Annotated in this window: 44 protein-coding genes and 1 pseudogene; 22 read left to right on the top strand and 23 right to left on the bottom strand. The window is 63.7% G+C overall.

The window, feature by feature from the left end; translation table 11 throughout:
* Positions 1–67 precede the first annotated feature (67 nt).
* The gene (gene infC / locus QQL79_RS21935; protein ID WP_284394516.1) at positions 68–604 is read left to right on the top strand and encodes a translation initiation factor IF-3; all 537 of its coding nucleotides are present in this window, start codon (positions 68–70) and stop codon (positions 602–604) included.
* 389 nt (positions 605–993) lie between these two features.
* Here the strand turns inward: infC and QQL79_RS21940 are convergent, their stop codons facing one another.
* Positions 994–1617, bottom strand: a complete 624-nt coding sequence (locus tag QQL79_RS21940) for an NADPH-dependent F420 reductase (RefSeq protein WP_284394432.1) — start codon at positions 1615–1617, stop codon at positions 994–996.
* Between the two features lie 105 nt (positions 1618–1722).
* Here QQL79_RS21940 and QQL79_RS21945 point away from each other — a divergent pair, with 105 nt between their 5' ends.
* Positions 1723–2613, top strand: a complete 891-nt coding sequence (locus QQL79_RS21945; RefSeq protein WP_284394434.1) for a LysR family transcriptional regulator — start codon at positions 1723–1725, stop codon at positions 2611–2613.
* Between the two features lie 9 nt (positions 2614–2622).
* Here the strand turns inward: QQL79_RS21945 and QQL79_RS21950 are convergent, their stop codons facing one another.
* The 4 genes from QQL79_RS21950 to QQL79_RS21965 are packed head-to-tail and all read right to left on the bottom strand — an operon-like array spanning position 2623 to position 5484.
* Positions 2623–3516 carry a ribokinase gene (locus tag QQL79_RS21950; RefSeq protein WP_284394436.1) on the bottom strand — a complete coding sequence of 298 codons (894 nt, stop codon included), beginning with the start codon at positions 3514–3516 and terminating at the stop codon, positions 2623–2625.
* A 19-nt stretch (positions 3517–3535) separates the two neighbouring features.
* Positions 3536–4054, bottom strand: coding sequence for a DUF1697 domain-containing protein (locus tag QQL79_RS21955; RefSeq protein ID WP_284394438.1), 519 nt, complete (start codon positions 4052–4054; stop codon positions 3536–3538).
* A complete protein-coding gene (locus QQL79_RS21960; RefSeq protein WP_284394439.1) occupies positions 4051–4647 on the bottom strand; it encodes a YdeI/OmpD-associated family protein in 597 nt (198 codons plus the stop codon). Before QQL79_RS21960 ends, QQL79_RS21955 begins: the two co-directional genes overlap by 4 nt.
* Positions 4648–5484: an arylamine N-acetyltransferase family protein gene (locus QQL79_RS21965; RefSeq protein ID WP_284394440.1), complete on the bottom strand. Its 837-nt coding sequence runs from the start codon at positions 5482–5484 to the stop codon at positions 4648–4650.
* Between the two features lie 172 nt (positions 5485–5656).
* Here QQL79_RS21965 and QQL79_RS21970 point away from each other — a divergent pair, with 172 nt between their 5' ends.
* A complete protein-coding gene (locus QQL79_RS21970; RefSeq protein ID WP_284394442.1) occupies positions 5657–5932 on the top strand; it encodes a BrnT family toxin in 276 nt (91 codons plus the stop codon).
* On the top strand, positions 5913–6164 hold the full coding sequence (locus tag QQL79_RS21975; protein ID WP_284394443.1) for a BrnA antitoxin family protein: 252 nt from the start codon (positions 5913–5915) through the stop codon (positions 6162–6164). Before QQL79_RS21970 ends, QQL79_RS21975 begins: the two co-directional genes overlap by 20 nt.
* A 183-nt stretch (positions 6165–6347) precedes the next feature.
* Here the strand turns inward: QQL79_RS21975 and QQL79_RS21980 are convergent, their stop codons facing one another.
* From QQL79_RS21980 to irrA, 4 genes are all read right to left on the bottom strand, one after another.
* Entirely contained in the window at positions 6348–7025 is a 678-nt protein-coding gene (locus QQL79_RS21980; protein WP_284394444.1) for a class I SAM-dependent methyltransferase, read from the bottom strand.
* A gap of 84 nt (positions 7026–7109) precedes the next feature.
* Positions 7110–7460 carry a type II toxin-antitoxin system PemK/MazF family toxin gene (locus QQL79_RS21985; protein WP_284394447.1) on the bottom strand — a complete coding sequence of 117 codons (351 nt, stop codon included), beginning with the start codon at positions 7458–7460 and terminating at the stop codon, positions 7110–7112.
* Entirely contained in the window at positions 7454–7714 is a 261-nt protein-coding gene (locus tag QQL79_RS21990) for an AbrB/MazE/SpoVT family DNA-binding domain-containing protein (protein ID WP_284394449.1), read from the bottom strand. The genes QQL79_RS21985 and QQL79_RS21990 overlap by 7 nt, the downstream gene beginning before the upstream one ends.
* 66 nt (positions 7715–7780) lie before the next feature.
* A complete protein-coding gene (gene irrA, locus QQL79_RS21995) occupies positions 7781–8224 on the bottom strand; it encodes an iron response transcriptional regulator IrrA (RefSeq protein WP_113121919.1) in 444 nt (147 codons plus the stop codon).
* 185 nt (positions 8225–8409) lie between these two features.
* On the opposite strand from irrA, the gene fabA reads away from it, so the two are divergent.
* From fabA to QQL79_RS22010, 3 genes are all read left to right on the top strand, one after another.
* A complete protein-coding gene (gene fabA / locus QQL79_RS22000; RefSeq protein WP_284394453.1) occupies positions 8410–8934 on the top strand; it encodes a 3-hydroxyacyl-[acyl-carrier-protein] dehydratase FabA in 525 nt (174 codons plus the stop codon).
* Between the two features lie 105 nt (positions 8935–9039).
* The gene (gene fabB / locus QQL79_RS22005) at positions 9040–10266 is read left to right on the top strand and encodes a beta-ketoacyl-ACP synthase I (protein ID WP_284394454.1); all 1227 of its coding nucleotides are present in this window, start codon (positions 9040–9042) and stop codon (positions 10264–10266) included.
* Positions 10267–10347: 81 nt separating this feature from the next.
* On the top strand, positions 10348–10635 hold the full coding sequence (locus QQL79_RS22010) for a GIY-YIG nuclease family protein (protein ID WP_284394455.1): 288 nt from the start codon (positions 10348–10350) through the stop codon (positions 10633–10635).
* Between the two features lie 71 nt (positions 10636–10706).
* Here QQL79_RS22010 and QQL79_RS22015 read toward each other — a convergent pair whose 3' ends face one another.
* The 5 genes from QQL79_RS22015 to QQL79_RS22035 all read right to left on the bottom strand — a co-directional run bounded on the left by QQL79_RS22015 (position 10707) and on the right by QQL79_RS22035 (position 14273).
* On the bottom strand, positions 10707–11420 hold the full coding sequence (locus QQL79_RS22015; protein ID WP_284394456.1) for a HesA/MoeB/ThiF family protein: 714 nt from the start codon (positions 11418–11420) through the stop codon (positions 10707–10709).
* Positions 11417–12136 (bottom strand): DUF2259 domain-containing protein, encoded by a 720-nt coding sequence (locus QQL79_RS22020; RefSeq protein WP_284394458.1) that lies wholly within the window; start codon positions 12134–12136, stop codon positions 11417–11419. Before QQL79_RS22020 ends, QQL79_RS22015 begins: the two co-directional genes overlap by 4 nt.
* Before the next feature lie 32 nt (positions 12137–12168).
* Positions 12169–12924: a DUF2259 domain-containing protein gene (locus QQL79_RS22025; protein ID WP_284394459.1), complete on the bottom strand. Its 756-nt coding sequence runs from the start codon at positions 12922–12924 to the stop codon at positions 12169–12171.
* Positions 12925–12958: 34 nt separating this feature from the next.
* Positions 12959–13438: a dUTP diphosphatase gene (dut, locus tag QQL79_RS22030; protein ID WP_284394460.1), complete on the bottom strand. Its 480-nt coding sequence runs from the start codon at positions 13436–13438 to the stop codon at positions 12959–12961.
* Between the two features lie 346 nt (positions 13439–13784).
* Positions 13785–14273 (bottom strand): MarR family winged helix-turn-helix transcriptional regulator, encoded by a 489-nt coding sequence (locus tag QQL79_RS22035; RefSeq protein ID WP_284394461.1) that lies wholly within the window; start codon positions 14271–14273, stop codon positions 13785–13787.
* Positions 14274–14340: 67 nt separating this feature from the next.
* Here QQL79_RS22035 and QQL79_RS22040 point away from each other — a divergent pair, with 67 nt between their 5' ends.
* Positions 14341–15537, top strand: a complete 1197-nt coding sequence (locus QQL79_RS22040; RefSeq protein WP_284394462.1) for an FAD-dependent monooxygenase — start codon at positions 14341–14343, stop codon at positions 15535–15537.
* Positions 15538–15773: 236 nt separating this feature from the next.
* Here QQL79_RS22040 and QQL79_RS22045 read toward each other — a convergent pair whose 3' ends face one another.
* The 3 genes from QQL79_RS22045 to ubiE form a co-directional block, all read right to left on the bottom strand.
* Positions 15774–16361, bottom strand: a complete 588-nt coding sequence (locus tag QQL79_RS22045; protein ID WP_284394463.1) for a hypothetical protein — start codon at positions 16359–16361, stop codon at positions 15774–15776.
* 35 nt (positions 16362–16396) lie between these two features.
* Entirely contained in the window at positions 16397–17941 is a 1545-nt protein-coding gene (ubiB, locus tag QQL79_RS22050; protein ID WP_284394465.1) for a 2-polyprenylphenol 6-hydroxylase, read from the bottom strand.
* A 98-nt stretch (positions 17942–18039) separates the two neighbouring features.
* Complete coding sequence (ubiE, locus tag QQL79_RS22055; protein ID WP_284394466.1) at positions 18040–18804, bottom strand: bifunctional demethylmenaquinone methyltransferase/2-methoxy-6-polyprenyl-1,4-benzoquinol methylase UbiE; 765 nt, start codon at positions 18802–18804, stop codon at positions 18040–18042.
* Between the two features lie 120 nt (positions 18805–18924).
* Between ubiE and mutM the strand changes: the two genes are divergently transcribed.
* From mutM to QQL79_RS22100, 9 genes are all read left to right on the top strand, one after another.
* A complete protein-coding gene (gene mutM / locus QQL79_RS22060) occupies positions 18925–19812 on the top strand; it encodes a bifunctional DNA-formamidopyrimidine glycosylase/DNA-(apurinic or apyrimidinic site) lyase (RefSeq protein WP_284394467.1) in 888 nt (295 codons plus the stop codon).
* Between the two features lie 373 nt (positions 19813–20185).
* Positions 20186–20449, top strand: a complete 264-nt coding sequence (gene rpsT / locus QQL79_RS22065; RefSeq protein WP_284394468.1) for a 30S ribosomal protein S20 — start codon at positions 20186–20188, stop codon at positions 20447–20449.
* An 848-nt stretch (positions 20450–21297) separates the two neighbouring features.
* A complete protein-coding gene (dnaA, locus tag QQL79_RS22070) occupies positions 21298–22836 on the top strand; it encodes a chromosomal replication initiator protein DnaA (protein WP_284394469.1) in 1539 nt (512 codons plus the stop codon).
* Between the two features lie 47 nt (positions 22837–22883).
* Positions 22884–23270, top strand: coding sequence for a UCP034077 family protein (locus tag QQL79_RS22075; RefSeq protein WP_284394470.1), 387 nt, complete (start codon positions 22884–22886; stop codon positions 23268–23270).
* Positions 23271–23427: 157 nt separating this feature from the next.
* Positions 23428–24549: a DNA polymerase III subunit beta gene (dnaN, locus tag QQL79_RS22080; RefSeq protein ID WP_284394472.1), complete on the top strand. Its 1122-nt coding sequence runs from the start codon at positions 23428–23430 to the stop codon at positions 24547–24549.
* A gap of 174 nt (positions 24550–24723) precedes the next feature.
* A complete protein-coding gene (recF, locus tag QQL79_RS22085; protein WP_284394474.1) occupies positions 24724–25836 on the top strand; it encodes a DNA replication/repair protein RecF in 1113 nt (370 codons plus the stop codon).
* Between the two features lie 239 nt (positions 25837–26075).
* Positions 26076–28502: a DNA topoisomerase (ATP-hydrolyzing) subunit B gene (gene gyrB / locus QQL79_RS22090; RefSeq protein WP_284394476.1), complete on the top strand. Its 2427-nt coding sequence runs from the start codon at positions 26076–26078 to the stop codon at positions 28500–28502.
* Positions 28503–28507: 5 nt separating this feature from the next.
* Positions 28508–29083, top strand: a complete 576-nt coding sequence (locus tag QQL79_RS22095) for a hypothetical protein (RefSeq protein ID WP_284394478.1) — start codon at positions 28508–28510, stop codon at positions 29081–29083.
* A 275-nt stretch (positions 29084–29358) separates the two neighbouring features.
* Positions 29359–31899: a transglycosylase domain-containing protein gene (locus QQL79_RS22100; protein WP_284394480.1), complete on the top strand. Its 2541-nt coding sequence runs from the start codon at positions 29359–29361 to the stop codon at positions 31897–31899.
* A gap of 400 nt (positions 31900–32299) precedes the next feature.
* Here QQL79_RS22100 and QQL79_RS22105 read toward each other — a convergent pair whose 3' ends face one another.
* The 5 genes from QQL79_RS22105 to QQL79_RS22125 all read right to left on the bottom strand — a co-directional run bounded on the left by QQL79_RS22105 (position 32300) and on the right by QQL79_RS22125 (position 35670).
* Positions 32300–32689 carry an ester cyclase gene (locus QQL79_RS22105; protein WP_284394482.1) on the bottom strand — a complete coding sequence of 130 codons (390 nt, stop codon included), beginning with the start codon at positions 32687–32689 and terminating at the stop codon, positions 32300–32302.
* A 96-nt stretch (positions 32690–32785) separates the two neighbouring features.
* A complete protein-coding gene (locus tag QQL79_RS22110) occupies positions 32786–33481 on the bottom strand; it encodes a L,D-transpeptidase (protein ID WP_284394484.1) in 696 nt (231 codons plus the stop codon).
* 113 nt (positions 33482–33594) lie between these two features.
* Entirely contained in the window at positions 33595–33948 is a 354-nt protein-coding gene (locus QQL79_RS22115) for a hypothetical protein (protein WP_284394485.1), read from the bottom strand.
* Positions 33949–34203: 255 nt separating this feature from the next.
* On the bottom strand, positions 34204–34956 hold the full coding sequence (locus QQL79_RS22120) for a M48 family metallopeptidase (RefSeq protein ID WP_284394487.1): 753 nt from the start codon (positions 34954–34956) through the stop codon (positions 34204–34206).
* 252 nt (positions 34957–35208) lie between these two features.
* Positions 35209–35670 carry a DUF2852 domain-containing protein gene (locus tag QQL79_RS22125; RefSeq protein WP_284394489.1) on the bottom strand — a complete coding sequence of 154 codons (462 nt, stop codon included), beginning with the start codon at positions 35668–35670 and terminating at the stop codon, positions 35209–35211.
* Between the two features lie 145 nt (positions 35671–35815).
* Here QQL79_RS22125 and QQL79_RS22130 point away from each other — a divergent pair, with 145 nt between their 5' ends.
* The 3 genes from QQL79_RS22130 (at position 35816) to QQL79_RS22140 (ending at position 39757) form a co-directional block, all read left to right on the top strand.
* On the top strand, positions 35816–37123 hold the full coding sequence (locus QQL79_RS22130) for an ActS/PrrB/RegB family redox-sensitive histidine kinase (RefSeq protein WP_284394490.1): 1308 nt from the start codon (positions 35816–35818) through the stop codon (positions 37121–37123).
* Positions 37124–37345: 222 nt separating this feature from the next.
* Positions 37346–37897 carry an ActR/PrrA/RegA family redox response regulator transcription factor gene (locus tag QQL79_RS22135; RefSeq protein WP_284394492.1) on the top strand — a complete coding sequence of 184 codons (552 nt, stop codon included), beginning with the start codon at positions 37346–37348 and terminating at the stop codon, positions 37895–37897.
* Between the two features lie 204 nt (positions 37898–38101).
* On the top strand, positions 38102–39757 hold the full coding sequence (locus QQL79_RS22140; protein WP_284394494.1) for an MBL fold metallo-hydrolase RNA specificity domain-containing protein: 1656 nt from the start codon (positions 38102–38104) through the stop codon (positions 39755–39757).
* A gap of 332 nt (positions 39758–40089) precedes the next feature.
* Here the strand turns inward: QQL79_RS22140 and QQL79_RS22145 are convergent, their stop codons facing one another.
* Positions 40090–41001 (bottom strand): LysR substrate-binding domain-containing protein, encoded by a 912-nt coding sequence (locus QQL79_RS22145; RefSeq protein ID WP_284394495.1) that lies wholly within the window; start codon positions 40999–41001, stop codon positions 40090–40092.
* A gap of 105 nt (positions 41002–41106) precedes the next feature.
* On the opposite strand from QQL79_RS22145, the gene QQL79_RS22150 reads away from it, so the two are divergent.
* On the top strand, positions 41107–41265 hold the full coding sequence (locus QQL79_RS22150) for a hypothetical protein (protein ID WP_284394497.1): 159 nt from the start codon (positions 41107–41109) through the stop codon (positions 41263–41265).
* 69 nt (positions 41266–41334) lie between these two features.
* Positions 41335–41818 (top strand): annotated as a pseudogene (locus QQL79_RS22155) (hypothetical protein); the annotation flags it as partial.

Here is a 41818-nt window from a genome sequence, read left to right on the forward strand (position 1 = left end):
ATGTCCCCGCTAACACGATTTTATGGCCGATTTCACCAAACGGCTTAACAACACAAGGATCCCCGCCATTCGCCGTCCCATGAGACCCGTCGCGCCCCAGAAAGATGGGCCGCTCTCCAACGAGGATATTGCCAGCCCCGACGTCCAGCTTATCGATGCCGAAGGCGAGAACCGCGGGATCGTCAAGACCCGTGAAGCGCTTGCCGAAGCCCAGGAGCAGGGCCTCGATCTCGTTCTGATCTCTCCCAACGCCAATCCGCCGGTCGCCAAGATGCTCGACCTCGGGCGCTTCAAATATGCCGCGCAGAAGAAAGCTGCCGAGGCCCGCAAGAAGCAGAAGGTGATCGAGGTCAAGGAAGTCCAGCTGCGTCCCAATATCGACACGCATGACTACGAGACCAAGATGAAGGCCGTGCAACGCTTTCTCGACGACGGCGACCGGGTCAAGGTGACCATGCGGTTCCGTGGCCGCGAAATGGCGCACCAGGAACTGGGCATGCAGCTGCTCGTCAAGGTCAAGGAGCAGATGGATGCCGTGGCCAAGGTCGAGAGCCAGCCACGCTCGGAAGGCCGCCAGATGGTCATGGTGCTGGCGCCCAAGTAAGCGCCACCCCAAGAAAATGCAAAAAGGCAGGTCCCACGGGGCCTGCCTTTTTTGTTTATTCCGCCATGCATCAACTAGCCACGATGTCATCCCGGCCCCCGGGACGCTTCGCGCCCGAGGACAGGCTCCGACCGGGATCCATACTGAAGGCTATCCAGGCATCGGATATGCGGAGCGGGCACAGCATGGATTCCGGCCTGCGCCGGAATGACCCGGTGGGTGGGGCGTGGTCATCACGCTCACTCCCACAATCGCCTTCCTCGGGCTTGACCCGAGGACCACTTGCCGCTTGTGCCATGTGGAGAATGGCCCTCGGGTCGAGCCCGAGGGAGGCGCGGTGGGTGTGGAAGCAGTTGGGAAGATGCGTGGCGCGAAAGGCTGAGCTGCCCTCAGCCCACCCGTACCCAACTCGGCGCGATCCCCGTGCCCAGGCCCTGGGCGAAACCCAGCCTTATATTGAGCATGCCGACTGGTTCGATCAGCCGGGCGGCGTCGAGTGTGCCGGATTTTTCGACGGCAAAGCCCGACAGCTTGACCAACTCTTCGACCTTGCCGATCGCCGCCTCGTCATTGCCGGCGAGAAACACCGGCACATCGGCAGTCTGGGCGGCGGGCAGGGCGAACAGGGCCGAAAAGATCGTGTTATAGGCCTTGACCACATAGGCCTGGGGCGCCGCCGCCTGCAATTGCTCGGCGGCCGATGTGTCAAAGCCGAAGGCCAGGCCCGAAAAATCCGGTTTGATCGGGTTGCTGATATCGACAAGGGTCTTGCCGGCCAAGGCCGGGGATTTGGCGAAGTCGAGCGCCGCCGCAAAGGGCAGGGCCAGCACCACGATATCGGCCCGGGCCGCGGCCTCTTCGGGGCTGGCGACCAGGGCCTCTCCGCCCAGCGTGGCGGCGAAGGCCGAGGCCTTGCCCTGGTCGCGTGCGCCCAGCACCAATTGGGTCTTGCCGGCCAGGCGGGTGGCCAGGCCCTTGCCCATATTGCCCAGCCCGATGATTGCGATGGTCATGTCGATATCTCCCGTAGAGGTCATTGCGATGCCAGACAAATAGGGCAGCGCCATTGCTTCGAGAATTGGCTGGAATGGGAGAACTTAATTGCATAATACTATCGAATGGCCGATTTCGTCGCCCTGCAAACCTTCATCGCGGCCGCCCGCACCGGCAGCTTTGCCGCGGCGGCCCGCCAGCTCGGCATTTCCCCCGCCATGGTCGGGCGCCGCATCCAGGCGCTGGAGGAACGCTATGCCAGCCGGCTGATCGAGCGCACCACGCGCAGCCAGCGCCTGACCGAGCTGGGCAGCCAGTTCCTGGCGCGGGCCGAGGCGGTGATCGCCGCTTCCGAGGAGCTGGACGAACTGGCCCAGCCCGAAAGCGCGCGCCTCTCCGGCCGCATCCGGCTCAGCGGGCCGACGACAATCGGCATCAAGCGCCTGCCCGCCATCATGGCGCGCTTCACCGCTGTCCATCCCGAGGTGGTGGTGGAAATGAGCCTCACCGATCGCCGCGTCGATCTGGTCGAGGAGGGCTATGACCTGGCCGTGCGCATCGGCGAGCTGCAGCCATCCACCATGATTGCCCGGCGCGTCGGCACCTATCGCTTCGTCTGCTGCGCCGCGCCCGAACATCTCGCGCGCTTCGGCGCACCCAACCATCCTGACGAGCTGGCGCGCCGCAATTGCGTACTCAATCTCAACCTCATCCCGCGCAACCGCTGGCCCTTCCTCAAACCCGACGGCACCCCCTTCACGGTGGCGGTGCAGGGCAATATCGAGATCGACAATGGCGAGGCCCAGCGTGCCGCCGCCCTGGCCGGGGCCGGCATTATCTGCTCGCCGCTCGATCTGGTGGCCGACGATCTCGCCAGTGGCGCGCTGGTGCAGGTTTTGGCCGACTGGGCCCTGCCGACAAGGCCCATCTATACCATCCACCCCAGCCGGCGCCTGGTACCGCGCCGGGTCACGGCTCTTATCGAGGCCGTGGCCGAGGGGCTGAAGGATAGCTGAGGGGAAAGCCTAATCCAGCGCCGCCGCGACATCCCTGGCATAGGGAATGGCCGGCTGCGCGCCGGGATTGAGGCAGGCCAGGCTAGCCGCCACCGCGGCGCGGCGCATGGCGGCCTCAAGGTCGAGCCCGCTATCGAGCCCTGCGGCGAGATAGCCGCAGAACGTGTCGCCGGCCCCCACCGTATCGACCGGCTTGACCTTCATGGCGGGCACCGAGATCACCCCCGTCCGCGTCGCCGCCTTGGCGCCATCGGGACCCAAAGTCACGATCACCGTCTGGTCATGGGCGGTCGACCATTCCAGCATGGCCGCATCGAGCTCTTCGATGCCGGTGCCGCTGAGCAGGCCGAATTCGGTCTCGTTGGCGACCAGGATCGCTGCCTTGGGCGCGATGGATTTGGTATCCTCGAGAAAGGGCGCGGTATTGAGAATGGAAATGACCCCCTGCGCCCGCGCCAGGTCCAGCGCGCGCTCGGTCGCGGCTTGCGGGATTTCCTGCTGCAGCATGAGCACCGCGCCCTCACCCAGCCCGGCCAGGGCCTTGTCGGCATCGTCCGGCGTCAGCGTGCCATTGGCTCCGGGCAGCACGGCAATGACATTTTCGCCATGGCCATCGACGAAGATCATGGCAATGCCGGTGGGGCCGCTGGAAATCTTGAGACTAGTGAGATCGACGCCATCGGCCTTGAGCAGTTCGAGCGCCAGATCGGCAAAGGCATCGGCGCCCACCGCCGAAAAGTGCCGGACCTCGGCCCCGGCCCGCCGCGCCGCCAGGGCCTGATTGGCGCCCTTGCCGCCCGCCGCCATCGAAAAGGTGCCGCCCGCCACGGTCTCGCCCGGCTTGGGCAAGCGGCTGACAGTGCCGACCTGATCGAGATTGGTCGAGCCGAAAACGGTGATCATGTGGGGCCTCCCTGACGCGTCATGCGGCGGCTTTTAGCACGGTATTGAAATTGCGCGAGGTCCAGAGGCGCTTCGTGCCGAAATGTTTGCCGATCCTATCCATGCCCAGCCCGAACCGGCCATTGGGCAGGCGATGGGCCAGCATGAACACTTCCCGCTCGGTTATTTCCACCACCTCGAAATCCCCCGCAATAGCGCAGGGCATGGGCAGGGTACGGGCATCGGGCTCGGCAAGGAAAGTGACATAGAGCTTGGTATCGGCATCCTCGCTCCGCCCCTTGAACGGATCGCGCGCCACCAGCGCCCGCATCTCCTCCTGCGTGCGCAGCACGGTGCCGATCGCAAAGCCGAAATGCTGCTCCAGCGCGGCCTCGATTCCACCGCGTTCCGGCGCCCCGTCGAACAGCACATTGCCGCTGGCCAAAAGGGTTTTGACATTGGCAAAGCCCATGGCTTGGAAGGCTGCGACCAGTTCGGCCGATTTGACCTGCCTTTTGCCCAGATTGACGCCGCGCAGCAGCGCCACATGGCGGCTCACCGCTTGCCCTTTTGCGGATAGATGGTCTCGCCCCGCTCCAGCATGGCGACGAAATCGGCGATTCTTTTGGCGCGCCCGGCCGGGGTCTTCATATTGTGGGTGCGAAAGATCAGCGCGAACCGGTTCTGCGCGGTCAGCGTTTGGTAGACCTCATGGGCAAGGGGGCTGGCCTCGATGGCGGCCAAAAGCTCGGCAGGCGGCTCCATGTTCATCGCATAGGCCGCATCCCACCGCCCATCGGCCTTGGCCTTGTCGACCTGGGCCAGCCCATGCGCGGTCATTTTCCCGGCCTCGATCATCCGGGCGACATTGTCGCGATTGATCTGGCTCCAGGTGCTGCGGCCCCGGCGCGGGCAATAGCGCTGCACGAAGGAAATATCGTCCCAGCTCTTGCGGATGCCGTCGATCCAGCCCCAGCACAATACCACCTCGATCGCCTCGACCGAGCTGATGGTGGGCCTTCCGCTGGCCTTCTTGAAAATGCGGATCCACACTTCCTCGGCGCTGGCATGGTTGGCCCCAAGCCAGTCGTAAAAGGCGTCGAAATCGGCAAATTCCCGGACCCGTTCCGGGTCGACGATGACCGGGGGCATCTAGACCTCGGCCACGCCGGCATCGGCCAGGATGACTTCGAGCTTGGGGTCCAGCAATTCGGCCGCCGGCAGCCCGATGCCGAATGTGCCGCTCAGCACCTCGCGCAATTCGGCGACGCTGGTCAGCAGCCTTTGCTCGGGCTCGCCTTCCAGCGGTTCGATGGTGAGGCGATTGTTAAGCAGCTTGATGCGCTGCCCCTTGGGCGAAAGCGCCACACGCAATTGCTTGGTGAAAGGAGAGGCCGGATCGCCCGAAATCACCGCATTGATCGGCTCGTAAGCGGCGTCGCCCCATTCCTCGGTGGTAAAGCTATAGAGCACCCGCCAGTCGTCCCCCAGCTTGACCTCAAGCCGCCATTCGGGGTCGCCTCCGGTGAAGCGATAGGTCTCGTGCGGGGTCTGCTGCTCCACATCGGCACGCAGTCGCAGCGGCGCGGTCAGCGTCAACCCGCCAAAGCCAACATCGGCAATATAGGTGGCCCCGCTGATATCGACCGCCACCAGCATATGGTCGGGCCGCTCCTTGACGGCCTCGGGATCGCTCCACAGCACGGTGGCGGCCAGCCCGCGGACGGAATAGTCGAGCTCGGCCAGCATGCGCTTGAGCAGCATATTATGCTCGAAGCAATAGCCGCCCCGCTTTTCCCCGAGCAGCTTTTTTTCAAGACTCTGCTGGTCCAGCGCCACGGGCAGGCCGAGCAGGGGGCTGAGATTTTCAAACGGGATCGCCGCGGGGTGCAATTCATGCAGCAATTCGAGTGTGGCCAGACTCGGGGCGATCGATCCGGCAAATCCGATTCGCTCGAAATAGGCGTTTAGATTGACCTTTTGGCTCATCGGCCACCCTTGAGGCTGTTTCCGTCGCAAGCGCAATATGGGCGATCCACCACCGCTTTGTCACCGTCCCCCTAAAGGCTTTCCCGATGTGGCGGTGACGTGGATAGTGCCAGCAGGCCATCACGACAAGAGTGCCCGGCCTTGATTGTAACTACAAGAGTAGATACATTGTATGCCATATGAATGGGATAGCGCCAAGAACCGCGCCAACCGGCTCAAACATGGGATCAGCTTTGAAGAAGCACAGCTGATTTTTACCGGACCGGTCTTTTCCTGGGTCGATATGCGTTTCGACTATGGCGAGGTGAGGACGGTGAGCATCGGCTTGATCCGTGAAGTTGTGGCGGTGACCGTGGTGCATACCGACCGCAATGGCACGACCCGCATCATTTCTGCGCGGCTTGCCAATCAGCGTGAAAGGGCAATCTATGACGACCATCTCCGATAAACGCCTTGCCGAGCTGGCCAACCGCAAGGACGAGCAGATCGACTATAGCGATATCCCCGAACTGGACGATGCGTTTTGGGCCAATGCCCGTCTGGTCGAGCCGGACGGCACGCAACAGATCACGCTCCGCGTCAAGAAATCGGTCCTTGAGGCCTATAAGGCTACCGGCAAGGGCTACCAGACCCGCATGAATGCCGTGCTGGAATCCTATGCCAAGACGCTGAGGAAGTAGGCCGGCCGAGCCCCTAGCGCCACCCACCCACGATCGCTTCCCTCGGGCTTGACCCGAGGGCCTTTCCCAGTCCGGCACACGCGGCGAACGACCCTCGGATCAAGCCCGAGGGAGGCGGCGGTGGTGTGCGAGGATTTTGCGGCTCGGTGGAGCATCCGGCTTACTGAACGTCGACCGTGCGGCTCAATCGGCGTAGGCGATCCAGCCCTTGAAGCTCAAGCCGGCGTAAAAGAGGCTGACATGGGTAAAGCCTGCTTCCTGCAACATGGCTTCCTCCTCCTCCGGCGAGAGGATCGATAGCCGCGTGCCGATGGCTTGGCGGGCGCTGGCCAATTGGGCGGGATCGGCGCCATCGGCGGCCGAGAAGGCGACATGGCGGGCGATCCAGTGCGAGCGTTCGGGTTCGGTCTGGGGAAAGCTGATATGGGCCAGCACCAGCGGCGCGCCCGGCTTGAGGCGCCGGCGCAGTTCGCTCAGCGTTGCAAGGCGCTGGTCGCGGGCGATGAAATGAAAGGTCAAAAGGCTCGTCGCCGCGTCGAACGGGCATTCCGGCGCATCCCCGGCATAGCCGTGATGCAGCCTGATGCGCGCGCCATGGGCGGCGCTGGTTTCCCGCGCCAGGTCCAGCATATCGGCCGATGGGTCCACCCCGTCGAACGACCATCCTGGATGCGCCTCGGCCAGCGCCTGAAGCTCCAGCCCGCCCCCGGCCCCCAGCACCAGCACACGGCCATCGGCCGGCACTGTCTCGGCCAGCAGCAGCGAGATCATGCGATGCAGGCTCCCATAGCCCGGCACCTGCCGCGGCGGGCCCTTGGCATAGCTGCTGCTGGCATGCCCATCGAAGGGGTTCGGTTTCATGGGCTCGATCCATTCCAGATTAAATGTAACTTACAATGTTACATGAATGGTTCGGGCGTCAAGCCGGCCGCCTTCCGGCGCTGCCTATTCGAAAATCGCTGCCAGCCGGGCCAGGACATCCTCGATAATGTCTGCCGGCACCGCTTCACCGGTCTTGCTGGCATTTCGCGCGACCAGATCGACCGCTTTGACCTGATCGAGTTGAATGATCCCCGTAACCGAGGTTCCCGCTCCTGAAAGGCTGACATAGGTGCCACCGGCCCGCGATGCATTGCCCACGGTGGTAATCGGAGCGACATAAGGCAGGTGGGTCGCGTTATAATCACGCGTGGTGAGGATCAAGACATAGTGTTTGCCGGTCTGCTCGCGGCCAGCCGAAGGGCGCAGATCGAGATGATAAATCTCCCCACGCTCGGCAATCTGCTTTCTTACCAAGTCTCGCGCCCCACGGGCGGAGCATCCAGCCAGTCCCTGTCGGCCTCCGCCAAGGCGTCGATACCGGCGGCCTTTTCCTCGGCCAGCAATTGCTGCAGGGAATATTTGGGCCTGGAGGGCTTGGCCACCAGAGCACCGTCCTCAACTGAAATGTCGAAGACCGCGCCGATCTTGACGCTCATGGTCTCGAGCAATTCGGGCGGAATGGCCAGCATGGCCGAGCCGCCGACCTTGCGCAGCTTTGCAGCAGTCATCACAACCTCGTAAGTTATACCACAATATAACTTACAACGCCGCTGGAAACAAGGCAGCCGAAAATCCTACTGCGCCTTGCGGACCCGGATCACCACGTCGACATGGCTCACCTTCATGCCCTTGGGGGCATCGGGCAGGGCGGCGAATTCGACCGAGCTGGCCGGAATGTCGATCATGCGCTGCTCGTCTTCCACGTAGAAGTGATGGTGGTCGGACGTGTCGGTATCGAAATAGGAGCGCGAGGCATCCACCGCCACTTCACGCAGGAGCCCGGCTTCATGGAACTGGTGCAGCGTATTGTAGATGGTGGCCAGCGAAACATTGACGCGCGACTGGCTCGCCTCGTCATGCAATTGCTCGGCGCTGACATGGCGATGGGGGCCGCCGAACAGCAATTCGGCCAGCGCCACGCGCTGCCGGGTCGGACGGAGACCGGCCATGCGCAACACGGCGGTGAGGCACGGTTTGCGCGAGGGAACTGACCGGGCGGTCTGGGTACGATCTGACATTGGGTCCTTTTACTTCATCAAAGGGCCGGAAACCTAAGCTCCTTATAGCTATCGCGGGTTTTTCACACAAGCGTCACAGGTGCCGCAGGCCCCATGCTGCGGCCACAAGCGGTGCGGTGGCACTATTGACCCTCTGAGCCGCCCCCTATACGAGACGAGCTTCAAGGTTAACCGGGGGACTTTTAATGGCCGATCGGCAGAACGCATTTGGGTATGAAGAGCTTTTGGCCCATGGCCGTGGCGAACTGCCTGGCCAGATGGATGCCCGTCTGCCGGCCCCACCCATGCTGATGTTCGACCGCATCACCCAGATCGAGGCCGAAGGCGGCGCCTATGGCAAGGGCTTTGTCGTTGCCGAACTCGACCTCAAGCCGGACCTCTGGTTTTTCAATTGCCATTTCATCGGCGACCCCGTGATGCCCGGATGCCTGGGGCTGGACGCACTTTGGCAGATGACCGGTTTCTTTCTGGGCTGGTCCGGCTCGCCCGGCCGCGGCCGCGCACTGGGCGGGGAAATCAAGTTCACCGGCCAGGCGACGGTGGACAAGAAGCTGCTGGAATATCGCATCGACATCAAGCGCCAGATGCGTTCGCCCTTGCCCTTCGGCATCGCTACAGGCACCGTAAAGGCCGATGGCGAAGTCATTTATATCGCCGAGAACCTCAGGGTGGGCCTCATTCCTATCGCAGAGGGCGGAAAAAGCGCCTGACAGGGGTGCAATGACACGAAATTGTACGAAGTTAATGGTCGTACAAGACAATAAGAGACGCCCGCGCCAAGGGCGCGCCCTGAATTTCGACGGAGCGAGGTTGCAATGAGACGAGTTGTCGTCACCGGCATGGGTATCATTTCCTCGATCGGCAATAGCCTGGACGAGGTTACCGCCAGCCTCAAGGCGGCCAGGCCCGGCATTGTCTTTGCCCAGGATCAGGCCGAGCTGGGTTTCCGCAGCCACGTCAAGGGCGATCCGCGCCTCGACCCCTTCGAGCTGCTCGATCGCCGCGTCACCCGCTTCATGGGCCAGGGCGCGGCCTGGAACTACCTGGCCATGCAGCAGGCCATTGCCGATGCGGGGCTCGAGCAAAGCGATATTTCCAACCCCATGACCGGCATTGTCATGGGCTCGGGCGGCTCCTCCACCCGCACCATTGTCGAAGCGGCCGATATCACCCGCAAGAATACCAGCCCCAAGCGCATCGGGCCGCTGGCCGTGCCCAAGGCCATGGGCTCGACCGCCTCGGCGACGCTCGCCACTGCCTTCGGCATCAAGGGCGTCAACTATTCCATCACCGCCGCCTGCGCCACCTCCAAGCATTGCATCGGCAATGGCATGGAGCAGATCATGCTGGGCAAGCAGGACATCGTCTTTGCCGGCGGCCACGAAGATCTCGACTGGACGCTGACCGACCTGTTCGACGCCATGGGCGCGCTGAGCTCGGATTTCAACGCCACCCCCGAGCGGGCCTCGCGCTGCTACGACGCGGCGCGCGATGGCTTTGTCATCTCGGGCGGCGCGGGCGTGCTGGTGCTCGAGGAATATGAGCATGCCAAGGCGCGCGGCGCCAAGATCTGGGCCGAACTGGTGGGCTATGGCGCCACCTCCGACGGCCTCGACATGGTGGCCCCATCCGGGGAAGGCGCGGTGCGCTGCATGCAGATGGCATTGAAAAATGTCGGCCCCAAAGTCGACTATATCAATCCCCACGCCACCTCGACCCCGGTGGGCGACGTCAAGGAAATCGAGGCCATCCGCGCCGTCTTCGGCGATGCCGGCAAATGCCCGCCCATCTCGGCCACCAAGTCGCTGACCGGCCACAGCCAGGGCGCCACGGGTGTCCATGAATCGATCTATTCGATCCTGATGATGAAGCACCGCTTCATCGCCGCCAGCGCCAATATCGAAACGCTCGATCCGGCCTTCGAAGACATGCCCATCCTGCGCCAGCGCCGGGACGATGTGGACCTGGGCGTGGTCCTCTCCAATTCCTTCGGCTTCGGCGGCACCAATGCTGCTCTGGTGTTCAAGCATATTGATGCGTGAGGGATTTCGTCCCTAACTCTCCTCCCCACAATCGCCTCCCGCGGACTTGATCCGCGGGTCTTTCTTCGCCCATGCTGATGTATGGCTTGGGTCTATATTCTCACGAACAGGAAATTCGGGACGCTCTATATTGGCGCCACGACAAATCTTGTGCAGCGCATCTGGCAGCACAGAAACGAGGTCGTTCCGAGCTTTACCAAGCGGTACCACCTGCATCGGCTGGTTTATTTTGAGGAGCACCAGACCATTTATCGCGCCATGCAGCGCGAACGCACCATGAAGCATTGGAAGGCGGAGTGGAAGGTGGCCCTGATCGAAGAGGCCAATCCCGAATGGGATGATCTCTATTGGGGAATAGCTGCCGGTTAAGCGGCGCCCGATAGAGACCCGCGGATCAAGTCCGCGGGAGGCGGCGGTGAGGAGGGGACCTTGTGGCCCCCTCAATACGAAAACTCGGCAAACCGCGCATCCTTGCCGTCATAGGTCAGCACCCGGCCGACCAGGGGGGTGCCGATGCCGGTGATGAGCTTGATGGCTTCCATGGCCATCAGCGTGCCGATTACCCCGGTGAGTGGGCCCAATATGCCGGTGGCCTCGCAGCTTGGCAGGTCGGCGTCGTCGGCGTCTTCGGGGTAAAGCGCGGCAAAGCCCGGGCCGCCCGGCGCGAATACCGTGACCTGGCCGTCAAACATCGAGACCGCGCCTGAGACCAAGGGCTTGCCCAGCCGCTCTGCGGCGCCGGCCACGATGCGGCGGGTGGCAAGATTGTCCGTGCCGTCCAGCACCAGATCATAGGCGCCCACCAGGCGCTCCACATTGCTCGCGTCGAGCCGCTCGGCATGGGGCACCACGCCCACATGCGGGTTGAGCGCCCCGGCAAATCCGGCAGCGCTGGCGACCTTGCCCACGCCGATCCCGGCTGTGGTGTGGATCACCTGCCGCTGCAGGTTGGACAGCGAAACCGTATCGTGATCGACAATGCCCAGCGCGCCGACACCCGCGCCCGCGAGATAGGCGATGACGGGGCTGCCCAGGCCCCCCGCGCCCACCACCAGCACGCGGGCGCGTTGCAAGGCCTGCTGGCCGGCGCCGCCCATGCCCTTGAGCACCAGGTGCCGGGCATAGCGGCGGCTTTCTTCGAGCGAGAAACTCATTTTTCGCCCAGCGGCACGGCGATGAAGCGCCGGTCGGGTCCCTCAAAACCCCCCGGATAGACCGCGATAATGGCGACGGCCTCCTCGATCGCCTGCGCCCAGAGGGGCTGCACCACGCCATAGAGCCGGTATTCCTGGGCGCAGCCGCGCGATTCGGGAATGGCGGTCTCGTCATGGAGCACGCGCTCGTCCAGTGACAGCATGAAACCCAGGGGCGGCATGCCGAACCAGTCGGCGCAGGGCAGGGGCGAGGTGGCGACGTGGCTGGCCAGGGTCAACATATGATCGCCCCGCGGCTCGTCGCGCCCGAAGCCGGGCAGGCCGAACCGGAACTGGCCCGGATTGGTGCCCAGCGCGCCATCGCCATTGAGCGCCAGCACCTCCACCGGCATCTCGATCTCAAGCCGGTCGAGCACGGGCTGGGCCTGTTTGCGCGCCCGCGCCCTGACCTCATTGAGGCCGATATTTTCATTGTCCACCCGGATGCGGACCGGCGTGCCCCGGACCCATTTATCGGCCGCCATGTCGATCACATAGAGATCGGCATAGGCAAAGCCCGACCCATCCTGAATGCCGAATTCCTCGAAGGCGAAATAGGCGCCGTTCCCGGAAAAGCCGATGAAATTGACGCCGGCCCGGTCCCCGGCCCAGGCGGGTTGGGCCAGGACCATGAGGGCCAGCAGGCCAATGGCGATTTTGACGGTTTTCGACAGCATGCAATTGCTCCAATCGGGGCGGCAAGACGATCCTACTGGCCCAGGGGCACCACGACAAAGCGCCGGTCCGGTCCTTCAAAGCCCATGGAATAGACCGAGACAATGGCGATCATGACCTCGGTCAGCTCCGGTGCAAAGGCCGCCAGATCATCGAACGGGGTCACCACGGCATAGAGCCTATAGGCCTGCGGGCAGCCCCGGCTTTCGGCAATGGCACTGTCGCGATAGACCTCGCGCGCTTTGCCATCCACGCTGAGGTTGAGGGCAAAGCCCCAGACATGACGCTCGCCCCAGGCGGCGCATTCGGGCGGCTCGATGCCCTGGCTGACATCGGACAGCGATAATTTGTAGACCTGGTCAGGCGCGCTCATGCCATAGCCGGGTCGGCCAAAGCGCAGGGTTTGGTCGTCAGTGTCCAAGGCGCCATCGCCCTTGAGCGCCAGGATATCGGCGGGGTGGCCGATCTCCAGCCGGTCCAGCAGCGGCCGGGCCTGTTCCAGCGCTGCGGCCCGGACGGCAGCAATCGTCACGCGCTCGTCCTCGACGCGGATTTCGACCGGCATGCCCTCGGCTTCCGTCCCGCTCGCCAGCTCGATCACATGCAGATTGGCATAGGCAAAGCCCGAGCCCTCCTGGATGCCGAACTCAGCGAAGGCGAAATAGGCGCCATCTTCGGAAAAGCCGACGAAGTCGATCCCTGCCCGGTCCCCGGCCTGGGCCGCCGGCATCAGGGCCATGAGGACAATAAGACCGGCGGCCAATCGGGCCATGAACGCTTTTGCCATCATTCCCATGCTCCTCCGGCCTCCCTTGTCTGGACCGCTAGAGACCCGTACCCGTCGAGCCGAACCCGCCGCCACCGCGCTCGGTGCTGCGGCTGAATTGCTCGACCAGGGCGAAGCTTGGGCGCAGCACCGGCACGAAGATCATCTGGGCGATTCGCTCGCCCGGCACGATTTCGATGGGGTCGTGCCCCGGCGGATTGCGGTTCCAGACGCTGATCATGATCTCGGCCGTGTAATCGGCATCGATCAGACCCACGCTATTGCCCAGCACCAATCCGCGTCTATGGCCCGCGCCCGAACGGGGAATGATCATGGCGGCCATGCCCGGATCGCCCATCAGCATGGCAAAGCCCGAGGGCACCAGCACGGGCGCTTCCTGCGCGGCCACCAGAATGGGTCTGTCGAGGCAGGCATGCAGGTCGACGGCGCCGGCCATTTCGGTCTGGTAGCGCGGCAGGCCCCATTGCTGCAGCCGGGGATCGAGTATCTTGATTTCGACGCTGCCGCGCTCCGCCATGGCCTGTTCCTGTTCTCGGGTTCCTAAGCTCTTGTCGCAATATGCAGGCAGGGGCAAGGGGCCATTTCGGCGAGTGAGGTTGGTGGTCCCGGCCCCCACATAACCACCACGTCATTCCCGCGCAGACGGGAATCCACTCTTCCCGCAGGGTCCTCGAAAGCAGAATGGATTCCGGCCTGCGCCGGAATGACGTTGTGGGTTGGATGGGCAACGGATGCCTCCCAACCACGATCGCCTTCCTCGGGCTCGACCCGAGGATCACTCGCCGCTTGTGCCGAATTACAAGTGGCCCTCGGGTCAAGCCCGAGGGAAGCGGCGGTGGGTGGGAGATGTTTGGCGGTCGCCCTCACCCCTCCTTGGGCCGCGCCAGCAATTTCTCGGTCATGCCGTCCTGCAAAGCGATGGTTTCCTCCAGCACTTCGGCAACCAGCAGCAATTCTGCGATGCCGCGCTTTTCGTAGATCTGCGCGCCGGCCTGGGCCAGCGGCTGATAGACCTGGGCGATGAGCGCTTCGGTGGCATCAGCCGCTTCCACCAGCACTTTGCGCCGGTCGAGCGGATCGGGGCGGCGGCGGACAAAATTCCGCGCTTCCAGCCGATCGACCAGAGCCGTCACCGCCGCGGGGGTGAGCCGGGTGGCCCGGGCAATGGCGCTGGCCGTTTGCGGCCCGCTGGTGAGAAAGCTCAGGCATAGCCTTTCGGCGGGACCGAGCTGGAAAATCTCGCCCACCGTCTCGTCATAGCGCTGCGTCGCCTCCTGCCAGCGCACGATCAGCACGCCAAGCTTGCCGATCAGCTCGGCCTTGTCCGGACTTGACTTATTTAGTTCGATCATCTAATTATCATATCATCTAATAATTCGATTGTCGCATTATGTGGCGGCAGGGACGCAAGAGACAAGCATGAAAACACCGATTGCCATTGTCGGCGCAGGTTTTGCCGGATTGGCGCTGGCCATCGCGCTCGCCCGCAAGGGCTATTCCCCGCTCGTCATCGAGAAGCGGAGCGAACAGCAGCTTGCCGATGAGGGGATTTTCGTGACCCTGGCGCCCAACGGCATGAATGCCCTGCGCGGGCTGGGCCTCGCCGACAAGGCCCGAGCGGCCGGTGTCGAAACCCGCGGCATCGCCTTTTACAACGAACATGGCCGCGCCCTGGGTGCGCTCGATTATAACAGGCATGCCAAACGTTTCGCCGCTCCCTCGGTGACCATCCGCCGTGGCGCGCTGGGCACCGTCCTGCTCGAGGCGGCGCGGGCCGAAGCCGTGGCCATTCGCTTTGGCGCCGCCGTCGAGGCCGTCGAGGAGACCGGCTCCGAGGTCATCGTGACCACGGCCAATGGCACGAAGGACAGCTTTGACATGCTCATCGCCGCCGATGGGCTGCGCTCCGCCGTGCGCCGGCTGGTCATGCCCGGCCTGCCCGCGCCCATCTATAATGGCCTGCAGGGCAGCGGTGGCATTGTCGATGTGCCCGAGTTGCCCCCGACGGATGGGCGCATGCGCATGACCTTCGGAGAGAAGGCGTTTTTCGGCTATATCAAGGAGGCGGGCGGGCCGGTCTATTGGTTCGATACCTTCCCTTCCGCCGATGAAAGCCGGGTCGAGACCGCCAATGGCGAGGATGTCCTGCGCCTGCTGGCCGATCTGCACCGGACCGATCCCGAGGTCAATCGGCGCATCATCGCGGCCACCGACCCCGCCACCATCCGCATCTATCCCGATTACGATATCCCCAGCCTCCCCCGCTGGTCGACCGACAGGGTCGTGCTGATCGGGGACGCCGCCCATGCCGTCACGCCCCATTCCGGCCAGGGCGCCTCCATGGCGCTGGAAGATGCGCTGGTGCTGGCCGCCGCCATCGAGGCCGAGGCAAGGCCCGCCAATGCCTTCGCCCGCTTTGAATCGCTGCGCCGCGCGCGGGTCGAGGCGGCGGTGCGCTTGGGCCGGCAGGGCGGCGCGCCCAAAAAGGCCCAGGGCTGGCTCGCCCTGCGCCTGCGCGACCTGCTGCTGCCGCTTTTCGTGCCGCTGGGGCAAAAAGCCCAGGAGCAATTGTTTGCCTATCGGGCCGACCTCAACCCGCTATCCCCGCCCGTCTGACAGGCTCGGTTCCCCGAAATGGGGGAGGGTGAGGGAGCTTCCCGGCGGCGAGGGAGGCTCCCTCATTCAGTTTCCCCGCAATCGCGTTTTCCGCCCCACCCACCGCGTCATTCCCGCGCAGGCGGGAATCCACTCTTCCCGCTGCCCCCTTGGCAAAGACAGAATGGATTCCCGCCTGCGCGGGAATGACGTCGTGGTTGGGGAAAGCGTTGCGGGCGTTTGGCGAGAACCAGCCCCTAAGGCGCCCGCACCACGGCGTAATATTCCACCGGAAATTGCCGCTTGCTGTCGAGCAGGTCGGAAAAGGGAATGACGATCTCCGCCGCGCCGTCGGGGGTCAATTCCATATTGGTCTCGGCAATGGCCAGCCCCGAAAAGCGCAGGGTGATGGCGCGTTTGGCGAGAATGCTGTCCAGCATCTGGCGGGTCTCCTCGTCCACGTCCTCGCCCATATCCAGTTCCGCCCGGATCGGCGCGGTCGGCACCGAAATGCGCACGAGGCCGGGGCCCGCGCTGCGGAAATGCACCGGCGTCTCATATTCGCCCAGGTCGAGCCCGGCAAAGCGTCCTTCCTGGGTGATCGTGCAGATGGCGCCGCCATCGTCCGTTTCGGTAAATTCGCCCTTGGAGCAGAATTGGTTATCCTTCGGCGGCGCATTCATCTTGAGCATGGCGTAGAAATCGCCGCTCATGGTCTGGGTCAGGCTCGCCCGCGCGGTTTCCGGGCTGGTGAGGGCGACATCGAGCTCGATATCGACGCAGCCGGTCAGCATCAGGGCCAACCCCGTGAGGGCAGCGAGCTTGCAAAGCATGTTCAGGGCCATGGTCGTCCTCATGCAAATCGCCTGGGGCAGGCAAGTCAGGAGCCGAGAAGCAGCACGCGCACCGTCGCCACCGCGAAAAAGATCGTGCCCGCCGCCGCCGCCAGCACCAGTGCCCAGCGCATCAGCCGGTCGGGCGGGCGCTTATTGGCGTGGTAGTCGGCGAGCGCCAGCTCGGCCTGGCCCAGAATGACAGGCACCCGCTGCGCCGCCTCGGCAAAGATCGAAATCTGGTCCTTGATATCCTGCACCCGGCCCAGCGGACCCTCTTCCTTGCGCAGCCAATCGCCCACCACGGGCTCGGCCACGGTCCAGATATCGAGTGCCGGATCGAGCGCCCGCGCCACACCCTCCACCAGCACCATGGATTTCTGCAGCAGCACCAGTTCGGGCCGTGTCTGCATGTTGAAGAGGTCGGTGATGACAAAGAGCTGGCCCAGCACCCGGGCCATGGAAATATCCTGCGCCGTGCGGCCATGCAGCGGTTCGCCGATGGAGCGGATGGCCAGGGCGAAGTCGTCGACCGACTGGTCCTTGGGCACATAGCCGATATCGAAATGGCGCTCGGCCACGAGGCGATAATTGCGGGTGATGAAGCCATAAAGGATATCGGCGAGGAACCGGCGCTCCCGCCGGTTGATGCGCCCCATAATGCCGAAATCCACCGCGATCACGTCGCCCGTACGCGGATCGGCAAAAAGGTTCCCCGGATGCATGTCGGCATGGAAAAAGCCGTCGCGAATGGCATGGCGCAGAAAGCTCTGCAGCACTTTTGCCGCCAGCGCCTTCCGATCCACCCCGGCTGCGTCGAGCGCTTCGTGATCGCGGATCGGAATGCCTTCCACCCAGCTGGTGGTCAGCACATTCTGCGCCACATGATCCCAGGAGACACTTGGGATGACGAAGCCGCTATCGTCCTTGATATTCTCGGCCATCTCGGAAATGGCCGCCGCTTCGAGCCGCAGGTCGAGTTCGAGCCGGGCCGACCGGTCCAGCGTTTCCACCACCTGGGTCGGTTTGAGCCTTTTGGTCGAGCGCACGAAACGCTCGGCCAAAGCCGCACCGGCATAATAACTCTCGATATCGGCCATGAAGCGCTGGCTCACGCCCGGCCGCAAGATCTTGACCGCGACGGTGCGCGGCAGGCCATTGGCCGGCTTGAGGCGGGCGCGATGCACCTGGGCGATGGAAGCCGCCGCAATGGGCGGGCTCAATTCGGTCAGCTCGGCCGCCTTACCATCCAGCGCCGCGCTCAGAATACCGGGCACCAGCGCCGGATCGAACGGGTCCATCTTGTCCTGCAGGCCCGCCAGGTCATTGGCGATCTCGGGGCCCACCACATCGGGGCGGGTGGCCAGGGTCTGGCCGAATTTGACATAGGTCGGCCCCAGCCGGTTGAGCGCCTTGTTGAGACGTTCCACATGCCCCGTCTTGCGCACGCTGGGCCGCTCGATCAACCGCCCCAGCCAGATGCCGAGCTTGAGCGGACCCGGCAGGTCCTTGGCCGAAACAATCGACAGCGCTCCCTCGCGCGCCAGCACATAGCCGGCCCGGATCAGCCGGAAATAGGCGGAGATCAGCATGCTTCACCTCTCCCTTTGGGGGAGAGGGCCAGCACAATCACATTGTGGGGCTTAATGGCATGAGGGCGGGCGAAAAAACTCATCAACGGCAGACCCACCTAAATCTTCCATCCCGAAAACAGCGCCGCCACATTGCCGGTATAGGGGGTGTGCTTGACCCGCTTGAACCCGGCCTCTGCCAGCATTCCCGAAAACATCGGCGGGCTGGGGAATTTGCGGATCGATTCCACGAGGTACTGATAGGGCTGCCCGTCCCCGGTTACCATCCTGCCCATGGGCGGGATCACCCGGTCGGAAAACGCCTTGTAGACCGCGTCAAAGCCCGGCACGTCGACCTGGGAAAATTCCAGCACCAGAATGCGCCCGCCGCGCTTGAGCACGCGATGCGCCTCGCCCAGCGCCTGTTGGATGCGCGGCACATTGCGGATGCCAAAGGCGATCGTATAGGCGTCAAAACTATTGTCGGGAAAAGGCAGCTCCTCGGCATTGGCCTCAACGAAACTGGCCTGCGCCGGAAAGCGCCAGCCCTTGGCCCGCTCGGCGCCCACGCGCAGCATATCGGCATTGATGTCGGAGACCACGACCTCGGCATAGCCCACCGAGGCATTGATGATGCGCTCGGCCACGTCCCCGGTGCCGCCCGCCATGTCGAGCACCTTATAGGGCCGCGAGCCGGTCTTGGGCGGGGCGAGATCGGCCACCATGGCATCCTTCCAGATGCGGTGAATGCCCCCGCTCATCAGGTCGTTCATCAGGTCATAGCGGTCGGCCACATCGTGAAACACCTTGTTGACCAGGCCCTGCTTGTCCTCGAGCGCCACGGTCTGCTCGCCGAAATGGGTGGTCTCGCGTGCCTTATTCATGGCATTGCTCGCTTCTCTTTTGCGTTTCGCGCGCACCATATAGAAGCACTCCGCGCTTTGCCAATTGCGCAAAGCGGCACATAGTCAAATGCGCCACGGCGCAGTGGACACGAGGTTGAGATGCCCGAACTGCCCGAGGTCGAAACCGTCCGGCGTGGACTTGAACCCTGGATCGATGGGGCCACCATCGACCGCGTCACCCTCAACCGCCCCGACTTGCGCTTTCCCTTTCCCAAGGATCTGAAGCCGGCGCTTGAGGGGCAAAAAATCACCTCGGTCGGTCGGCGCGCCAAATATCTGCTGATCGGCCTTTCCAATGGCAAGACAGTGCTCAGCCATCTGGGCATGACCGGCAGCTATCGCTTTGCCGAACACGGCATCGACAAGCCGCCGCGCTATTATGAGGTCGAGCCCACCCCCAAGCACGACCACATGGTCTGGGACATTTCCCACCCCAAGCATGGCAAGAGCCATCTCATCTATGCCGATCCGCGCCGCTTCGGCTTTGTCGATCTCTTCGACCATGTCGAGGACAGCCCCTATCTCAAGGGCCTGGGCCCCGAGCCGCTGGGCAATGATTTCAATGCCGACGAGATGGCGGCAAAATTCAAGGGCAAGAAGACCCCGATCAAGGCGGCTTTGCTCGATCAGCGCGTGGTGGCGGGCCTGGGCAATATCTATGTCGCCGAAGCCCTGCACCGCGCCCATATCCTGCCCACCGTCCTGGCCGGCTCTCTGGTCACCGTCAAGGGCAAGCCCAAGCCGGTGCTCGAAGACCTCGCCCATGCCGTGCGGCAGGTGCTGGTCGAAGCCATCGAAGTGGGCGGCTCCACCCTGCGCGACTTCCGCAATGCCGAAGGCGGCTCGGGCTATTTCCAGCACCGCTTTGCCGTCTACGACCGGGAAGGCGAGCCTTGTCCCACGCCAATGTGTACCGGCACGGTACAGCGCATCGTGCAATCGGGCCGGTCGACGTTTTTCTGTCCGGTGTGCCAGAAGAAGGTGTGAGCTGGCTTCGATCTCTCAGTCGTCCTCCCTCCCCTTGTGGGGAGGGAAGCGAGATAGGATTTAGCTTCAGCTAAATCCGTGATCGAGTAGGGTGGGGGTATGCTTCCGCATACGCGATGATCGTGGCTCTCATCACCCCCTCCCAGCCTCCCCCATCAAGGGGGAGGTGCGGGACTCGCGGGTGCGGCGCCATACGGGGTCGGCATGGCAAGCATGCATCCCCCGCTGCCCCCTGAATCCAGTTGACGCTCCCGCCCCTTTCCCCTATAGACCGCCCCACTTGGCGGCTCGACGTAAGGCCGCCGCTTTCATTTCATCCCGGACGGTGCGCTGCTGAGGCGCTTTCGGCCGGTTGGACGCCAAGAGGACCGTTATGGCCAATACGCCGTCAGCCAAAAAGGCTACCCGCAAGATCGAAGCCCGCACCGCGGTCAACAAGTCGCGCCGTTCGCGCGTCCGCACCTTCATCCGCAAGGTTGAAGAAGCCATCGTGGCCGGCGATCATGCCGTGGCCTTCGCGGCCCTCAAGGCTGCCGAGCCCGAGATCAACCGCGCAGCCACCAAGGGCATTGTTCATGCCAATCTGGCGGCCCGCAAGGTCTCCCGCCTCAATAACCGCGTCAAGGCTCTCGCCTGACCGGTTACCCCTGCGCAGCATGGCTGCTGCAGGATGCCAATGGGCTCCCTCGGGGGCCCATTTTCTTTGCCCTCCCCGCTTTCGGAATCGAGGCAAGGATTTTCCGTCTTGACGATTTCGTGTCATCCCGATGACGCAATTGCGACATCCCGGTGTTTTCACCAATCCTGCTGAAAAACTCAGCGCCATCAAGGATTTGTGAGGATCGGGCGGGTTTTTGAAATTGTCACGAAGGGCTTGGAACAGCTCCAGACTGTGGTTTAGGGAAATATAATTTTGGCGGGGACCGCCGCTTTGTGACGAGAATCTGCATTGAGTCACAGAGCCTTGCCGGGGCTGGTTTTCCGGGGGGCGGCAGGCGGAAAAGACAATGGTAGGAGTCAAGCCCCCATTTTCGGAAAAGGGGCATTGCCCCCCCAAAATCGACCCACTACTATGGCCTGGTCAGCTCGAAAACGGGGGCCATCAAGGACCTTCGCGGCGAGCGGATGGGGTCTTATTCGGGGCGTTTGTTTTGGGCTCGTTTCGGCAGGATGCCGGGGCGGTTTTTTCCGGTAATGATGTGTTGGCAAAGTGCGCAGCCCGTCCAATCCGGGCAAATTGGGTTCAGTAGAGCGCCGGTCGTTTCGGTCCGGCTTCACGTTAAAGAGTAGATAGGCAACGGTGGCGTTCCCACCGGGCAGGGTTTTGCGTCCTGGTTATCGGGCGCCCCGGCGAAGCTATGGCCAATCGGATGGCCGGCGGGAACAAGAGAAATTGCGGTTGGCGCCGTCGGTGCCCCGCCTGGATTTGTAATAGCGGCCGGACTTTGCGGACCGGCCGGTCGAACAGCGAATGGGGCAAGGATAATGATGCGACAGACCGCCGGACGGGATGATTGGGGAAATCCCGGCCTGCCCTCCACCTCCTCGACACTCAAAGGCGAAATGTCCCTCATGACCACCTCTGGCTCCGAAGCGCAGCGCGACCTCTTCAATCGGGTGCGCGCTCGCCTCAAGGCTGCCGTTGGCGAAGATGTCTTCACTTCCTGGTTCGCCCGGCTCGAGCTCGAGGAAATCGTCGACGATCTGGTGCATCTGTCCGCGCCCACGCGCTTCCTCTGCTCCTGGGTGCAGTCCAATTATTCCGACCGGATCGTGGAAGCCTTCCGCCAGGATATGGAAGAGGTGAGCCGTCTCCAGGTCACCCTGCGCGTCAATGGCCAGGCCACCAAGAAACTGGCCGCCCCCGTCGTTGAAGCCGCTCCCAGCTCCGATACGGCCGCTCCCGCCGCCGCTGCTGCCCCCCAGGCGCCCGCCACGCCGCGCCTGGTGCGCGACAATAGCGCGTCCAAGGGCGATGCCCTGGCCGGCAGCGCCATCGACCAGCGCATGACGTTCGAGACCTTCGTGCCCGGCGCGGCCAATGAAATGGCCTTTGGCGTCGCCAAGCAGATCGCCCATGCCGCGGCCAATAACAGCGTGACCTTCAACCCGGTCTATATTCATTCCACGGTCGGCCTGGGCAAATCCCACCTGCTCAACGCCATTGCCCATGCGGTGCAATCGGCCGATGCGAGCAAGAACATCGTCTATCTCACCGCCGACCATTTCATGTACCATTTCATTACCGCCGTGCAGCGCCAGTCCGCGCTCGGCTTCAAGGAATGGCTGCGCCGGGTCGATCTGCTGCTGATCGATGACATGCAATTCCTGCAGGGCAAATCGGCCACCGAATTCGGCCATACCCTGGGCACGCTCCTGACTGGCGCCAAGCAGGTCGTGGTGGCCGGCGACGCCCCCCCGCGCGATCTCGAAATGATCGACGAGCGCATCCGCTCGCGCCTCTCGGGCGGCCTTGTCGTGCCGATTACCGGCTTTGACATCGAATTGCGCCGCGCCATCGTCCAGCGCCGCGCCGACCAGGCCACCGCCCGCTACGGCATGCATTTCCCCGTTCCGGTCATCGATTATGTCTCGCGTGCCGTGGTCAGCCATGGCCGCGATCTCGACGGCGCCGTCAATCGCCTCGTCGCCGCCAACCAGCTGACCGGCGAATTGATCACCGTGCCCCTGGCCGAAAAGACCCTGGCCGACCTGATCCGCGCTCGCGACGCCAAGCGCGTCCGCATCGAGGACATTCTCAAGATCGTCAGCCGCCATTATAAAGTGCCGCGCAACGAATTGCTCTCTGCCCGCCGCAGCCGCGACGTGGTCCGCCCGCGCCAGATCGCCATGTTCCTGGCCAAGGCGCTGACCTCCCGCTCCCTGCCCGAAATCGGCCGCCGCTTTGGCGGGCGCGATCACACCACGGTCCTTCATTCGGTCCGCAAGGTGGAATCCATGATGAAGGACGATATCGAGCTCTGCCAGGAGATCGAGCTCCTCAAGCGCATGCTGGAAGAATAGGGCGCCCTGTCACAATCATGTCGGGCACGCCAACTAGCCTTGGACCTATGCGCCACGCCATCCCCCTTGCCCTGATCCTGCTATCTACCGCGCCCGTCTATGCCCAGGCGCCGGCCCCCGCGCCGCTGCCGGCATCTGCGGCCGATAGAATAGCCATCGGGGCCAGCGTGCAGCGCCAATTGACCGAGTGCTGGCTCCTGCCGCCCGGCTTTGACGGGTTCCGCGTCACCGTATCGCTGGTTTTCTTCGGCGATGGCCGCATCTATGGCGAGCCCGAGGTCAGGGTCGATGGCGGCAAATCCTCCGCCAAGCTCCAGCCCCTGGTCGAGAGCGCGGTGGCGTCCATCCGGCGCTGTGCGCCATTCGAGGGCCTTACCGGCCTGGGCGCCAAGCCAACCGAGCGCTTTGCCATCGACGCGACGTTTCAGGGCTGATCCAAACCATCGCCCACCCTCTTTGTGGAATCCCTGCGCCTTGCGGCCCCGCTGCCCTTGCTAAACCGCGCGCAACTTGTAAATGTCCAACCCCGGCTTGCCGGGGTTTTCGGTCGCTCCCAAGGGCGGCCCGCGTAGTGCCAAGGATTGATCGTCAATGAAAGTCACGCTCGAACGCAATCATCTGCTCAAGTCGCTGAGCCATGTGCATCGCGTGGTCGAGCGGCGCAACACCTATCCCATCCTCGCCAATGTGCTGTTCAAGGCCGCCGAGGACCGGGTGGAGCTGCGCGCTACCGACCTCGATATCGAGGTGACCGAGGCTGTCCCGGCCATGGTCTCCACTCCGGGCACCACCACGGTTCCCGCCCATACGCTGTATGAAATCGTCCGCAAGCTATCCGACGGCGCCGAAGTGCGCCTCGAAACCGATGGCGGCGAGAACATGGTTCTCACCTCGGGCCGCTCGCGCTTTAACCTGGCCTGCCTCAGCCCCGATAGCTTCCCCGATCTCAAGTCCGGCAGCTTCGGCCATGAATTTTCCATCGCCGCCTCCGCGCTGCGCGAATTGATCGAGCGCACGCAATTCGCCATCTCCAATGAGGAGACGCGCTATTATCTGAACGGCATCTATTTCCACGCCGTCGAAAACTCCGCCTCCGGCACCCTGCTGCGCGCCGTCGCCACCGACGGTCACCGCATGGCCCGCGCTGAAATCGAAGCGCCCACCGGCGCCAAGGGCATGCCCGGCATTATCGTGCCGAAAAAGACCGTCGGCGAAGTGCAAAAACTGCTCGATGGCGCCGAGGGCGAGGTCAAGGTCGAAGTCTCCGACACCAAGATCCGCTTCACCGTCGGTCCCGTCGTGCTGCTATCCAAGCTCATCGAAGGCACCTTCCCCGATTACGATCGGGTGACGCCCAAGAACAACGACAAGCAGATGAATGTCGATCGGGCCAGCTTCGCTACGGCCGTCGACCGCGTCTCGACCATTGCCTCCGATCGCGGCGGCAAGGCCGTCAAGCTCCAGGCCAAGGATGGCCTGCTCGAACTCTCGGTCACCAATCCCGACCACGGCACCGCCAGCGAAGAACTCGCCGTCGAATTCGACACCGACGGCTTCGAAATCGGTTTCAACGCGCGCTATCTGCTCGACATAATCGGGCAGATCCGCAGCGAAAGCGCCATCTTCATGTTCAACGACGCCGGCTCCCCCACGCTGGTCAAGGACGAAGGCGAGACCAAGGCGCTCTACGTCCTGATGCCGATGCGGGTTTAGGCCCCTGTCCAAGGACCAGGCGGCTCCATCGTCTCCCTCCCCCTTGAGGGGAGGGATTAAGGGTGGGGGTGCTGCGCTATCACTCTCATCGATGTTGCGGATGGCGCAGCACCCCCACCTCCATCTCCTCCCCTCAAGGGGGAGGAGGGCCGCATCCAGCTTGCGGGACCATCCATGACCCGCCACCTCTCCCGCCTCCGCCTCACCGCCTTCCGCAATTACACCGCGGCGGCGCTTGACCTTGATGATCGCCATCTCGTCCTCACCGGCCCCAATGGCGCCGGCAAGACCAATCTGCTCGAAGCGGTGAGCCTGCTCTCGCCCGGCCGTGGCCTGCGCCGCGCCAGTTTCGATACGGTCCAGGCCCAGGGCAGTGATATCGGCTGGGCGGTCGCGGCCACCGTCGAGACCGATGACGGCCCCGCCGATATCGGCACCGGCGCCGGCCCCGATGGCGGCCGCCGCGTGCGCATCAATGGCGCCAATGCCCGCTCCATCGAAGCGATGAGCGATTACCTGCGCGTGCTCTGGCTCACCCCGGCCATGGATGGCCTGTTTTCCGGCCCCGCCAGCGACCGGCGCCGGTTTTTGGATCGGCTGGTGACCACCCTCATCCCCAGCCATTCCTCGTCCGTTTCCGACTATGACAAGGCCATGCGCCAGCGCAATCGCCTGCTCGAAGAGGGCGGCGATATCCGATGGCTCTCGGCCGTCGAAATCCAGCTGGCGGAACTCGGTGCCTCCATCCACCTGGCCCGCACCGACAGCCTCACCCACCTGCAAGCGCTGATCGAGCAAAGCCTTGATGACGAAAGCTTTCCTTCTGCCCATCTGGCGCTGACCCCGCTCTTTGACAACCAGAGCGAGCCCACTTCCTCGGCCGCGCTCGAAACTGCCTTGATCGAGACCTGGCAGGCCTCGCGCGCCCTTGATCGCGCCGCCGGACGCACCATATCTGGACCACACCGTGTCGATCTCGAAGTGACCTATGCCCAAAAAGGCATGCCGGCCGCCTTGGGCTCGACCGGCGAGCAAAAGGCATTGCTGATCGGGCTGATCCTGGCCCATGCCAGATTGGTCAAATTGCGCACCGCGATCACGCCCTTCCTGCTGCTCGACGAAATCGCCGCCCATCTCGATCCCGACCGCCGCCGGGCCCTGTTTTCGGCCCTCGATGGGCTGGGAACGCAATGCTTCCTCACCGGCACCGACAAGCTGCTCTTCGAGGCCCTGGGCGAGAGGGCCCAGACGATTACGGTGCGGGACGGGCGGTTGTATAAGGATTGAACGGCACCACCGATGCTCACACCAACACGGTGTCATTCCCGCGAAAGCGGGAACCTCCGTTACCCAATCCAGGTACAGAAAACAGAGGTTCCCGCTTTCGCGGGAATGACCCTGGGATGGGGCACCCCCATCGGTGCGATGTCCCCCGGCAAAAGCCCCTAAAAAGGCCATTTTGCTTGGGGATAGACCCCCGTTCCGATAGAACAAATTCACTCTGAAACCTGCCTGATTCGGACCCCATGACCGATAGCGAAAACCCCATCCCAGCCGAGTACGGCGCCGACAGCATCAAAGTCCTCAAGGGGCTCGACGCGGTGCGCAAGCGCCCCGGCATGTATATCGGCGATACCGACGACGGATCGGGTCTGCACCACATGGTCTATGAGGTGGTCGACAATGCCATCGACGAGGCCCTGGCTGGCCATGCCGATCTCGTCACCGTGACCCTTAATGCCGATGGCTCGGTCACCGTCACCGATAATGGCCGCGGCATTCCCACCGGCATCCACAAGGAAGAGGGCGTCTCGGCTGCCGAGGTCATCATGACCCAGCTCCATGCCGGCGGTAAGTTCGACCAGAACTCCTATAAGGTCTCCGGGGGCCTGCATGGCGTGGGCGTTTCGGTGGTCAACGCCCTCTCGGTCTGGCTCCGGCTCAAGATCCGCTCAGGCGGCCAGATCCATGAGATGAGCTTCACCCATGGCGATGCCGATGCCCCGCTCAAGGTTACCGGCACCTATGAAGGCCGCACCGGCACCGAGGTCAGCTTCATGCCCTCGTCCGACACCTTCACCATGATCGAGTTCGATTTCAAGACGCTCGAACACCGGTTGCGCGAGCTGGCCTTCCTCAATTCGGGCGTGCATATCCTGCTCGCCGATCGCCGCCACCCCGAGCCGGTCGATATCGACCTGTTCTATGAGGGGGGGCTGGAAGCCTTCGTCAATTACCTCGACAAGTCCAAGGCCGCGGTCATCGATCGTCCGATCACCATGATCAGCGAAAAGGACGGCATCACCGTCGAAGTGGCGCTGCAATGGAACGACAGCTACCACGAAAACGTGCTCTGCTTCACCAATAACATCCCCCAGCGCGATGGCGGCACCCACCTTGCCGGCCTGCGCGGCGCGCTGACGCGCCAGGTGGTCGGCTATGCCGAAAGCTCGGGCATTTCCAAGCGTGAGAAGGTCTCGGTCACCGGCGACGACACGCGCGAGGGGCTGACCTGCGTGCTTTCGGTCAAAGTGCCCGATCCAAAGTTCTCCTCGCAGACCAAGGACAAGCTGGTCTCCTCCGAAGTGCGCCCCGTCGTCGAAAACATCGTCAACGAAAAGCTGGGCCAGTGGTTCGAGGAACATCCCAACGAGGCCAAGATCATTGTCGGCAAGGTGGCCGAAGCCGCCGCTGCCCGCGAAGCGGCCCGCAAGGCGCGCGAACTTACTCGCCGCAAGGGCGCGCTGGAAATCTCCTCGCTGCCCGGCAAGCTTGCCGATTGCCAGGAGCGCGATCCCGCCAAGTCCGAAATCTTCATCGTCGAGGGCGACTCGGCCGGTGGCTCGGCCAAGCAGGGCCGCGACCGCTCCAATCAGGCCGTGCTGCCGCTGCGCGGCAAAATCCTCAATGTGGAACGCGCCCGTTTCGACCGCATGATCTCCTCCGACCAGGTCGGCACGCTGATCACCGCGCTCGGCACCGGCATTGGCCGCGAAGAGTTCAATGCCGACAAGCTGCGCTACCACAAGATCATCATCATGACCGACGCCGACGTGGACGGCGCCCATATCCGCACCCTGCTCCTGACCTTCTTCTACCGGCAGACGCCCGAACTGCTGGAGCGTGGCCATATCTACATCGCCCAGCCCCCGCTCTACAAAGCCACCCGTGGCCGTTCCGAGCAATATCTCAAGGATGAGGACGCGCTGACCGATTACCTGATCGATGCGGGTCTTGAAGAAGCGGTCTTCACCACGCGCGACGGCCACCAGCATGGCGGCCCCGATTTGCGGGCGATTCTGCAGCAGGCGCGCGGCATTGTCGGGGCAATCGACAATCTCAATACGCGCTACAACCGGAACCTGGTTGAACAGGCCGCCATTGTTGGGGGGCTTGATCCCGACGGCCTGGCCAATGCCGAAAAGATGGCCGAGGTGCTCAAGCGCGTGGGCAATCGTCTCGACCGCATTTCCGACGAATGGGAACAGGGCTGGACCGGCGAAGTCACCGATGCCGATGAACTCGCCTTCTCGCGCACCGTGCGCGGCGTGGCCGAACGTCACCTGCTCGACAAGGCCCTGCTGATCAGCGCCGATGCGCGCAAGCTCCGTCAGCTCGCCGATCGTCTCGACGAAATCTATGGCGGCGTGCCGACCCTGGTCCGCAAGGGCGAGACCATTCCCATCTATGGTCCGGCGAGCCTGTTCAAGGCCGTCACCGATGCCGGCCGCAAGGGCGTCTCGCTGCAGCGCTACAAGGGCCTGGGCGAAATGAACGCTTCCCAGCTCTGGGAAACCACGCTCGACCCCAATGCCCGCACCCTGCTCAAGGTCGAGATCGACGAAACCACCGAAGCCGACGCGATCTTCACCGCGCTGATGGGGGACCTGGTCGAACCCCGTCGCGATTTCATCCAGGACAATGCCCTGAGCGTCAGCAATCTGGACGTCTAGGCGCAATGGCTCCACTCGTTCTGATCTTCGGAACCTCGCATGTGGGTAAGTCCACCCTGGCCGCCCGCCTGGGCGAACAGCTTGCCTGGCCGGTCTATTCAACCGACAAGATGGGGCGCCATCCCGGCCGCCCCTGGCCGGAGGTGCGCGAGCCGGTCGCCGAGCATTACCGGCGCCTGTCCGACGAGACCATCTATTGGTTCCTCCTGACCCATCAGGAAAACATCTGGCCCCATATCAGCCGGCAGATTGCCGAGGCCGGCGCCCAGGACGTCGGCAGCGTCTTTGAGGGATCGGCCCTTCGTCCCGAATTCCTCGTGACACTGGAAAGCCCTAATACCCACCCCATCGGCCTTTACGCCGAGGATGGATTTCTCCGCGACCGGATCTTGCAGCAAAGCGGCTATGCCGGGCGCGATGCCGTCCAAAGGCAATTGATCGACAAATTCATCACCCGCTCCCTGCGGCAGAACGCCGATTTCCGTGAGACCGCCACCAGGCTCGGCCTGCCCTTGGTCGATGCGGCGGACAATGTCGCATTGGCGGAATTCACCGACAGAATGCTTGTTGCGCTGGGGTGACGGGCAACGTGCCCACCACAACGTGATCGCCCCCCTTGTGGCGCGTCCGCAACAGCGCGCCACATCCCGCAAAACCCCACATAAACCGGCCACAATTTCCCCTGAGAACCGCAAGCTGTGGCCGCGCCAGGACGCGCCCTCGGGCCATCGGCCGGGGATGACGCACCGGTGGACGGCTTGGTCGGCCTTTACGCTTTGCTAACCTCTTTGTTTGCCATGATGGCAGATGAGAGTAGAAGGCAAGGCCCAGGCACTTTCTATTTCGGGTTCGATTGATGGATTTTCGCATTTCCGCCGATGATCGCGTTGGCGCCCAGCCCAAGGGCCGGCCGGCCGCGGCCAGCCGTGCCAAGGGCGGCTCCCGCGTCGAACCCTCCATGGGCAAGGCGGTCGGCGTCTTTGTCGATGACGAACGCTCCGGCGGCGCGTCCCCCAATCCCAAGGGCAAGCCCCCTAAGCCGCCGCGCCGCGGCAAGGCCACGACCGCCCGCGAAAAGAAGCCAAAAAAACGCCGCTCGCGTACCGGCGGCTTTCTCATGGGCATTTTCTACTGGGGCTTTGTCTTTGCCCTCTGGGCCGGCATCGCCGTTATCGGCGTCGTGGTCTATTACGGGGCCCAATTGCCCTCGTCCAATACCTGGGCCATTCCCGATCGCCCGCCCAATATCCGCATTCTCGCCGCTGACGGGAGCCTGATTTCCAATCGCGGCCAGACCGGGGGCGAAGCGATCACCTATCGCGAATTGCCCTATTATGTGCCCGCGGCGATCATCGCCAGCGAAGACCGCCGTTTCATGAGCCATTTCGGCGTCGACCCTATTGGCCTGCTCGCCGTGGCGGCCGAAAGCGTGCGGGCGCGCGGGGTCACCCGTGGCGCCTCCACCATCACCCAGCAGGTGGCGAAAAACCTCTTCCTCACCCCCGACCAGACCCTGGGCCGCAAGGTGCAGGAAGCCATTCTGGCGGTGTGGCTCGAACAGAACTACACCAAGGAAGAAATCCTCGAACTCTATATGAACCGCGTCTATTTCGGCGCCGGCGCCACCGGCATCGAGGCGGCCGCGCAGACCTATTTCGGCGTTTCCGCGCGCAATCTCTCGCTCGGCCAGGCCGCCATGCTGGCCGGCATTCTGCCCGCGCCCTCGGCCTATAATCCGAAATCCAATCCGGAACGTGCCAAGGAACGCCAGCGCCTGACGCTCAATTCCATGGCTGAGGAAGGCTATATCACCCGCGAGGAAGCCTCCGCCGCCCAGATCGACCCCAATCAATCCGTGCGCACCCGTGTCGCGGGTTCCGAATCCTATGTCGCCGACTGGGTCGAAAGCCTGATGACCGCCTATATCGGCGAGATCGACAGCGACGTCGTGGTGCAGACCACCATCGACTGGAAAATGCAGAAGGACGCCGAGTTCATCGTCAAGGAATTGGTGGCCTCCGAAGGTCCCAAGCGCGGCTTCAACCAGGGCGCCCTCGTCGCCATGGATGTCGATGGCACGGTGCGCGCCATGGTGGGCGGCGTCGATTACCAGGCCAGCCAATATAACCGCGCGGTCACGGCCAAGCGTCAGCCGGGCTCGACCTTCAAGCCCTTCGTTTATCTGGCCGCCATGGAAAAGGGCTATACGCCCGAGACCCTGGCCGAAGACGCCCAGTTCGAATATCAGGGCTGGAGTCCGCGCAATGCCTCGGGCAAATATGCCGGCACGGTGACCCTGCGCCAGGGCCTGGCCTATTCGCTCAATACCATTGCCGCGCGGCTGGCCATCGACGTCACGCCCCAGGCCGTGGTCGATGTGGCCACCCGCATGGGCATTTCCAGCCAGTTGACGCCGGTGCCCTCCATTGCGCTGGGCACCCAGGAAGTGAACCTGCTCGAACTGACCGGCGCCTACGCCCCCTTCGCCAATGGCGGCATGGGTGTCATCCCCAATGTCATCACCAAGATCGAGACGAAGGACGGCAAGCCGCTTTACGAGGCGTCCGATGCCGGCCCCGGCCGCGTCATCGCCCCCAATGTGCTCGACGAGATGAACGACATGCTGGAAACCGCCGTCGAGGTGGGCACCGGCAAGGGCGCCAATCTCAATGGCTGGCAGTTCGGCGGCAAGACCGGCACCTCCCAGAATGCCCGCGACGCGCTCTTTGTCGGCTATACCGCCGCCATGGTGACCGGCGTCTGGCTGGGTAATGACAATGACACCCGCACCACGCTTTCGGGCGGCAATGTGCCGGCGGTCATCTGGTCCGAATTCATGACCAAGGCCCATGCCGGCAAGCAGATCGCCCAGATTCCGCACGGCTCTTACGAAGGCCAGAGCGTGGCCCAGCCGGTTATCGATCCGGCCACCGGCCAGCAGGTCATCGACCCGGCGACGGGCCAGCCCATGGTCCAGCATGTCGATGCCCAGACCGGCCAGCCGGTCGCCGCGCCCTCCAACCAGCCGATCCAGACCGGCCAGATGGTCGACCCCATGACCGGCCTGCCCGTGGGCCAGCAGGTCACCTATGACGCCAATGGCCAGGCCATCGATCCGGCCACCGGCATGCCCATCCAGCAGGGCGGGGGTTTCCAGCAAGGTCCTGCGGCCGATGTCGGCAGCACCGCGCCCATCGATCCCGATACGGGCCTGCCCATGGTTCTGATTGTCGATCCCTCTACCGGCCAGCAGGTCTGGGTGCCCTCGGCACCCGCCAGCCAGCAACAGCCGCAGGGCCAGTTCGCCCCGCCCCAGCCGGTCGGCGATCAGGTGATCTACCAGGAGCCCGAACAGCCGCAGCAACGCACGCTGATGGACCTGATCTTCGGCAACTAGGGTGCTGCGCCGAGCCCGCGACTAACCTTGCGCGCCCTCCACCACCGGGTCATTCCCGCGAAAGCGGGAATCCATTCTTGCTGCTCCTGAGGCGCGAGAAGAATGATGTCGTGGTTGAGGGGAAACGTCATCCTATCCCATCCACAACCGCCTTCCTCGGGCTCGACCCGAGGACCATTCGCCGCTTGTGCCGCGTTGAGAGCGGCCCTCGGGTCGAGCCCGAGGGAAGCGATTGTGGGGTGGGGAGAACTGCGATCCCTTGGGACACATCACCCACCGGGTCATTCCCGCGAAAGCGGGAACCTCCGTTTGCTTTTTCTGCATCCAAAACAGAGGTTCCCGCTTTCGCGGAAATGACACCGTGGTTGTTAGAACACGTGGCATTACATTCAGGGTGCGTCTAGGTGAGCTGGGCCGCAATGGCGGCCTTGTCGATCACCGACCACACGGCTGCGATCCGCTCGCCGGTAAACTGGTAAAAGACATTCTCGCTGAACGAGACGCGCCTGCCATTGACCGCAAGATCGAAAAGCATGCCCTTGGGCGTGCAGTTGAATTGCAGCCGGCTCGCGATCCGCGGCGGCTCGGACACCAGCAGCTCGATATGGAAATGAAGATCGGGAATCGCCCGAAAATCCTCCTCCAGCATGCTGCGATATCCCGATAGCCCGATCCGCTCGCCATTGTAGTGAACGTCCTCGGCAACGAACTGCCCCAGTCGCGGCCAATCCTGACTGTTGAGACAGGCAATATAGCCCCGGTAGATATCGGCGAGGACGGTATTGGTCATGAAGGCACCATGCTAATTCGGTCGCCGGGCCATGCTGAACCCGCCCGGCTCGCGGCTCAACAAAAAACGGGACCGCCTTATGCGATCCCGTTTGTCCTATTGCAGCACCACGATCGGCGAGCCCGACGGCACCCGCTCATAGAGATCCACAATATCCTGGAACAATAGCCGCACGCAGCCGCTCGATACCGCCTGGCCGATGGACAGCACATCCATATTGCCATGGATGCGATAGAGCGTGTCCTTGTTGCCCTGGTGGATATAGAGCGCGCGTGGGCCCAGCGCATTCTCCAGCCCGGGCGGCTGGCCGTGGCGGTAGATTTCCAGTTCCGGCTGGCGCACGATCATTTCGGCAGGCGGGGTCCAGACCGGCCATTTGCGCTTATAGGCCATGTGGGCACGGCCCTCCCAGGCAAAGCCGGCCCGGCCAATGCCCACGCCATAGCGCATGGCGCGGCCATCCTTCATCGTCCAATAGAGGAAGCGATTGGCCGTATCGACGATGATCGTGCCCGGCGCTTCGCCGGTTTCATTGGCCACTTCCTGCCGCCGGTAGATGGGATTGAGCAGCTCGATCCGCGCCGCCGGAATGGGGAATTCTTCGTCGGGCAGGGGGCCATACATGGCCAGCACTTCGGGGGTGACCTCATAGACCGGCGGGCCGGCCGGAACGGTTGGGCGGGGCGTCGGTGTCGTCGTGGTGCAGCCCGCCAGGGCCAGCGCGGCAAGGCTCGCGCCACCCGCCAGCAGGCTCCGCCGCGTCAGCGACGGGGTGAGAACAAGATCAGTCATGGGAAAATATCTTTCGCGCGGTCAGCATGCTGGCCGCTGGGAGAAGGGTCAGCTTTTCGCGAGCGAAAAGCGGGGGTGAAGGGCGCGCCGGGCGCCAGCCGTGGGACTAGTCCCTAGCCCGCTATGGGCGGCTTGAACCGTTCCAGGATCAGCCGGGAGACGCCGAACCGACCGGTCATGGCGGTGTGGTCTTCCTTCACCGCATCGAACCGGATATCGCAGGGCTCGGCAACAATGCCCGGATGCCCGTTGCAGGGCAGGACAATGCCGGTTTTCTTCTTGCCGCAGGCCTTGAAGGAAACCACCGGATCGCTGTCAGTGCTGGGGGCAAGGCAGAAATCCTCGCCGCCATCGGCAGTGATCGTGGCCGGCACAGTGCTGGAATAGGCCATGGCATAGCTATTCGCCCCGCCCCAGACCGAGGCGAGCACAAAAAGCGCGGCAATGAGCGGCATCAGGCGCTGCATGGGATTTCTATAGGGGGAGCGGTGCGGGTGATCCACCCCGCCACGCCGAAGGTCACGCAGGTGTGACCTTTTTGGCGCGGAGTGGGCCAGGAAACATCGTGCTCTTGGCCTCCCTCCCCCTTGAGGGGAGGGTCGGGGAGGGGGGCGTTGTGGCTCCTGCGCAAGAGCCGCCTGACCCCCACCCTCAATGCCTCCCCTCAAGGGGGAGGGAGGCGCAGGAACCGATGTCTTTTGCAGCCAGCCAACCAGTAGACCTCATGGTGAGCCGTGCCTACCCCCATAAGCCATCAACTGCCGCCCATGCGCCTTGAGCCAGGCCCGGCCCCGCTCCATGTCCGGCAGGGTGCGCTTGACCGTGGCCCAGAAGGCCGCCGAATGGTTCATCTCCACCAGATGGGCCACTTCATGGGCCGCCACGTAATCGAGCACGAAGGGCGGCGCCAGGATCAGCCGCCAATTGTAATTGATATTGCCTGATGATGAGCACGAGCCCCAGCGGCTCTTCTGCTCGCGCAGCTTGACCGCCTTGACCACCACGCCCAGCCGCCCGGCATGCACCGCGCTTTGCCGGATCAGATCGGCCTCGGCCTCGCTTTTGAGCCAATCGGTCAGCCGCCGCGCCTGATGGGCCGCTTCCCCCGGCACCAGCAGTGCCGGCGCGCCATCCACCTCCGCCAGCTCCACCCGCCCGCGCAACTTGCCGGTGGCAATGATCCGGTGTTCCACCCCACGCAACGTCACCATTCCGCCATCGGCAAAGGGCGCCGCCTCGGGCGCGCGTTTCAGCCGCGCCGCCAGCCAATTGTGCTGCCGGTGCAAAAAGGCCTCGGCCTCGGCCCATTTGCCATGCGGCGGCAGGGTCAGCACCGGCCCCCCGCTATGGGGAATGGACAGCCGATAGCTGCGCGCCCGCGCATGCACGCGCACGGTGACGGTCACATCCCGCCCGTCGATCCCGATCAGCGTCGAGGCCGGAATTTTCGGCTTTGCCTTGAAAAAGAGGTTCATGGACATCCGGGGAATCAGCTTTCCCATATTAGCGTGAAATTGCCTTACCCACCGGGTCATTCCGGCGCAGGCCGGAATCCATGCTGTGCTCTCTCCCCACACTGGGTGATGTTGATAGCCTTCAGCATGGATCCCGGCCTCTCCGCCGGGATGACATCGCGAGGAGGAGAGCAACAAAAAAGCGCCCCTTGCGGGGCGCCAGTAGCCATCGTTGGGAACGACTGGCCTCAGGAGGGAGCTCTGGGCTGGGGATCAGCCGTTGTTGTTATTGCCCCAGCCGTTATTCTCGTCATTCTTGTCGCCGTAACCCTGGCGGGAACCGCGACGCTCATTCATGAAACGGTCGAATTCTTCGCGGTCCTTGGCCTTGTTGAGGTTGGCCATATATTCGTGGAAGGCTTCGATCTCGGCGTCGAGCCGGGCGCGCTCTTCTTCAAGACGGCGGAGCTGCTCGGCGCGGTAGTCGTCGAACGCCGCATTGCCGCTCGAGGTCGAGGCATAGCGGTGGCCGCGGAACTGGCTCTTGTTGGACGAGCACCAGCTGCGCCCCTTGTTCCAATAGGCCTGCGCCTTTTCCGGCGAGCCGCCGAACTTTTCGCCCCAGATGATATAGGCGAGCATGGCCAGGCCTACCGGCCAGAAAAAGACGAACCCCAAGACCATCAAGGCGATGGTCAGCGGGGATAGTTGAGGTTTGATGATTGCTGTGTTCATTTCGGTTGCATTCTCCCAGTCACGATGTGCTTTACGTGGCCCCAACTGGGGTAGGATCAAGCATGTGCCCGCAGATTTTTGGCCTTGAAATGCAAATTGTGATCACCATGCCGCCCCGGTTTTTCCTGTCCGAAAGGGCAAAAAAATGAGTTTGACCCAGGCCGATGGCCTGCCTTTGCCCTCCAGCTGGCGCCCCTTGCGCCAGCAGAGCCTGGTGCTGGTGCGCTGGCTGGCCGTCATCGGGCAGACCATTGGCGTGCTCTTTGTCGATTTCGGCCTGGGCTTTCCCCTGCCGCTGCTGGCCTGCCTGCTGCTGATCGGCGCCTCGGTGGCGCTCAATATCTGGCTGGTCGTTCGCTTCGGGGCCGCCCACCGGCCCTCCTCGCTCTTTGCCTCTGGCCAGATCGCTTTCGATCTCTGCCAATTGGGGGGCCTGCTGGCACTGACCGGGGGATTGCACAATCCCTTTTCGCTGCTGCTGCTGGCGCCCGTCTCGGTTTCGGCCACCTCGCTTCCCCAGCGCGCCAGCACGCTCATTGCCGTGCTGGCCGCGCTGATCGCCTCGATCCTGGCCGTCTGGCACCTGCCTCTGCCCTGGACGCCGGGCGAGGAGCTGGTGTTCAACCGCATCTATGTCATCGGCATCTGGGTCTCGATCGTCTGCGGCGTGGTCTTCATCTCCGCCTATACCAGCCGCGTCGCCCACGACGCCCGCCAGATCGCCGATGCCCTGGCGGCAACCGAGCTGGCCCTGTCGCACAAGGAGCAGCTCTCCGCGCTTGATGGCCTGGCCGCCGCCGCCGCCCACGAATTGGGCACGCCCCTTTCCACCATTGCCCTGGCTGCCAAGGAAATGCGGGCCGATGCCATTCCCGGCAGCGACCTGGCCGGCGATGTCGAGCTGATCATCGAACAGGCCGCCCGCTGCCGCGCCATCCTCGCCAAGCTGCGCAATCTGGGCAATGAGGCCGGCGACCCCTTCGCCGCCGTGCCCCTTACTGATCTCCTGGCCGAAGTCGCCCGTCCGCATGAAACCCGCGGCAAAGCCATCCTGTTCGACGCTGCCGACACGTCCGGCCCCGCCCCGGTCTTCACCCGCAGCGTGGGCCTGCTCTATGGCCTGGGGAACCTGATCGAAAACGCCTCCGATTTCGCCCGTAGCACCGTGCGCATCGAGGCGGCATGGGACAGCACCGCCGTTTCGGTCGCCATCACCGATGACGGCCCCGGCTTTGCCCCCGAGCTGATCGCCCGGCTGGGCGAACCCTATCTCACCAGCCGCCCCCGCGACGCTCAGGGCGCCGACGCCCACAAGCCCGGGGGCCTGGGCCTCGGCATCTTCATCGCCAAGACCCTGCTCGAACGCAGCGGCGCCCGGCTGGCGTTTCAGAACATCGCCCCCAATGGGCATGCCCAGGTCCGCATCGTCTGGCCGCGGGGCGCGGTGGAATAGGGCTTAGCTGGCACGACATAACCCAAACCACCGCGCTTCCCTCGGGCTTGACCCGAGGGCCACTCCCAGCGCGGCACAAGCGGCGAATGGTCCTCGGGTCAAGCCGAGGAAGGCGCCGGTGGGAGGAGGGGGCGGTACCATCCAGCGGCCATCCCCGCCCCAAATCGCCGCACCCCCCTGCCATATTTTGACCTTTTCCCACGGAACGCCTATGTCATTGCCATGAGCACGATCGAAGACCTTCTGGCCACCGACCCCAGCCTGCTGCTCGTCGATGACGATGTGGCTTTCCTGCAGCGCCTCGAACGCGCCATGGCGCGCCGGGGCTTTGATGTGCGCAGCGCATCCACCGTCGCCGATGGCCTTTCGGCCGTCGCAGCCAAGCCCCCCGCCTATGCCGTTGTCGATCTGCGGCTGGAAGACGGCAATGGCCTCGAAGTGGTCTCCGCGCTCCATCAGGCCCGCCCCGAAGCGCGCGCCGTGGTGCTGACCGGCTATGGCAATATCGCCACCGCCGTCACCGCGGTCAAACTGGGCGCCATCGATTATCTGAGCAAGCCTGCCGACGCCGACGACGTCATCAATGCCCTGCTCGCCACCGGCGAAGACAAGCCCGAGCCGCCGGAAAATCCCATGTCGGCCGACCGCGTCCGTTGGGAACATATCCAGCGCGTCTATGAGCTCTGCGACCGCAATGTCTCGGAAACCGCCCGCCGCCTCAACATGCACCGCCGCACCCTGCAGCGCATCCTGGCCAAGCGCGCGCCGAAATAGGGATACCCCCTCCTAACCTCCCCCTGACAGGGGGAGGAATCTCTCCACTCTTTGACCTAGACCGAGTCCCAATCACCGGACGGTCCCTCCCCCTGTCAGGGGGAGGCTAGGAGGGGGTATCCCCTTCAAACACAAACAAACTTCCGCCGTCATCAAATCGCGTTACTCTGTGCTCCAAATAGCCATGAAGGCGAGGAGTTCCCGATGACCGTAACCCTGCATTTCCACGGTGCCTCCGGCACGGTGACCGGCTCCTGCTACCGGGTGGTGCATCCGGGCGGCCAGTTCCTGGTCGATTGCGGCCTGTTTCAGGGCAATAAATCGGTGCGCGACCTCAATCTCAAGCCCACCCCCTTCGATCCCCGCGCGATCGATTTCCTGCTCCTGACCCACGCCCATATCGATCACGCCGGCCTCTTGCCAAAACTCTATCGCGAAGGCTGGCGCGGCCCCATGTGGATGACCGAGCCCACCGCGGGCCTGCTCGAATATCTCCTGCCCGACAGCGCCGGCATCCAGGAAAGCGAAGCCGAGCGCGAAACCAAGAAGCGCGGCCGCCGCGGCGACGAACCTGCCGCCCCGCTCTACACCATGGAAGATGCCGAGGAGGCCCTGCGCCACCGCCAGACCTGCACTTATGGCGAATGGATCACACCCGGCCCCGGCGTGCGCGCCCGCTATTGGAATGCCGGCCATATCATCGGCTCGGCCTCCATCGAAGTGGAAGTGGCCAATGGCGATGGCAAGCCGGTGCGCCTCATGTTCTCCGGCGATATCGGCCCGGACGAAAAGGTCTTCTACAACGAGCCCGAAGGCCCCGCCGGCTTCGATTACATTCTATGTGAATCCACCTATGGCGGCCGCGAACGGGTGGATTACACCCTCGCCCAGCGCCGCGCCGCGCTCAAGGAAGAGATCAACACCGCCATGGCGCGGGGCGGCAATCTCGTCATCCCCGCCTTTGCCGTCGAGCGCAGCCAGGAGCTGCTGCACGATATCGGCTATCTCATCAAGACCGGCGAGATCGATCCGCGCCTGGTGTTTCTCGATTCCCCGCTCGCCAGCAAGGTCACCGGCGTCTATCGTAAATATGCGAAAATGTTCGACGATGTCGAACTGGGCGCCGACGAGCTGTTCAACGATCCCCGCTTCCGCATCATCGAGGCGGTGGAGGATAGTAAAGCCATCAACACCATTCGCGGCGGCGCCATCATCATGTCGGCCTCCGGCATGGCCGATGCCGGCCGCATCAAGCATCACCTGCGCAACAATCTGATCCGCGCCAATGCCACCGTGCTCTTCGTGGGCTATCAGGCCCCCGGCACGCTGGGCCAGATCATCCTCTCCGGCGCCAAGGAAGTGCGCATTCACGGCACGCTGGTTCCGGTGCGCGCCACCATCCGCTCCATGGGCAATTACTCGGCCCATGCCGATCATTCCGAGCTGATGGCCTGGATCAAGGAACGCCTGCCCGCCCATGGCGCCATCTTTCTGACCCATGGCGAGGATGAGGAGCGCACCGCCCTGCGTGCCGCGCTCATGGCCACGGGCCTCTCCGGCGACCAGATCATCCTGCCCCAGCTCGACGATTATTTCGAACTGACCGCCGCTGGTATTGCGGCCAAGGCCCGTCCGGCAACGCCCCGCATCGATCCCGCGCAATTGCCATCGGACTGGCACAATGCCTTTTCCGACTTCACCATCCGCCTCAGCCAGACTTTGCAAACCGGCAGCGACGCGGAAAAGCTCGCCATCATGCGCGCCCTCCAGGCGCAGCTCTCAAGCCTGGGCGCCGCACCCTCGCCCGGGCATGTACCCAGCCCGATCACCCCGGTCGAAACGCAGGGATATGACGAATAGGGCTTAACCCCAACCACGGTGTCATCCCGGCGCAGGCCGGGATCCATGCTGAAGGCCATCCCGGAGCTGGATGTGCGTGGTGAACCACGGACATGGATTCCGGCCTGCGCCGGAATGACACCGTGATTGATGAGGTATTGTGCTCCCCCACCCACCGCCGCTTCCCTCGGGCTTGACCCGAGGGCCGCTCTCAACGCGGCGCGAGCGGCGAGTGGTCCTCGGGTCAAGCCCGAGGAAGGCGATTGTGGTGTTTGGAAATGATGCGAAATTGGGTGGATGCTAGTCCCAAGTGGACACCCACCCTCTCCGCTCAAGGAGGAGGAGAGCAAAGCCTACCCCCGCGACTGATACACATAGCCCCGCGCCGAAGCCGGCACTTCCATCTCCAGCCATTCCCGGAACAGCCGTGTCTTGCGCGGTTCCCGCCGCCCCTTGGCAATGGCCAGCCAATAGCCATGCGCTCCGCTGACCGGCAGCTCGAATGGCCGCACCAGCCTCCCGTCGCTCACCGCATCGGCGCTCATCATATCCACCGCCATCAAGACACCCTGTTCGGAAATCGCCGCATCGAACGCCAGCGACGGATCGGAATAGGTCGGCCCTACCAGAAGGGCATCGCGCTCCAGCCCCGCCGCGTCCAGCCACAGGTCCCAGCTCAGCATGGTGGTCTGGTCGACGATCATTGGCACATGCACCAGATCGTCCGGCGTCCGCAGCTGCCGCGCCACATTGGGCGCGCAGACCGGCTGAAAGGCCTGCCCGCCGATCAGCGTCGTGGTCACCCCCGGCCACTTGCCCAGCCCGAAGCGGATGCCGCAATCCATGTCGGGACGGCTGAGATCGATCATCTGCGCCGTCACCGTCAGCCGCACCTCGATATCGGGATGCAGCAGTGTGAATTTATTGATCCGCCAGATCAGCCAGCGGCTGGCAAAGACGCTGCCCACCGTCAGGTTCAAGACGCCTTCGTCGCTCCCCTTGAGCGTCGTCAGCCCATCCTGTAGCGCGGCAAACCCCGCCGTCAGTTGCGGCAGCGCCTGTTTCAGCGCCGGCAGCGGCACGAGGCCCATTGGCGTGCGCTCGAACAATTCCATGCCCAGCCGCTCTTCGGCCCGCCGCAAATGCTGGCTGACCGCGCCCATGGTCACGCCCAGTTCCTCGGCGGCGGGTGCGAGCGAGCCCCGCCGTGCCACGATCTCGATGGCCCGCAAGGCATTGAGAGGAATGGAAAACAGCGAACTCATATAGATTTTCTATACCTCCGCCCAGCTCTTGTCCATTGCCGGGCCCCGGCAGAAGGCGCATTGAAGAGGTATCAAATAGATACCGACCCGAAAGGAGGTCACAAAATGTCAAACCTGTCGCAATCGCTCCGTCGCCTCGTTTCTTTCATCGTTTCCGGGCTTACGCCGCGGGCGGGCGCCAGCGCCCATCCCGATAGCATGAGCCTGCATGATTGGGCCGATCTGCCCCCTTATCATCCCGCAGTCGACCGCGCGCCGTGCTGAGGCCATAATCGGGCGCTTGAAGGGGAGGGAGAACGCCCGCACGGGCCCCCGCCTTCAAGGAGATCGTTTATGATCCGCACCTTTGCCGCGCTGACCCTGCTCGCCCTGGGCACCGCATCGCTTGCCGCCCAAGAAGCTACTCCAGCCGCTCCGGCGGCCCCGGCCGCGCCGGCCAATATCGTCGTCGACCCGCTGGCGCCGATCGATAACACGCCGAAAAATGCCAATCTGCTGACCGGGCTCTATGCCACCAAGGCCGTGATCGAATTGTGCAGCGTCACCGTCGATCCCGCCGTTTTGGAACGCATGACCGCCGATCAGCGGCGCTTCGAGACCGGCATGGGCATCGATGCGGCCGGCGGCGACAAGGCCTATGAGGGGATCAAGGCCGATGTCGAGCGCACCACGCCCGATTGCGCCGAAGCCAGCCCCGACCGGCAGAGCGTCGATGCGGTCGTCTCCATCTATGCCAATCAGGGCGCAGCCGCCGCCCCCGCCCCGGTAGCCCCCGCCGCCCCCACGACGCCGCCCGCTGCCCCCGCGGCAGAAGCCC

It is taken from the genome of Devosia yakushimensis, from assembly GCF_030159855.1.
In the GTDB taxonomy this organism is placed as follows: Bacteria; Pseudomonadota; Alphaproteobacteria; order Rhizobiales; family Devosiaceae; genus Devosia; species Devosia yakushimensis.

What these genes read in the sequence shown, in the direction of transcription:
- QQL79_RS22140 (WP_284394494.1), top strand. Translation starts at nt 38,102, where the DNA reads ATGACCGTAACCCTGCATTTCCACGGTGCCTCCGGCACGGTGACCGGC.
- dnaA (WP_284394469.1), top strand. Translation starts at nt 21,298, where the DNA reads ATGATGCGACAGACCGCCGGACGGGATGATTGGGGAAATCCCGGCCTG.
- QQL79_RS22100 (WP_284394480.1), top strand. Translation starts at nt 29,359, where the DNA reads ATGGATTTTCGCATTTCCGCCGATGATCGCGTTGGCGCCCAGCCCAAG.
- QQL79_RS21945 (WP_284394434.1), top strand. Translation starts at nt 1,723, where the DNA reads ATGGCCGATTTCGTCGCCCTGCAAACCTTCATCGCGGCCGCCCGCACC.
- QQL79_RS22130 (WP_284394490.1), top strand. Translation starts at nt 35,816, where the DNA reads ATGAGTTTGACCCAGGCCGATGGCCTGCCTTTGCCCTCCAGCTGGCGC.
- QQL79_RS22075 (WP_284394470.1), top strand. Translation starts at nt 22,884, where the DNA reads ATGCGCCACGCCATCCCCCTTGCCCTGATCCTGCTATCTACCGCGCCC.
- QQL79_RS21970 (WP_284394442.1), top strand. Translation starts at nt 5,657, where the DNA reads ATGCCATATGAATGGGATAGCGCCAAGAACCGCGCCAACCGGCTCAAA.
- irrA (WP_113121919.1), bottom strand. Translation starts at nt 8,224, where the DNA reads ATGTCAGATCGTACCCAGACCGCCCGGTCAGTTCCCTCGCGCAAACCG.
- dnaN (WP_284394472.1), top strand. Translation starts at nt 23,428, where the DNA reads ATGAAAGTCACGCTCGAACGCAATCATCTGCTCAAGTCGCTGAGCCAT.
- rpsT (WP_284394468.1), top strand. Translation starts at nt 20,186, where the DNA reads ATGGCCAATACGCCGTCAGCCAAAAAGGCTACCCGCAAGATCGAAGCC.
- fabB (WP_284394454.1), top strand. Translation starts at nt 9,040, where the DNA reads ATGAGACGAGTTGTCGTCACCGGCATGGGTATCATTTCCTCGATCGGC.
- QQL79_RS21950 (WP_284394436.1), bottom strand. Translation starts at nt 3,516, where the DNA reads ATGATCACCGTTTTCGGCTCGACCAATCTCGATCAGGTCGGCACTGTC.
- QQL79_RS22120 (WP_284394487.1), bottom strand. Translation starts at nt 34,956, where the DNA reads ATGAACCTCTTTTTCAAGGCAAAGCCGAAAATTCCGGCCTCGACGCTG.
- recF (WP_284394474.1), top strand. Translation starts at nt 24,724, where the DNA reads ATGACCCGCCACCTCTCCCGCCTCCGCCTCACCGCCTTCCGCAATTAC.
- QQL79_RS21965 (WP_284394440.1), bottom strand. Translation starts at nt 5,484, where the DNA reads ATGAGCCAAAAGGTCAATCTAAACGCCTATTTCGAGCGAATCGGATTT.
- QQL79_RS22145 (WP_284394495.1), bottom strand. Translation starts at nt 41,001, where the DNA reads ATGAGTTCGCTGTTTTCCATTCCTCTCAATGCCTTGCGGGCCATCGAG.
- QQL79_RS21990 (WP_284394449.1), bottom strand. Translation starts at nt 7,714, where the DNA reads ATGACTGCTGCAAAGCTGCGCAAGGTCGGCGGCTCGGCCATGCTGGCC.
- QQL79_RS22040 (WP_284394462.1), top strand. Translation starts at nt 14,341, where the DNA reads ATGAAAACACCGATTGCCATTGTCGGCGCAGGTTTTGCCGGATTGGCG.
- QQL79_RS22110 (WP_284394484.1), bottom strand. Translation starts at nt 33,481, where the DNA reads ATGACTGATCTTGTTCTCACCCCGTCGCTGACGCGGCGGAGCCTGCTG.
- QQL79_RS22035 (WP_284394461.1), bottom strand. Translation starts at nt 14,273, where the DNA reads ATGATCGAACTAAATAAGTCAAGTCCGGACAAGGCCGAGCTGATCGGC.
- mutM (WP_284394467.1), top strand. Translation starts at nt 18,925, where the DNA reads ATGCCCGAACTGCCCGAGGTCGAAACCGTCCGGCGTGGACTTGAACCC.
- QQL79_RS22045 (WP_284394463.1), bottom strand. Translation starts at nt 16,361, where the DNA reads ATGGCCCTGAACATGCTTTGCAAGCTCGCTGCCCTCACGGGGTTGGCC.
- ubiE (WP_284394466.1), bottom strand. Translation starts at nt 18,804, where the DNA reads ATGAATAAGGCACGCGAGACCACCCATTTCGGCGAGCAGACCGTGGCG.
- gyrB (WP_284394476.1), top strand. Translation starts at nt 26,076, where the DNA reads ATGACCGATAGCGAAAACCCCATCCCAGCCGAGTACGGCGCCGACAGC.
- QQL79_RS22020 (WP_284394458.1), bottom strand. Translation starts at nt 12,136, where the DNA reads ATGCTGTCGAAAACCGTCAAAATCGCCATTGGCCTGCTGGCCCTCATG.
- QQL79_RS22015 (WP_284394456.1), bottom strand. Translation starts at nt 11,420, where the DNA reads ATGAGTTTCTCGCTCGAAGAAAGCCGCCGCTATGCCCGGCACCTGGTG.
- QQL79_RS22025 (WP_284394459.1), bottom strand. Translation starts at nt 12,924, where the DNA reads ATGATGGCAAAAGCGTTCATGGCCCGATTGGCCGCCGGTCTTATTGTC.
- QQL79_RS22105 (WP_284394482.1), bottom strand. Translation starts at nt 32,689, where the DNA reads ATGACCAATACCGTCCTCGCCGATATCTACCGGGGCTATATTGCCTGT.
- QQL79_RS21980 (WP_284394444.1), bottom strand. Translation starts at nt 7,025, where the DNA reads ATGAAACCGAACCCCTTCGATGGGCATGCCAGCAGCAGCTATGCCAAG.
- QQL79_RS22125 (WP_284394489.1), bottom strand. Translation starts at nt 35,670, where the DNA reads ATGAACACAGCAATCATCAAACCTCAACTATCCCCGCTGACCATCGCC.
- QQL79_RS22115 (WP_284394485.1), bottom strand. Translation starts at nt 33,948, where the DNA reads ATGCAGCGCCTGATGCCGCTCATTGCCGCGCTTTTTGTGCTCGCCTCG.
- fabA (WP_284394453.1), top strand. Translation starts at nt 8,410, where the DNA reads ATGGCCGATCGGCAGAACGCATTTGGGTATGAAGAGCTTTTGGCCCAT.
- QQL79_RS22010 (WP_284394455.1), top strand. Translation starts at nt 10,348, where the DNA reads ATGGCTTGGGTCTATATTCTCACGAACAGGAAATTCGGGACGCTCTAT.
- QQL79_RS22150 (WP_284394497.1), top strand. Translation starts at nt 41,107, where the DNA reads ATGTCAAACCTGTCGCAATCGCTCCGTCGCCTCGTTTCTTTCATCGTT.
- ubiB (WP_284394465.1), bottom strand. Translation starts at nt 17,941, where the DNA reads ATGCTGATCTCCGCCTATTTCCGGCTGATCCGGGCCGGCTATGTGCTG.
- dut (WP_284394460.1), bottom strand. Translation starts at nt 13,438, where the DNA reads ATGGCGGAGCGCGGCAGCGTCGAAATCAAGATACTCGATCCCCGGCTG.
- QQL79_RS21975 (WP_284394443.1), top strand. Translation starts at nt 5,913, where the DNA reads ATGACGACCATCTCCGATAAACGCCTTGCCGAGCTGGCCAACCGCAAG.
- QQL79_RS22135 (WP_284394492.1), top strand. Translation starts at nt 37,346, where the DNA reads ATGAGCACGATCGAAGACCTTCTGGCCACCGACCCCAGCCTGCTGCTC.
- QQL79_RS22095 (WP_284394478.1), top strand. Translation starts at nt 28,508, where the DNA reads ATGGCTCCACTCGTTCTGATCTTCGGAACCTCGCATGTGGGTAAGTCC.
- QQL79_RS21940 (WP_284394432.1), bottom strand. Translation starts at nt 1,617, where the DNA reads ATGACCATCGCAATCATCGGGCTGGGCAATATGGGCAAGGGCCTGGCC.
- QQL79_RS21960 (WP_284394439.1), bottom strand. Translation starts at nt 4,647, where the DNA reads ATGCCCCCGGTCATCGTCGACCCGGAACGGGTCCGGGAATTTGCCGAT.